Raw genomic sequence first — 57,272 nt, forward strand, 5'->3', positions numbered from 1 at the left:
CGGAGGCCGACTGGTGGATCTATGAGGATTTGCACCGTCCGCTCACGCGGCTGGATACCGCCGTCGGATACTCCAGGGACGACGTCAGACTGGAGGGCATCACGTACGAACAGATGCGGCCCGGCTCCTTCAGCGTTCCGGAACGACTGGCCGATATGGACCGCAACCACGTCCAGTCCGCACTGTGCTTCCCCACCTTCCCGCGCTTCTGCGGGCAGACCTTCACCGAGGCGAAGGACCGCGAACTCGCCCTCCTCGGCGTGCGCGCGTACAACGACTGGATGGTGGAGGAGTGGTGCGGCCCGCAGGCGCACGGCCGCCTCGTCCCCCTCTGCATCGTCCCCCTGTGGGACGCCGGGCTGGCCGCCGCCGAGGTGCGCCGCAACGCCGCACGCGGCGTGCGCGCCGTGTGCTTCTCCGAGATCCCCCCGCACCTCGGCCTGCCCTCCGTCCACACCGACGCCTGGGACCCCTTCCTGCGTGCCTGCGCAGAGACCCGCACCGTCATCGCCATGCACATCGGCTCCTCCTCGCGCATGCCGTCCACCTCGGCCGACGCACCGCCCGCCGTCGGCTCCGTCATCACCTTCGCCAACTGCTGCTTCTCGCTCGTCGACTGGCTGATGTCCGGCGCCTTCGAGCGCTTCCCGGAGCTGCACATCATGTACGCCGAGGGGCAGATCGGCTGGATCCCGTACGTCCTGGAGCGCGCGGACGTCGCCTGGGAGCAGAACCGCGCCTGGGGCGGCGTCGCGGACAAGGTCCTGCGGCCGCCGTCCGAGCTGTTCGCCGAGCACGTCCACGGCTGCTTCTTCGACGACGCCTTCGGGCTGCGCAGCCTCGACGCGATCGGCGCCGGCAACGTCCTCTACGAGACCGACTACCCGCACTCCGACTCCACTTGGCCGCGCTCCAAGGAGGTCGCCGAGCAGCAGATGGGGCACCTGCCGCCGGACGTGATCGAGCGCATCGTCCGCGGCAACGCGATCGAGCTGCTGGGGCTCACGGAGGAAGGGCTGTGGGCGCATGCCGCCGGATGAACCCTGGGCGGCCCCGCGGGACGGCCTGCGCGTCCTCCCCGCCGGCCGCCTCTCCTACGGCATGCAGCTCCCCATCACCTCCCTCAGCACCCTCTACGCCGAGCCCTGGGAGGTCGAGGCCGGCCCCGCCGAGCTGCGGCGGATCGCCCGCGCGGCCGACCGGCTCGGCTTCGCCTACGTCGCCACCTGCGACCACGTCGCCGTCCCCGCACGGCTGGCCGCCGCCATGGGCACCGTCTGGTACGACCCCGTGGCCGCTCTCGCCCACCTCGCCGCCGTCACCGAGCGCGTCCTGCTGCTCAGCCACGTGGCCGTAGCCGCGCTGCGGCACCCGCTCGCGCTCGCCAAGCAGTACGCGACCGTCGACCGGCTCGCGGAGGGGCGGCTCGTCCTCGGGGTGGGGGCCGGGCACGTCCGGGAGGAGTTCGAGGCGCTGGGCGTCGACTTCGGGCGGCGCGGCGCGATCCTGGACGAGACGGTCGACGCGCTCAAGGAGGCGCTCGGGCCGTCCGAGTACCCGCAGTACAGCGGACGCCGGTTCGCCTTCCGCGGGCTCGGCCAGGCGCCCCGGCCGGTCCGTACGCCGCGGCCGCCCCTGTGGGTCGGCGGCTCCTCACCGGCAGCGCTGCGCCGGGCGGCGCTCCGGGGCGACGGCTGGCTGTCCCAGGGCGACCGGCGCGAGGAGCTGCCGCAGCGCATCGCCGAGCTGCGGCGGCTGCGCGAGGAGGCCGGCAGGGACGGGCCCTTCGCGGTCGGGGCGATCTCCGAGGCGCTGTACGTCGGGAGCCCGGCCTGGGACACCGGCGGCCGGACGCTGACCGGTGCGCCGGAGGCGCTCGCCGAGTCGCTGCGGGCGTACCGGGCGATGGGCGCGGACCAGATCCAGGTGCGGTTCCGCTCGCGCGGCGCGTCCGAACTCCTGGACCAGATGGAGGCGTTCGCGGAGTCGGTGGCTCCGCTCCTTGCCGGGTAGGGCGGCGGCCGGGAGGCCCTTCGGTGTACGGAGCGGGGTCAGCGGCCTGCGGTGAGCGCCGTGCGGAGTGGAGTGAGGGATTTACAGCATGCCGTACGGAGTGGAGTGAGGGTTTTACGGCATGGCGTACGGAGCGGAGTGAGCGATTTACAGCAAGGCGTCCGGCATGGAGTGAGGGATTTACGGCACGGAGCGAGCGGCGTACATGCAGCGGATGACAGGAGGGGACCTCATGGGCAAGCTGGACGGCCGTGTCGTGCTCATCACGGGCGCGGCGCGCGGGCAGGGCGAGCAGGAGGCGCGGCTGTTCGCCGCGGAGGGCGCGAAGGTCGTCCTGGCTGACGTCCTGGACGAGCCGGGCGGCGCCGTGGCGAAGGACCTGGGGCCCGAGGCCGCGGTGTACGTCCACCTCGACGTCGGCGAGGAGGCCGACTGGGCGGTGGCGGTCGCGGTCGCCAAGGAGACCTTCGGATCGCTCGACGGCCTCGTCAACAACGCCGGGATCCTGCGCCGCACGCGGCTGGTGGACACGTCCCCGCAGGAGTTCGTGGAGGTGTGCCGGGTCAACCAGCTGGGCACGTTCCTCGGCATGCGCGCGGCCGCCCCCGAGCTGGCCGCTGCGGGCGGCGGCACCATCGTCAACATCTCCTCGTACGCAGCCCTCGCGGGCATGGCCTCCCTCACCTCCTACGCGGCGTCGAAGGGGGCCGTCCTCGCCATGACGCGCGTGGCGGCCCTGGAGCTGGCGGCGCAGGGCGTACGGGTCAACGCCGTCTGCCCGGGCGCGGTCGACACCCCGATGATCGACCAGGAGCGGGCCGCCCTGCTCTGCCGGACGCTGGTGCCCCTGCGTCGGACCGGGAGGGCGGAGGAGGTGGCGCGGACGGCGCTGTACCTGACGGCGGAGGACTCCTCGTACGTGACGGGGCAGCATTTCGTGGTGGACGGGGGATGGCTGGCGGGGGTCCCGGTGTTCGGCTGACTGCTCGGCTGACTGCATGAGTTCGGCTGACGGCCGGAGTCCACCGGAGTCCAGCCGTGCGGGACTCGTGGTCCGCCGTCGTCTTGACGTTGCCGGGGGCCGGTGCCAGAGTCTCAGCAGCCAGCGATCTGACGGTGCGTCAGAATTCGGAAACCTGAACGGACGGACGGTGAACCGCCGTGGAATTCGGGATCTTCGTGCAGGGATACGTTCCGGCGAGCCGGCGGCGGGACGATCCCCGGGCCGAGCACCACGCGCTGATGGAGGAGACCGAGTACGTCATCCAGGCCGACAAGTCGGGCTTCAAGTACGCCTGGGCCTCCGAGCACCACTTCCTGGACGAGTACTCGCACCTCTCCGCCAACGACGTCTTCCTCGGCTACCTCGCGCACGCGACCGACCGCATCCACCTCGGCTCCGGCATCTTCAACCCGCTGCCGCAGGTCAACCACCCGGTCAAGGTCGCCGAGAAGGCCGCCATGCTCGACCACCTCTCCCGCGGCCGCTTCGAGTTCGGCACCGGGCGGGGCGCGGGCAGCCACGAGATCCTCGGGTTCCTGCCGGGCATCACCGACATGGACCGCACCAAGGAGATCTGGGAGGAGACGATCGCCGAGTTCCCCCGGATGTGGCTCCGGGAGGAGTACCCCGGCTTCGAGGGGAAGCACTGGTCCCTGCCGCCGCGCAAGGTGCTCCCCAAGCCGTACGGGCCCGCGCACCCGCCCATGTGGTACGCGGCCGGGTCGCCCTCCTCGTACGCGATGGCCGCGCGCAAGGGGCTCGGAGTCCTGGGCTTCAGCGTGCAGAAGGTCGCCGACATGGAGTGGGTCGTCGACTCGTACAAGACGGCGATCGCGGGCGCCGAGCCCGTCGGCTCGTACGTCAACGACAACGTCATGGTCACCTCCACCGCTGTCTGCGCGGAGACGCACGCGAAGGCGGTGGAGATCGCGGCCTCGGGCGGGCTGCACTACCTCCAGTCGCTGCTCTTCCGCTACCACGACACCTTCCCCCGCCCCGAAGGCATCCCGCGCTGGCCGGAACTCCTGCCCGAGTACACCGAGGAGGTCATCGAGCTCCTCATCGCCGAGGAGCTGATGATCTGCGGCGACCCGGACGAGGTGTTCCGGCAGTGCAAGCGGTGGGAGCAGGCGGGCGCGGACCAGCTGTCGTTCGGGCTGCCGGTCGGCGTGCCGTACGAGGACACGATGCGGACGATCCGGCTGATCGGAGAGCACGTCATACCGAAGATCGACACGGATCCGGTGCACCGTACGACACGGATGCGGCGGGCGGGCTGAAGGCCGGAGGGCGCCTGTCCGGGCCCTCCCTCGTACACCGGGGCGGCGTCTTCCCGGATCCGCCGCCCCGGCCCCGGCCTCCGGCGGATCGCTGCTCACGTGCCCGTTCGGGTGGGCGGGCATTCCGCCGGACCCTCACCGCTCCGGCTGAGCGCCGTTGCGGCGGGAGAGTTCTCCGGGCCCTTCGTGCCCGTCCGTCCGCAGGCAATTCCGTGCGGGCAATCGTGCGGGCACTTCCGCGTAGGTAATGGTGACCGACAGCAAAGGTGACCTGCCATGCTCGACCACCTCATCAGACGCGCCACCGTCATCGACGGCACCGGAGCCCCCTCGTACGCCGCCGACATCGGCATCCGGGACGGGCGCATAGCCCTGATCCGCCGCCGCTCGCCGTCCCCGGTGCAGGCCGGCGGCCGGGTGGGGGAGCGGGCCCGCACCGAGGAGGACGCCTCCGGCCTCGTCCTCGCCCCCGGCTTCGTCGACCCGCACACCCACTACGACGCCCAGCTCTTCTGGGACCCGTACGCGACCCCGTCCCTGAGCCACGGCGTCACCACGGTCGTCGGCGGCAACTGCGGCTTCAGCCTCGCGCCCCTGCACCCCGACCGGCCCGCCGACGCCGACTACACGCGGCGCATGCTGAGCAAGGTCGAGGGCATGTCGCTCGCCGCCCTGGAGGAGGGCGCGCCCTGGAACTGGTCGTCCTTCGGGGAGTACCTGGGCGCGCTGGACGGGCGGATCGCCGTCAACGCCGGGTTCATGGCCGGGCACTGCGCCCTGCGCCGCTGCGCGATGGGCCCGGACGCCGTCGGCGGGCAGCCCGACGCGAAGCAACTGCGGCACATGACGGCCCTCCTGCACGAGGCCATGGAGGCGGGCGCCTGGGGCCTGTCCACCACGCAGTCGTCCACCCACTCCGACGGCGACGGCCGCCCCGTGGCCTCCCGGCACGCGCGGCCCGCCGAACTGCTCGCGCTCGCGGCGGCCGTCGGCGAGCACGAGGGCACCCAGATCGAGGCGATCGTCGCCGGCTGCCTCGACCGCTTCGACGACGCCGAGATCGACCTGCTGACGGACATGAGCACGGCCGCCGGCCGCCCCCTCAACTGGAACGTCCTCACCATCGACGCCGCCGAGCCCGGACGCGTGCCCCGCCAGCTCGCCGCGAGCGAGCGGGCCCGCGCCGCGGGCGGCCGCATCGTCGCCCTGACGATGCCCATCCTCACGCCCATGAACATGTCCCTGGGGACCTTCTGCGCACTGAACCTCATCCCCGGCTGGGGCGAAATCCTCGCCCTGCCCGTGCCCCACCGCATCACCGCCCTGCGCGACACGGCCGTCCAGGCCGACATGCTGCGCCGCGCCCGCAGCCGCGAGGCGGGCGTCTTCCGCCGCCTGGCCGACTTCGCGCGCTACGTGATCGGTGACACGTACGCGAAGGAGAACGACGGCCTGACCGGGCGGGTGGTGGCCGACATCGCCGCAGAGCGCGGCCTGGATCCCTTCGCGTGCCTGGTGGAGATCTGCGCGGCCGACGAACTGCGCACCGTCCTGTGGCCGATGCCCACGGACAACGACCCCGCCAGCTGGGAGCTGCGCCGGAGCACGTGGGAGCACCCCGACGTGCTGCTGGGCGGCTCCGACGCGGGGGCGCACCTGGACCGGATGTGCGGAGCCCCGTACACGACGCGCTTCCTCGGCGACTGCCTGCGGGGCCGCAAGCTGGTGCCGGTCGAGCGCGCCGTGCAGATGCTGACGGACGACCCGGCGCGGCTGTTCGGCCTGCGCGGCCGCGGCCGCATCGCCGAGGGGTACGCGGCCGACCTCGTCCTCTTCGACCCCGGCCGCATCGACGCCGGCCCGGCCACGCTCGTCCACGACCTGCCGGGCGACGGGCCGCGGCTGGACTCGCGGGCGGTGGGCGTGGTGAGTGTACGGGTCAACGGAGTGGAGACGGTGCGGCACGACGTGATGACGGGGGCGCTGCCGGGGACGGTGCTGCGGTCGGGGAGGGACACGGAGACGGTCGGGACGGGAAATTTTCGAACCGGAAAATTCTGAATGCGGACAAAAGGGGTGGAGCTTCGGTTCTCGCACTACGGGGGAAGCCCCGGACGGCCTTGCTGTTACCGGTCGTAACGCATGAAGAGCCTTCGTTTGCCAGGTCAACTTGCCTGTAGTGTCGGGAAGTTCAAGGTCCAGTTTCTGGACTCGAAGGCTCCGGATGCGGAAACAGCACCACCTACCGTCCTGCCCATGGTTCAGGCAGACCCGCGGCCCCAGGCCGGAGACACGGTAGTGAGCGTCGCCGAGAGCACCGGCGCGCGCCAGGGCAAGGGCCTCAGCGGCAACTCCGTGGGCCTGCTGGGCAGTGCCGTCATCGGCATCTCCACCGTCGCCCCCGTCTACTGCCTGACCTCCACCCTCGGCCCCACCGCAGGCCAGGTCGGTGTCCAGATGCCCGCCGTCTTCCTCGCCGGCTTCCTGCCGATGCTGCTGGTCGCCTTCGCGTACCGGGAGCTGAACAAGGCCGTCCCCGACTGCGGCACGTCCTTCACGTGGACGGTGCAGGCGTTCGGGCCGCGCGTCGGCTGGATGTGCGGCTGGGGGCTCGTGATCGCCACGATCATCGTCCTGTCGAACCTCGCGGGCGTGGCGACGTCCTTCTTCTACCTCCTCCTCGGGCAGCTCACGGGCAGCGACGGTGTGGCCGCCCTGGACGGCAACCGTCCCGTGCACGTGGCGACGTGCCTCGCCTTCATCGCCGTGGCGACGGCCATCAGCTACCGCGGCATGACCGCGACGAAGGGCGTGCAGTACGCGCTGGTCGCCCTGCAACTCGCCGTCCTGGCCGTCTTCGTGGCGATGGCCCTGACCAAGGCCCGCTCGGGCGACCTGCCCGGCTCCATCGCCTTCTCCTGGACCTGGCTGAACCCCTTCGCCGTGCAGTCCTTCGCCGCCTTCACGGCGGGCCTCTCGCTGTCCATCTTCATGTTCTGGGGCTGGGACGCGTGCCTGACCGTCAACGAGGAGACGCAGGGCAGCGCGAAGACCCCCGGCCGGGCCGCGCTCCTCGCCATGGTCGTCCTCGTCGGCTCGTACCTGCTGACCGGCGTCGCCGCCCAGATGTTCGCCGGAACGGGTCAGGAGGGCACCGGCCTCGGCAACCCCGACACCGCCGGCAACGTCTTCGCCGCGCTCGCCGACCCGGTCATGGGCACGGCCCTGGGCGTGCTGCTGTTCGTGGCCGTCCTGGCCTCGGCCGCCGCCAGCCTCCAGACGACGTTCCTGCCCGTCGCCCGCACGGTGCTGGCCATGAGCGCCTACGAGGCCCTGCCGCCGTCCTTCGCCCGCATCCACCCGCGCTTCAAGTCCCCGGGCCGGGCCACGGTCGCCGCCGGCATCGCCACCGGCGTCTTCTACGCGGTCATGAGCTTCCTCAGTGAGAACGTCCTCATCGACACGATCTACGCCCTGGGGCTGATGATTTGCTTCTACTACTCGATCACGGCGTTCGCGTGCGCGTGGTACTTCCGCGGCGAACTGCGCCGCTCGGTGCGGGACGCCCTCTTCAAGGGCGTGTTCCCGGTGCTGGGAGGGGTCCTGCTGGCGGCCGTGTTCGGTAAGACGCTGTGCGACATGTGGGACCCGTCCTACGGGAGCGGCAGCTCGGTGCTGGGCGTCGGCTCGGTCTTCGTGATCGGCGTGGGGCTGCTGCTGGTGGGCGTCGTGCTGATGCTGGCGATGCGGCGCCGCAGCCCGGCGTTCTTCCGGGGCGAGGTGCTGACGCGGTCGACGCCGGCGCTGGTGGTGGAGGAGTAGGGCGGGCTGCGGCGCGGGCCCCGGCGCGGGCGGCGCCCGCACACTGTGCGCCTCTTGCGTACATCGTTCCGTCATGCGTACAGTGTTCGCATCGAGAGGGCGTCGTACGCAACGTCCGCAACGGGGTGGGAGCTGGCATGCCGAAGAACGTGAGCTGGGACGAGCAGGGCAACTGGGAAGCCAAGGGCGACTGGGGGACCAGGGACTCGGCGGGCAAGAAGCTGGACCTCGCCCACTGGCAGAACCGCCTCGACGTCCTGCGCGCCAAGCACCACGTCCCGGGCGCGTCCCTCGCGATCCTCGTGGACGGAACCGTCCACGAACTGGCCAGCGGTGTCCTCCACCGCGGTACGGGCGTGACGGCGACGACCGACTCGGTCTACCAGATGGGCTCGATCGCCAAGATCTACACGGCCACCCTGATCATGCGGCTCGCCGAATCGGGCCGGCTGGACCTGGACGCGCCGGTCATCGACGTGCTGCCGGAGTTCTCGGTCGCCGACCCCGAGGCCACCAGGGCGATCACCACGCGCCAGCTGCTCAGCCACACCAGCGGTCTCACCTGCGACTTCACTTACGACAGCGGGCGCGGCGACGACTGCCTCGCCAAGTACGTCGAGGCCGCGAAGGGCGTGGCGCTCGACTGCCCGCCCGGCACCGCGATTTCGTACAGCAGCGTCGGGTACAACGTGCTCGGCAGGATCGTCGAGGTGGTGACGGGCCAGGTCTGGGACGAGGCCCTGAAGGACCTGCTCCTCACCCCGCTCGGTCTCACGCACACGATGACGCTTCCCGAGGAGGCGCTGCGGTTCCGTGCGGCGATGGGGCACCTGGGCGAGGCGGGCCAGGACCCGGACCCGGCACCGTCCTGGGACCTGATGCCGCGCTCGGCGGGCCCCTACGGCAGGGTCATCGCCACTGCGGGGGACGTCGCGCGGCTCGCGCAGATGCACCTCAACGGCGGTGTGGCGCAGGACGGCACGCGCGTGCTCTCCGAGGAGACGGCCGCGCTGATGCAGCAGCGCGTGGTCGACTCCCCCGACAAGTGGACCGTCAGCGCGGACGGCTGGGGCCTGGGCTGGACCTTGTACGACTGGAACGGCGTCCAGGGATACGGGCACGACGGCGCCTCGATCGGGCAGTACGGCTATCTGCGCGTGGTGCCGTCGGCGGGCGTCGCGGTCGTGCTGCTCACCAACGGCGGCGGTGCGCGCGAACTGTACGCGGCGCTCTACCGGGAACTCCTCGCCGAGCTGGCCGGGGTGACGATGCCGGAGCCCTTCGCCCCGCCGGCCCGGCCGCCCGTGGTCGACTTCGCGCCGCTCGTCGGTACGTACCGGCGCGAGGGAGTGGTCATCACGGTGACCGAGCGGGACGGTGCGGGCCACGCGGTGTACGAGTTCGTCGACGGGATGAAGGACTTCTCCGAGCCCCTGGACATAGACCTGGTGCCGGTGACGGAGACGGTCTTCGCCGGCACCGGAGTGGGTGCGGCGTTCAGCGAGGACTACATGCCCGTGGTCTTCTCCACGCTGGAGGACGGCACGGCCTGCGTCTACATCGGCATGCGCTGCGGGCCCAAGGTCGCCTAGGGCGCCTAGGAGGGATGGCGGCCGGGAACGGCAGGGGGTGCGGGTGGAGGTGCGGGCGCGGGTTTCTCGCTGAAGTTGTCACATTCCACCGGTCCGATCCGTCATGGAAGTGATGGAAGGCAAGGACGGCGGCGGCAGCGGCAAGCACGCCGACGGGACACGGAGGATTTGATCATGACTGCTCGGATGAAGAACCCCGCGATGGTCCTGCCCGATGCTGTGAAGGGCATCCAGCACCTCCTCGGGGCCGTGCGGCAGAGCGGGGTCTCTCAGGAGGTCCTGGAGCTGGTCCACCTGCGGGCCAGCCAGATCAACGGCTGCAGCGCCTGTGTGTACGGGGGCGTGGCGAGCGCGAAGAAGGCAGGCATGAGCGACGACCGGCTGCACATGGTCGCGGCGTGGCAGGAGGCCCCGTTCTTCAGCGACGCCGAGCGTGCCGCGCTGGCCCTGGCCGAGGCGGCCACGCGGCTCGCCGACCACTCGGGCAAGGCCGTGCCGGACGAGATATGGGATGCGGCCGCTGACCACTTCGACGAGAAGGAGCTCGCCGCGATCATCCTCATGGTCGCCACGACGAACCTCTTCAACCGCCTCAACACGACGGTGGAGGAGCCGGCGGGGACGACCTGGGGCTAGGCCTTCTCAGGTGGCACGGGTCTGGCCTCCAACAGGGGGGAGGCCAGGCCTTCTCCCCGGCGGGGGCCGGGCTTCGTCCGCAGGTCGGGGCGGGGCTTTGTCCGCGGCTGGGGACAGGGTTCGTCCGCAGCTGGGGGCAGGCTCCGTCCGCGGCTGGGCTAGGCCTTGTCCAGGACGGCTTCGACGTCAACCGTGATGTCGATCATGTCGCCGACGACGACACCGCCCCGGTCGACCACGTCGTTCCAGCTCACGCCGAAGTCCTGGCGGTTGAGCCGGGTCGTGGCGGTGAATCCGGCCCTCCGCCGGGGGCCGGCGTCGCGGCCGTCCTCCCACCACGGGGTGTCCCACTGCCCCAGGTAGGTGACGTCGAACGTCACGGGGCGGGTCGTCCCCCGGATGGTGAGGTCCCCGGTGACCTCGAACTCGGTCGGGCTCGCCTGATGAACGGCCGTCCCGGTGAAGGTCCACTCCGGGTGGGTGTCGCAGTCGAAGAAATCCGCGCTGCGGAGGTGGGCGTCACGTTGTTCCTGGCCCGTGTACACCTGGGTCGCGTCGATCACGGCCTCCACGCGGGCCTTCTCCGGATCGTCGGGGTCGACTTCCAGCGAGCCGCGCACGTTCTTCAGCTGCCCGCGCACGTAGGTGACCATCATGTGCCGGGCACGGAATTCGGCGCCGGTGTGGCCGGGTTCGAAGAACCATCTGGTGATGCCCATGGCACCTCCCGGGCAGGGGCTTGCGCCCCTTCGGACCTGCCCCTTTCACCAGGATAGGCCGCCATGGAGCTCTCTGCGCCTCCGTGCGCCCTGGGCAGCGACGGCCTCTGCGCGCCGCGCCGGCCGTGGCCACGACCCGGACGACGCCTTCGTCGAAAGGAGATCCCTGACCATGGTGCTGACCGGGACGCTGCTGCTGTCGCTGTCGCTGTCGCTGTCGCTGTCGCTGTCGCTGTCGCTGCTGCTGTGGCTGTCGCCGCCGCTGCCGGTTGAAGTCCGGGCGCTGGTGCAGGCGCTGGTGCGGGGGCCGGGCCGGGGGCCGGTGCGGGCTTCAGGCCGCCGTCACCCGCTCCGTCAGGAAGTCCTCCCAGGTCCGCTGCCCGACCGAGGCGCCCTCCAGGGTCAGGTTCTCGCCCGCGCGGTAGGAGCGGCCGACCTTTCCCGGCATCCGGACGGGCAGCAGCATCCGGTGCTTGCCACGCGCCTGGAGGTAGCCGCGGCTCAGCTCGCCCAGGCCGTACACCTTCGGCCCGATGAGGTCGGGCACGAGGCCCGCCGGCCGGCCGAGGGCCAGTTCCACGAGGCGGGCGGCGACGTCGCGGGCGTCGACCGGCTGCCAGCGGAGGCCGCCCGGGGAGGGCACCACGGGCAGCTTCGCCATCTTCTCCACGACCGTCAGGGCCAGGTCGTGGAACTGGGCGGCCCGCAGCGTCGTCCACGGAATGCCGGACTCCGAAACGGCCTGCTCCGCGCCCAGCTTGGCCTTGAAGTAGCCCAGCGGCAGCTTGTCCGCCCCGATGACGGAGATGTACACCACGTGCTGCACACCGGCACGCTGCGCGGCCCGGACCAGGTGCCGCGTGGCCTCGTCGTCGCCCTTGGGGCCGCCCGCGAGGTGCAGGACGGTCTCGACGCCTTCCAGCGCGGCGTCGAGGCCCTCGCCCCGGAGCAGATCGGCGGCCACGTGCTCGATGCCCTCCGCCGGCTCGCCGCCGCGCCGGCTGAGCACCCGCACGGTGCGGCCGGCCTCCCGCAGGAGCGGTACGACGAGGCGGCCCAGCGTGCCCGTACCACCGGTGACCAGGACGGGTGCGGTCTTCGCGGTCATCTTCAGCGCCTCCCATGCGCTCGGCCGGGAGATGATCTCCTCGGTCTCTGCTCCTATGACCCGCAGCCGAAAAGGAATGTGACAGGTGGACGAGAAAACTTCTGTGACAGCGCGTTTCGAGGAACACCGGCCCCGGCTCAGGGCGGTCGCCTACCGGATGCTCGGCTCGATCGCCGAGGCCGACGACGCCGTTCAGGAGACCTGGCTGCGGCTGGACCGCACGGACGCCGCCGAGATCGAGAACCTCGGCGGCTGGCTGACCACGGTGGTGGGGCGCATCTGCCTGAACCTGCTGCGGTCCAGGGAACAGCGCCGCGAGGACCCCCTGGAGATACGGATCCCCGACCCGGTCATCAGCCGCGAGGAGAGCTCCGCCGACCCGGAGCAGGAGGCACTGCTCGTCGACTCGGTCGGCCTGGCCCTGCTCGTGGTCCTCCAGTCGCTGGGCCCTGCGGAGCGGCTCGCGTTCGTCCTGCACGACATGTTCCACGTGCCCTTCGACGACATCGCCCCGCTGATCGAGAAGACCCCGGCCGCCACCCGCCAGCTCGCCAGCCGCGCCCGCCGCCGCGTCCAGGGCCAGGCCCCGGCACCCGACCCCGACCTCGCCCGTCAGCGCGTCGCGGTCGAGGCGTTCTTCGCGGCCGCCCGCGACGGCGACTTCGAGGCCCTCGTCTCCGTCCTCGACCCCGACGTCATCCTGCGCTCCGACGGCGGCCCCGGCCGCGCCGCCCTCACGGTCGCCATCCGGGGTGCGAAGACGGTGGCCGCCCAGGCGACCACCTGGGGCAAGCTGTCCCCGTTCGTCCGCCCGGCACTCGTCAACGGCACCGCGGGGGTCGTGGTCGTCCCCCGGAACTGGAAGCAGCCGGTGTCCGTCATGGCCTTCACCGTCGTGGCCGGAAAGATCGTCGCCATCGAGGTCCTGGCCGACCCGGAACGGCTGGGCCGGGTCGACTTGTCGGTGCTGGAGGCCTGACCCCGGCCGTCGCGCGGCGGCAGCCCTAGTAGTCCCCCCTAGTAGTAGCCCTTCACCCCGTCGAGCAGTTCCCTCACGATGTCCGCGTGCCCCGCGTGGCGTCCGGTCTCCTCGACGAGGTGGATGAGCATCCAACGGAGGTTGGCGCCGCCGGAGTGGAAGCCGGGGTGGCGGCCGACGTCGTCCAGGGAGGCCGCCGCCACGATCTCGTTGCTCCGGGCGCACTGGGCCTCGTACTCCGCGAGCAACTGCTTCAGCGGGACACCCTCGGTGCGCCAGTCGGCGCCCTCGTCCGTCTCGTCAAAAGCCGGGTTCTGCGTCTTGTCGCCGCCGAGGAACAGCACCTCCAGCCAGGTGTGCTCCGTCCACCGCATATGGCTGATGATCCCGGCCATCGTCATCGCCGGCGAGGTCGGGATGACGGAACGGTGCGCGTCCGCCTCGCTCAGACCCTCGCACTTCCATCGCAGGATCTGCCGCTGGAGATCGAGCCATCCGATGAGCGCGGTGCGCTCGTCGGCCTGCAAGGGGGGACGGTCAAGTGAAGGTGCCATGCCTGCGGACGCTAGGGCACCCGGCCCGGGGTGTCGCCCGATTTTCGGCCGCCCACCCGCCGGGCGGCGGCGGACGACCGCCGCGCCCGGCGCACGCTGCCAGCTTGTTCTGACCTGTGCCCACCGGTTGCGTCTATCCCGCCCACCGGCCGGTCTTGACCTCGCGTATGAAGGACGACCACGCCGCGGACGGGGTGACGAAGGCGGGGCCGTTCTGCTGTTTGGAGTCGCGGACGGCGACGTTGTTGGTCAGCGCTGCGACCGAGATGCAGTTGGCGCCGTTGGCTGTGTTGCTGTAGGAGGACTTGAACCATGCTGATTTATAAGCCACTTCGAGAGTGGTTATGCAGATGTCAGTCGACATCGAGTTCCCTTGCTAGTCGGTGGAGGAATTCCGGGGTATTCACCGGTGCCAGGGCGCCTTCACGCATGGCGTCGAACCTCCGTCCGTAGGCACTGATTTCGCGCGGTTTGTCAGTCACAGTTGTGCCCAGTGCACTGTCCAGCATGACCGCGGGGCCGAGTTCGGCGTCGAAGTCCAGGATGACGAAGTCCGCCCCGGATCGGTATGTGACGAGCTTCTGCGGGAGGATCTGAACCGTCACGTGTTCGAGTGCGGCTACGCGTTCGATCTCCTTGTACTGCTCACGCATCACCTTCGGGCCGCCGATCACGCGACGCAGCGCCGTCTCGTCGAGAACGACCCGCAGTTCAGTCGGGTCCTCCCGGTACAGGATCTCCTTGCGCTTCATGCGGACCGCTACGTTCTCCTCGACGAACTCGGTCGTCCTTTCGTCGACGGCCTTCGCCGTCATGAACATGGATCGTGCGTAGTCCTCGGTCTGTAGGAGTGCGAAGACGACCTGCGAATGCCATGCGCGGAGAGTCGCGGCGTCGTTTTCCAGTCCTAGGTACAGCGCGGCCCCTGACGGTAGGTAGGTCTGGTGCGGCCTGTACCAGTCATGGCTGAGTGACTCGCGGTGCAGCATCAGCAGGTGGTCACGGTCGTCGGGGTCGGTGACCCCATAGAAGTCGAGCAGGTCTTCCAGGTCGCGGACGCGTGGCAGCTGGTTGTGCCCGGTTTCGACCCTGTTGAGCTTCGCCTCCGAGCTTTCGATGGCCGCCGCGGCTTCCTTGGTGCCGTATCCCTTCCTTTCCCGTAGGCGCCGGAGCTCCTTGCCCAACTCCCTCCGACGGAATGTCGGACCGCGTCGTGCCGCCACCTGTGAGCCCTCCTGAAGCTACTTCCTCGGCGCGACTCTGTTCCTCGCCGACGTGGACATGCTGCATCGCAGCCATGCGCAGTTACCCCTCGCAGCAGCCCTGTTGGGAGTCTCCCACTGTCTGTACCCACTTGGGCAAGCCATGCTCGGGGTCTGTCATATGCCACTTTGTATGACGGTGTCGATTGAGCTTGCGACAGAAAGAGTCGTCGCGGGACCGTGGTTCAGCAGCCGCTGAAACCCCTCTCACGTCGCTCGCGAAGGAGCCCACCCATGCCCCCATTCCCCCGCACCGCCCGCACCGGCGGAGGGAGCAGCTACGCACTCCCATCCGCCCAGCGAACTGGAATCGAGGCGGTGATCCGCGACGCCATCGCCATGGACCGCTGGCTTCCCGCGCCCAGCCGGGTCGACGAGATCACTCACCAGCTCCGCGCCTACATCACCGACGCGGTGACCGCCCTGGACGCGGACACCCGCGAGGAAGCCCTCGCCACCGTGCGGGAGGCGCGGCATCGACTCGGGCTGGTGACCGGGGACGGGTACACGTCTGCCGTTACGTACGCGCGAGGACTCGGGCTGGTGGCCAAGGAGCTGCGCGATCTCCGGCGGGGGCTGAAATGAAGGGGGCTTGGCGCGCGCTGCGCACCTGGTGGTGTCTGTACGGGCAGTTCTCCCGGCCCGTGCGTGCTCTCCGGCCGAGCCGGCGCCGGGCCCACGACGCCGTTCGTGCGCGTTACGCGGACCCGGGGTTTCTGGACGCGTCCCTGCGGCGGGTCGCCCTGCGTGTTCAAGTGATCCCGCTGCCGCACAGCAGCGGGCCACCTTTGCGGACGTCTCCGGTCGGCTGTACGTGCCGTTAGGGCTAGCGCTGCACGGGCAGCGTTGTTGCGCAGGCCGGGTCGGCGTTTGTCTGGGGGCAGTTGTTGCCGGTTGTGCTGGATGTGATCCGGTTGGTGAGGCGGGCGTTGCCTGTCGGTGGGGTGTCTACGCGTGCCGAGTAGCTGATCGTTGCCTTTCCGCCGGAGGGTAGGTCGCCCTGCCAGTGCAGGCCGGGGGACGAGAGTGAGGCCTTGCCGGTGTCGGCTGTTACGGAGGCGGGGTTGACCTTTGCGTCGTCCGTCACGCCGGACAGGTCGTCGGTGATGGCCGCGCCCGTGATCGGGGTGGTGCCGGTGTTGGTCACCGTCACGGTGTAGTGGACCGTGTCCCCGGGGCGGGCCGACGTCCGGTCGGTGGTCTCGGCGATTCTGATCGAGGTCGCCATGGTGTCGAAGGGGGCCGCCGGCACCATGGCCGCGCCGGTGATCACCCCCACGCCCACCAGGAAGGCGACGAGGGTCAGAACTCTGGGCAGACGATCAGGCAAGACGGGTCCCCTCTCCCTGCACGCATTCAGTGGGGAGATGGCTTGCACCGGACCATGACCGTTACCCGTAAACCGCCCCAAGGGGTGAAACGGTCCGCCCCTCTCACCTTTCGCCCAGGAACACCGGGTTCGTCATGGCCACCATCGGTCCCGGCATCCCCGGCGCCCCGCCGCCCGCTGCCGGATGCCGCACCTCTGCGCGTACGTATGCCGCGTACGAGGGCGTCGTCCGCCATTCGATCGCCCCGGCGCCGACCGCCGTCGTGAAGAGGGGGCCCTGGTCGGTGACGAAGGTCGCCGTGCAGTTCTCCGGGACTCCCGAGACCTCCAGCCGGGCCGTCACCGGTGTGTCCCGTCCCACCTCCAGCCGTTCGCCGATGCTCGCGTGCTTGCCGCGTCCCCCCGTGACCTCGAAGGACAGCTTCACCGCCGACGACTCCGCGATCCAGCTCCGGCCCGCCCTGATCCCCGCCTGGAGGGCTTGCCGCGAGAGGTCGTCCGCCAGGACCACCGTCTGGGGCAGGCCGACGACCTGGGGTTCGCGGTGGGCGTCGCTGTTGCCCATAGCGGGCAGCCAGCGACCGCCGTCGCGTACGGACGCGACCAGCATGGCGTCCCACGCCGCGATCGCCATCTCGTCGTCCGGCGTGTACGGGCCGTTCCACACCTCTACCGCGTCCGCGTCCTCGAAGCCGAACTTCCAGTTGCAGCCGACGCAGGTGGCGTACGGGTGGGCCGGGACGACGAGGCCGCCCGACTGCCGGATCCGGCGCGCGAAACGGCCGAACGCGCCGTCCCGGGCGCGGTAGCGCCAGTCGATGAAGACGCCGGGGTCGGTGCCGAGGGCGACGACGTGGCCGTTGCGCGTGGTGACCTCCTCTCCCGTGAGGACGAGGAGGTCGTCGCCCCACAGGCCCTCCCAGGCCGCGTGCGCCGACGTCGTGTTGTGCTCGGTGGTCGTGATCCAGTCCAGCCCGGCCGCCCGGGCCGCGGCGGCGATCTCGGCGGGGGTGCGCTTGCCGTCGGAGTGGACGCTGTGCAGGTGGTTGTCGCCCCGGTACCAGGCGCGGCCCCGGCCCCTCGCGCGCTGCGGCGGGTACACCGGCCGCGGGGTCGCGCCGGACGGCGCCGTCCCGCCCGGAGCTCCGGGCTCCGCCCTGTACCGCAGCGTCACCGTCACCTCGTACGCCAGGCCCTGCGGCGCGACCGTGTACGGGCCGAGGACCACGTGCCAGGTGCCGGGGCGCACCGGCCCCGGCAGATAGCCGGGCGTGGCCCGCTCGGCGCTGATCGCGAACTCGGTCCGCGCGCCCCCCGACCAGCCGCGGAAGCCCGCCCCGCCCAGCGCCGTGCCGCGCTCGTCGAAGATGCCGATGTCGCACGCGTTGCCCTGCGTGCCGGCGGGCACGGCCGGCCGGTCGTACGTGTAGGCGACGGCGATCTCGCGCACGCCGGGAGGCACTTCCACGGGCAGGTACACGTAGTCGGGGGCTCCGGCAGGCAGCCGCCCGGAGACCGTGCGGGTCACCGCCGGAGTGCCGGCCGCGCCGGCGTCCCTCGCGAACGTCACGGTATCGAGCGTAGGCACGCCCGCGGCCCCGGCAACAGCCGTCGCCGTCGTCATTCTGAGCAGGTCGCGCCGGCGCATGCGTCTCATCAGCGTCCGTCCTCCCGTGCATCCGCTGCGTCTGCCGTATCCACTGCATCCGCGGAAGGGTCCCTTGGGGGCACTGTTGTACGCCTCGATGGCGCGCAGGGGTACGGGGCCGGTCCGTGATTGCGACATTTGCGTGTCCGCCCCGCCCCGCCGAGGACCCGGCGGGCACGTTTGGGCTTACCGTGAGCCCCGGCCCCAGGCCCATTCCCACCCAGGTAGACGCCAAGGAGGTGCCGCCGCGTGCGGATCGCAACCACGGTCTTCCTCACCGACGAGACGATCAGCCCGGTCCGGCTCGCGAGCGAGCTGGAGCAGCGGGGTTTCGACGGGCTGTACCTGCCGCAGCACACGCACATCCCGGTCAGCCGGGAGACGCCCGCCCCGGCGGGCGACCCGCTGCCGCGCGAGTACGGCCGGGCCCTCGACCCGCTCGTGGCGCTGGGGCAGGCCGCGGCGGTCACCGAGCGGATCGGGCTCGGGACGGGCGTCCTGCTGGTCGCCCAGCACGACCCGATCGCGCTGGCCAAGCAGATCGCGACGCTCGACTTCCTCAGCGGCGGGCGTCTGACGCTGGGCATCGGGTACGGCTGGAACGTGGAGGAGGCCGCCGACCACGGCGTCGACTGGAAGACGCGGCGCGATCTCGTACGCGACCGGATGGCGCTGATGCGGGCGCTGTGGGCGGAGGAACCGACGGGCTACCGCGGCGAGTTCGGCGCGGTCAGCGCGAGCTTCGCGCACCCCAAGCCGCAGCGGACGCCGCGCTCGCGCGGGGCGGACGTGCCGCACCTCCTCGGGCCGCGCACGCTGATCGGGGGCGCGGCCGGGCCGAAGCTGTTCGCGCACGTCGCCGAGTACGCGGACGGCTGGATGCCGGTCGGCGGCAGCGGCCTCAAGGAGGCGATCCCGCAGCTGCTCCGGGCCTGGCAGGAGGCCGGGCGGCCGGGCGAGCCGCAGGTCGTGCCGTACGCGGTGCACCCGTCGGCGGGGAAGCTCGCGTACTTCGCGGAGCTGGGGCTGGCGGAGATCGTGGTGGGGCTGCCGTCGGCGGGGGAGGCGGAGATCCTGCGGGCGCTGGACGCCCACGCCGAGTTCCTGTGACGACGGACGGGCCCCGTACGCCCTGCACACCCCGTCCACTCCCCGCCCTCCCGGCGGAATCCTTTCGGAGGCTGCCTCCGGCTGGCGTGACCAGTTGCACACGAGTCACTACCCGGCCTCCTCCGGACGGCCCGTCAGCCGCTCGTATGCTCGGACAATGACTTCCACCCCGCAGCCCCCGCAGGGACCCGCACCGACCGCCAACGCCATGCGTCGCGCGCTCAAACGCGCCCGGGACGGCGTGGCGCTGGACGTCGCCGAGTCCGCCGTGCTCCTCCAGGCCCGTGGCGCGGACCTGGAGGACCTGTGCGCGTCCGCCGCGCGGGTGCGCGACGCGGGACTGGAAGCCGCCGGGCGCCCCGGCGTCATCACGTACTCGAAGAGCGTCTTCATCCCCCTCACCCGCCTCTGCCGCGACAAATGCCACTACTGCACCTTCGTCACCGTCCCCGGCAAGCTGCGCCGCGCGGGCGAAGGCATGTTCATGTCCCCGGACGAGGTCCTGGCCATCGCCCGCCGCGGCGCCGAACTCGGCTGCAAGGAAGCCCTGATCACCCTCGGCGACAAGCCCGAGGACCGCTGGCCCGAGGCCCGCGAGTGGCTGGACGCGCACGGCTACGACGACACCATCGCCTACGTGCGCGCCGTCTCCATCCGCATCCTGGAGGAGACCGGCCTGCTCCCGCACCTCAACCCGGGCGCCATGAGCTGGACCGACTTCCAGCGGCTCAAGCCCGTCTCCGCGTCGATGGGCATGATGCTGGAGACCACGGCCGAGCGGCTGTGGAGCGAGCCCGGCGGCCCGCACCACGGCTCCCCGGACAAGGAACCCGCCGTCCGGCTGCGCGTCCTGGAGGACGCCGGGCGCAGCTCCGTGCCGTTCACCAGCGGCCTGCTGATCGGCATCGGGGAGACGTACGAGGAGCGCGCCGAGTCGCTGTTCGCGCTGCGCCGCGTCTCCCGGGCCTACCACGGCATCCAGGAACTGATCATGCAGAACTTCCGCGCCAAGCCGGACACGGCGATGCGCGGCATGCCGGACGCCGAGCTGGACGACCTCGTCGCCACCGTCGCCGTCGCCCGGCACATCATGGGCCCCGCCGCGTGCCTCCAGGCGCCGCCGAACCTGGTGGCCGGCGAGTACGCCCGCCTCATCGGCGCGGGCATCGACGACTGGGGCGGCGTCTCGCCCGTCACTCCCGACCACGTCAACCCCGAGCGCCCCTGGCCGCAGATCGACGAGCTGGCCGCGCAGTCCGCCGCGGCCGGCTTCCGGTTGCAGGAACGACTCGCCGTCTACCCCGAGTTCGTGCAGCGCGGCGAACCCTGGCTCGACCCGCGCGTGCTGCCGCACGTGCGCGCCCTGGCCGACCCGGACACCGGGCTGGCGAACGAGCGCGCCGAGGTCAAGGGCCTGCCCTGGCAGGAGCCGGAGGACGTCTTCGTCCCCTCCGGCCGCACCGAGCTGCACCGGGCCATCGACACCGAGGGCCGCACCGCCGACCGCCGCGACGACTTCGACGACGTCTACGGCGACTGGGAGGCGCTGCGCGAGGCCGCCGCGCCGGGCATGGTGCCCGAGCGGATCGACGCGGACGTGCGCGAGGCGCTGCGGCAGGCCGCCGACGACCCCACCCGGCTCACCGACCCCCAGGCCCTCGCCCTCCTCCACGCCGACGGGCCCGCGCTCGACGCGCTCTGCCGCGTCGCCGACGACCTGCGGCGGGACGTGACCGGCGACGACGTCACGTACATCGTCACGCGGAACATCAACTTCACCAACGTCTGCTACACCGGCTGCCGCTTCTGCGCCTTCGCCCAGCGGCGCACCGACGCCGATGCGTACACCCTGTCCCTGGAGCAGGTCGCCGACCGGGCCGCCCAGGCGTGGGACGTCGGCGCGGTCGAGGTCTGCATGCAGGGCGGCATCCACCCCGACCTGCCCGGCACGGCCTACTTCGACATCGCGCGGGCCGTGAAGGAGCGGGTGCCGGGCATGCACGTGCACGCGTTCTCGCCGATGGAGATCGTCAACGGCGCGACCCGTACGGGCATGTCCGTACGGGAGTGGCTGGCCGCGGCGAAGGAGGCCGGGCTGGACACCATCCCCGGCACGGCCGCGGAGATCCTCGACGACGAGGTCCGCTGGGTCCTCACCAAGGGCAAGCTGCCCGCCGCCACGTGGATCGAGGTCGTCAGGACCGCCCACGAGCTGGGGATCCGGTCCTCGTCCACGATGATGTACGGGCACGTGGACCAGCCGCGGCACTGGCTCGGGCACTTCCGGCGGCTCGTCGAGATCCAGCGGGAGACGGGCGGCTTCACGGAGTTCGTCACGCTGCCGTTCATCCACACCAACGCGCCCGTGTACCTCGCGGGCATCTCGCGCCCCGGGCCGACCATGCGCGACAACCGGGCGGTCACGGCGATGGCCCGCCTGCTGCTCCACCCGCACATCACCAACATCCAGACGAGCTGGGTCAAACTGGGCGCGGAGGGGGCGGCGGAGATGCTCCGCTCCGGCGCGAACGACCTGGGCGGGACGCTGATGGAGGAGACCATCTCCCGGATGGCGGGCTCCTCGTACGGGTCGTACCGGTCGGTCCGGGACCTGGTCGCGATCGCGGAGGCGGCCGGGCGGCCGGCGCGGGCGCGGACGACGCTGTACGGGGAGGTCCCGGAGGAGCGGCAGGCGGCGGCGCTGGCCTCGGACGGGCATCTGCCCGAGCTGCTGCCGGTGTTGGAGGACTAGCGGCCGTTGCGGGGTGGGGCGGGGCGGGGTTCTCCGGTCAACGGGGCGTTCCGGATGTTGCCGTCTTGTCGAGATGCCTCGACAAGACGGCGACGTCGCGGCGTCTAGGGTGGCCCGCATGTCTTGGCCTCAGAACCCTCAGCAGCCCCACCTGCCGCAGCAGCCCCCGGAGGCCACGGCCGTCGACCAGCCGGCCGTGGCGCCGCCGCCCGGCGCGGTGCACGCCCAGCCCACGGTCTTCGCTCAGCCCGCGGTGCAGCCGCCGCCCGCTCCGGCGCCGAACGGCGGCGCCCACGCCCAGGCGACCGTCTTCGCCCAGCCCGCCGTGCAGCCGCCCCACCCCGGTGGCGCCGGGGCCGTGCCCCCGCCGCCTCCGCCGCCGGGCGGCTGGACGGCGCCCGCACCGGCCCCCGCGCCCGCTCCCGTACCGCCGAGCGGCGGTGGCGGTGGCGGCGGGAAGAACAAGACGCTGCTCGCCGTCGTCGGCGGCGTCGTGGCCCTCGCCGTCATCGGCGGCGGCGCGTTCTTCCTCCTCAAGGGCGGGGACGACGGCAAGAAGGACGACAAGGCGGGCGGCGCGTCGCAGGCCTCCGGCGCCCCGGCGCCGGGAAAGCAGCAGGAGCAGCCGAAGCAGTCCGGCCCGGACGCCGCCGGTGCCCCCGCCGCCCCGCCCGCCGGCTGGCAGACGCAGAGCAGCAAGGAGCACAAGCTCCAGTACGACGTGCCCGCCGCGGGGGAGAAGTGGAAGGTCTTCCCGCAGGACACGATGCTCGCGTACACCGACGCCTCCGGTAAGCCGCAGATCTCGATGCGCGACACCGCCAACTACAGCGAGGGCGGCTGCGCTTCGTCCGCCAACCCCAACGCCATCGGCGAGGCGGGCAAGGGCCAGCTCGCGACCGTCGGCACGGCCGGCGGCGACGCGTCCCTGAGCATCCAGGACAACGCCCGCAACTGGGCGGGCAACTGGGGCGTCTTCGCGTACGGCGGCCTGGGCAACAAGCCCAAGATCGAGGTCAGCCAGGCCAAGCCCTGGAAGCAGAACGGCATCGACGGCTGGACCGCGACCGCCAAGGTCAAGGTCCTCAACCGCCCGAGCCCGTGCGTGCCGCCCACCGCCATCGTCAAGAGCATCGTGTGGAAGCTCCCCAGCGGCGAGTTCAGCAGCTGGATCATGTACGCCGACCAGGGCGTCTCCGGCGCGCTGCCGGAGTCCCGGATCGACGAGATCATGAAGACCGTCCGTCCGCTCAAGGGCTGAGCCGGGGGGTCCGGGAAATCCTGGAAATCCGGGGAAACCGGAACATCCGGGGAAACAGAGAAAAGGGGCCGGTCCGACCATGACCACCACCGCACTGTGGAGCCGGGCGCAGCAGCAGGACTTCCGCGCCCGGGTCCGCGGCTGCCTGCTCGGCGGGGCGATCGGTGACGCGCTCGGCGCGGGCATCGAGTTCCACTCGCTCCACGCGATCCGCGAGGCGCACGGGCCCGCCGGCGTCCGCGACTACGTACCGGCCTACGGGCGGCGCGGCGCGGTCACCGACGACACGCAGATGACGCTGTTCACCGTCGACGGCCTGATCCGCGCGGAGATTCGGCGTGACGCGGGCGCCTGGCAGGCGCCCGCGGACGTGCATCGCGCGTACCTGCGCTGGCGGGCCACCCAGCGCTACCAGGGCCCTGATCTGCGCGACCCCTCCCTCGGCCGGCTCGGCCGCCAGGAGTGGCTCTACTCGCAGCGGGCGCCCGGCAACGCCTGCCTGTCCGGGCTGGCGGACGACCGGATGGGCACCCTCGCCGCGCCTAGGAACCCGGAGTCCAAGGGCTGCGGCACGGTGATGCGGTCGGCGCCGTTCGGCCTGCTGGTCGACCGGGAGCCGGCGCAGGTCTTCCACCTCGCCGCCGAGTGCGCCGCCCAGACCCACGGCCACCCCTCGGGCGTCCTGGCGGCGGCCGCCTTCGCGGCCATCGTGCACGGCGTCGCCCGCGGCGGGACCCTGGAGGGCTCCGTGCACCAGGCGCTCGGCCTGCTGGCGGGGTGGTCCGGGAACGAGGAGACCACGGCGGCGCTGCACCAGGCGCTCGACGCCGTACGCCAGGGCGCGCCGTCGGCCGAGCGGCTCGAAGCGCTCGGGCAGGGCTGGGTGGCCGAGGAGGCCCTCGCCATGGGCGTGTACTGCGCGCTGGTTGCCGAGGACATCCGGCACGGGCTGCTGCTCGCCGTCAACCACAGCGGCGACTCCGACTCCACCGGTTCGCTCTGCGGCAACCTGCTGGGCGCGCTGCACGGCGAGACCGCGCTGCCGGCGGACCTGCTGGCCGAGCTGGAAGGGCGGGCCGAGATCGCCGAACTCGCCGACGACTTCGCCATGGAGCTCACCCAGGGCGCACAACTGCACGGCCCGGGCGTGGTCTCCACGGCGTGGACGGAGCGCTACCCCACGACGTAGGGGGAGTCCCTGCGACGTAGCGGGAGTCCCCACGAGGTAGCAGGACTTGGGCGTGGAGATGGTTGCGATCGCACAACCCGTACGGTCGTGTGCGCCTGTACCAACTCGTACCCGCCCCGTACCCGTTCGTACGCGCCACGCGCCCGCACACATGCCAGAACCCCCTCGGCCGGGACGACGGACCGGCCGAGGGGGTTCTTGGGGTGCTACTGAAGGGGATGAAGACGCCGTATCGACTGGTCTCGTCAGAAGTCGTATGCGCGACGGGAAACGGTCGTCACAAACGCGGACCAGGTGGCCGGCGCGAAACCGAGAATCGGCCCCTGAGGGTCCTTGGAGTCACGGACCGCGATGGACTGGGGGAGGGGGGAGGCGACCTCCACGCAGTCGCCGTTGGCCAGCGAGTACGAGGACTTGCGCCACGTGGTGTTTCCCTGCTGGATGGCCATGATTGCTCCCATGCCTTGGTGAGTATGTGCCTTGATCAGAAACACCGGTCGGAACGCCGGTTTCCCGAGGTGCGACCGACGTTACGCGCCAACATCACCTGATGAACGGCCCATTCACTCGACCGGATGGCATATTCGGGAACGCCCTTCCCGGGTGACTGGCAGAGGGTGTACGGTGCGGCGCCGCCGACCAGGACACCCCTCAGGTGCCGCTCGGGCACCCCTCAGGCACCGCTCAGAGCTCCGCCGCCCACTCCTCCGCGACCCGGTCGATGAACTGCCGGGAGTGCTCCGCGTTGAGGGCCTGCATTCGCAAATGTTCATACATCACGCTGTAGGTCTGCACATCGTTCGGCTTCTCCAGGTAGAGATCGCTGGTGATCCCCTCCAGATAGACCGTGCTCGCGTCCTGCGGGTCGTTGAACTCCAGGATGGAGAACTTCCCGTACATACCCGGGTGCGCGCCGACGTCATAAGGCAGCACCTGCACCGTGATGTGCGGTTCCAGGCTGAACTGCACGAGCTGCCGCATCTGTTCCGCCATGATCTCGCGGTTGCCCACGATCCGGCGCAGCGCCGACTCGTCGATGACCGCCCAAAGCCGCAGCGGATTCTCCGGATCGGTGATCCGCTCCTGCCTGCGCATCCGCACCTGCACGCGGCGCTCGATGTCGGCCGTCGTCGCCTCGGGCCAGGAACCCTCGGTCACGGCGCTCGCGTAATTGGGCGTCTGGAGCAGACCCGGTACGAGAGATGCCTCGTACACGCGCAGTGAGGCCGCGTCCGTTTCCAGGCCGATGTAGACGCTGTAGGGAATGTCGCCGAAGGCGTGCCACCAGCCCTGCTGGCGCGACTCCTTGGCCATCTGCATCAGTGAATCGACAATCCGGTGGTCCTCGACCCCGTACACCCCGCAGAGATCGCGCACATCGCGCTGGCTGATGCTGCGGCGGCCGTTCTCCAGCCGGCTGATCTTCGACTGCGAGACGAGCAACCGCTCGGCCACCTCCTCGGCGGTCATGCCCTTGAGCTCGCGGAGCTTGCGCAGCTCCTGCCCCAAGCGGCGCCGCCTAACGGTGGGATTGACACTGGACGCCACGGGACGCACCTCCGGCTCCGTCATGCTGCTGTCTCCTGCTCCTGACCTCGCAGCCTGCCACCACATGCCGGGGCGGCGCTGGAAAATGCCACACAGAGTCCGCCTGCGGTGAACGGTTTGCCGGGGCCGGCCGCAACGGACCGTGCATCGTCCCGTGCAAGTGCGCGGGGTGGTGGACCGGACCGCCGTCCCGGGCGGCCGGACCACCACCCCGCGCGATATCGCGGCTCCCGAACCGGGCCGGGGGAAATGCTCTGCGGTCGGTCGAGCTCTGAGGGTGATGCGGATGGTGCGCGGTGCGCTGTGGTGCCGAGCGCGGCCGTACTGCGCGCAGTCCTGCCGTGTGCAGTCGTGCGCCGCGCCGTCGTGCGGTCCTGCCTGAGTGTCACGCAAACGTGCCGTCGTGCGTCGCGCTGTTCCACAAGGGCATCTGCGGGCCCTTACGAAGCGCCGGCGCGGGCCATCACGGGCGCCCCTTGGGACGCCTGCTGACCGGCCGCCGCTCCGCCGCGGACGGACGTCCGCCGCCCGGATCCGCCGCCGTGGCCGCCCGTGCCGGAACCGGCCGCCGCCGGGGCCCGCCGCGGCTGCGCCGCGACGCCGTTCTGCACGTCCATCACGGCGTGCGCCACGAGGCCGCCCATCGGGTCGTGCCGGATCAGATCCCGCAGCCGGGAGCGGGAGGACCGCCCCTCGTTGCCCGGGTAGAGGTGCTTGCCGAGACCCACCGCGTGGGCCAGGGCGGCGAGCGCCGCGGTCCGCGGGTCCGGCGGGACGCCGGTGCGGATCGCGCTGTCCAGCCGGGCCCTGATCTCCCGGCTGATCGCGGTGTCCGTCGCCTGATAGCGCGTCGTCGGCAGCACCCCGCACATCTGGCCCGCCACGGCATGCACCATGCCGCACCGCTCCAGATGCGTGAGATACGTCTGGCGCAGCCCCAGCCGGGGCCCGCCGATCCAGTGGACCGCCCGGACCGGACTGCCGCGGCGGCGCAGCAGTTCGAGCGCGGAGTCCAGCGTCGGATCTCCTGTCGGCCGCGGCATCACCACGGCGATACGATCCCCGTCTGGGGCTATCCGTCCAGCCAGAGCCAGCTCCACTAGCTGCGCCCCGGCGAGACCCAGGTCGAGCGACTGCGGCTGCGCCGTGGTTCCCGTGGCCGGGTCCAAAGCGAGCAGCAGAAGCTCCTCCGGAATTGTTCTGCGGCTCCTGCCCATCCATGCCTCCCCGCGTGGATGACTGACAGGGTGACCCCTCTCACATTGGTCTGTCGAGAGTGCGTGGTGGCTTCGGGTGGGAACCGGTAGGTATGTCGTCTCGTCTAGCACGACGGTGAGGCCGGTCGATCCCTTCTGGCGGTGCGGTTGCGCGGTGCCGGGGCTACGACACAGGACACTGGTAAGCGTTTGAGAAGGTTCGGGCTGCGGGGTGCGGTGCACCCCGCGGTGGCGTATCGCGTGGGAATTCGAGGAGGCATCGGTGGCGGGCGAGTCCCCCGGCAAGTCGGAGCAGCGGAAGTCGTCGGGGGAGACGACGCGCGGCGAGCACGACCCGCGTCTCGGGGTTTTCCGGGAATCCTCCGGAAAGCCGTCCGGGAAAGCGGATGCCGCCGATGCCGCGGATGCCGCCGAAGGCGGCCGTAAGGAAGTGTCCGCGGCGCCCGCTGAGGCCGATGCGATCGCAAAGGCCGACTCGGGTCCCACGGGCCGTACGGCCGGCGGCGACGCGCGGCTGAAGGCCGCGGTGGCGGCGTGGGTGGCCGGAACGGACGAGGACGGGGACGACGCGGGTGAGCCCGATTCGTCTGCGAAGACGTCCGGCGCGGCCGCGCGCCCGAAGGCCACGGGGACGGGCGACGAGCCCGTGAACGGCAGCCCGTCCGGCAAGGACGACGAGCCCGCTGCCGCGGACCGGCCCGTGAACGGTGCGCCGTCCGGCAACGGCAAGGCCCCGGCCTCCGAGGACCGTGCCACGGCCGTTTTCGGCGCGCTCCGGCCGAAGGGCGCCGCGTCGGCCGGCGACGACGCCGGCGACGCCGAGGCCCCGAAGGCTGAGAAGCCTGCGAAGGACGAGCCCTCCGGCAGCGGCAAGAGCGAGGCGTCCTCGGACGCTGCGCGCCCCAAGGCCGACGGCAAGGCTCCGGCCTCCGCCGATAGCAAGGCTCCGGCCTCCGGCGACGGCAAGGACAAGGGCAAGGACTCCGCTTCCGGCGACAGCAAGTCCGCCGCGGCCGGCGACCAGGCCACCGCTGTGTTCCGTACGGTTCGCCCGAAGAACGGCGAGGCCGGCAAGACCGCTGCTGCCGACGGGGCCGCGAACGGCTCCCCGTCCGGCAACGGCAAGGCTCCGGCCTCCGCCGATAGCAAGGCTCCGGCCTCCGGCGACGGCAAGGACTCCGACTCCGCCTCCGGCGACAGCAAGCCCGCCGCGGCCGGCGACCAGGCCACCGCCGTGTTCCGTACGGTCCGGCCGAAGGACGGCGACGCCGCCGGTTCTGGTGCGGCTTCCGGCAACGGCAAGGCTCCGGCCTCCGGTGAGGGCAAGGCGCCCGCCTCCGGCAAGGACAAGCCGGCCGCTTCCGCCGCTCCCGCCGATCAGGCCACCGCCGTCTTCGGTGCGATCCGGCCCAAGGCCGACGAGGCGGACAAGCCCTCCTCCGACGATCAGCCGACCGCGCTGATCAAGGCCCCCAAGGCGCCCGAGCCCAAGGCCAAGCCCGAGGCCGCGTCCAAGGCCGAGGCCAAGCCCGACGCCGAGTCCAAGGCCAAGGCCGGTGCCGCCAAGGCCGCGCCCCGCGAGGACTCCGACTCCGAGCGGACCAGCCAGTTCGTACCGCTGAAGTCCGACGAGGCCCCGGCCGCCCCTGCCAAGAAGGCCGCCCCGGCCAAGCCTCCCGTCAAGGCGGCCCCGCCCGCCCCCAAGGCGAGCGGTACCCCCGCCAAGCCCGCCATCCCCGTCACCGTCACTCCGCCCAAGGACCCGGCGGACCCGGCGTCCCCCCAGCAGGCGGGCGGCCCCGCCGCGCCGCTCGATCTCCTCGCGCAGCTGACGAACACGCCTCCGCCGCCGGAGACGCCCGTCCGCACGGTCCTGCGCCGGGTCAAGATCTGGACCCCGCTCGTGGTCCTGCTGGCGATCATCTTCTGCGTGGTGCAGGCGTTCCGGCCGCTGCCGGAGCCGAAGCTGGTCCTCACGGCGAACAAGGCGTTCAAGTTCGACGGCGACAAGGCGCAGATGACGTGGCCGGCGTCCGGCCAGGCGTACGTCGAGGTGGACGGCCTCGGCAGCCTGGGCGAGTTCGGCGAGGAGAAGCCCGTCCCGATCGCGAGCGTCACCAAGGTGATGACCGCGTACATCACCCTTCGCGACCACCCGATGAAGAAGGGTGACAAGAAGGGCGCGCTGATGACGGTCGACGCCAAGGCGGTGAGCGACTACCAGAAGGGCAAGCCCGAGGGCGAGTCCCTGGTCCGGGTGACCGAGAACCAGCAGCTCTCGGAGTACGAGGCCCTGGAAGCGCTGATGCTGCCGTCGGCGAACAACATCGCCAAGCTGCTGGCCCGCTGGGACGCCGGTTCCGAGGACGCGTTCGTCAAGAAGATGAACGACACCGCCAAGGAGCTCGGCATGGTGAACACGCACTTCACCGACCCGAGCGGCTTCGACGCGACGACGAAAAGCACCGCGAAGGACCTGGTCAAGCTGGGCAAGAAGGCCATGGCGGACCCGGTCTTCAAGGAGATCTCGGGGCTGACGGAGTACATCGACAGCAACGGCGAGAAGCAGAAGAACTTCAACCCGATCGTGCCGCTGTACGGCACCGGCATCAAGACGGGCACGACCACCGCGGCCGGTGGCAACCTGCTCTTCGCCGCGGAGAAGAAGATCGGCGGCACGACGCAGCTGATCATCGGCGCGGTACTGGCGCAGCACAAGACGCCGATCATCGACTCGGTGGTCGCGGCGACGAAGGACGCGATCGAGTCCGCGAAGAAGGCGCTGGAGGCGAAGACGGTCGTCAAGAAGGGCGACGTCGTGGGCGCCGTGGACGACGGCCTGGGCGGCCGTACCCCGGTCGTGGCGACCAAGGACGTCACCGCGGTCGGCTGGGCGGGTCTGAGCGTCGACCTGGCGCTCAACGACGCCGGCCACAAGCTGCCGCACACGGCGAAGTCCGGCACCGAGGTCGGCATACTGACCGTGGGCAGCGGCCCGGGCCAGGTCCGGGTGCCGGTGGCGCTGAAGAAGGAGCTGGCCGAGCCGGGCTTCGGTTCGAAGCTGACCCGCCTCGGCTGACCCGCCTTGGCTGACGGCCCCGGCCGGCCAGCCTCGGCCGACCCCAGCCGGCCGGCTCGCACCGGCCGGCGAGGGCAGGGGCGGCGCCCGCCGCCCCTGCCCGGCCCTCGCGGCGTGCTAGCGTCGCGAGGGTTTGCGCACGGTTTCACACCGTGCAGATTCCCGTAGGGCCCGGACAGCGTGACGATGGGGGAAGACCTCGGGGGAAAGACGGGGAGAGACGCAGTGATCACCGTGGGCCCGGCACGGGCCGACAAGCCGGACGAGCCGGGCGGCCGGCAGGACGGGCGCGCCCCCTCCGGGATACCGCAGCCCCCCGCCCCCGCCTTCCGCGAGCGCCTGACCCGCGCCGGCCGCGCCCTGGCCCGCCGCCCCGTGCTGACGACGCTCGCCGTCGCCGCCGTGGCGCACGTGCTCTGGGTGTGCGTGTTCGCGAACAGCGGCGGCGACCTGGCGGCCCAGGACGCCTGGGCGGAGTTCGTGGGCCAGCACCCCGCCTCGGCGTACAACCTCGCCTGGTACGGCGGCATGCACCCCGTCTCGTACAGCGTGATCTCGCCGTACCTGATGGCCAGCATCGGCGTCCGCACCACGATGATGATCGCGGGCACGCTCTCCGCCGGGCTGATCGCCCTGCTGCTGGTGCGCAGCCGGGTCGTGCGCCGGCCGCTCGTCCCCGCCCTCTACGGCACCTTCGCGCTGACCTGCAACGCGATCTCCGGCCGGGTCACGTTCGGACTGGGCACGATGTTCGGCCTGGCGGCCGTCGCCGTGATCTTCGCGTGGCCCATGCGCTGGCGCTCGGAGGGCAAGTACCGCTGGGGCCGCGCCGGCCTCGCCGCGCTGGCGTCCGCGCTGGCGACGGCGTCGAGCCCGGTCGCCGGCCTGTTCGTGGGCTTCGTCGCGGCCGCCCTGTGGCTGGGCAAGCGCCGCCCCGCCGCGTACGCGCTGGGCGTCACCCCGGTCGTCGTGGTGGGCCTCTCGGCGTGGCTGTTCCCGTTCTCGGGCCAGCAGCCGATGGCCTTCGCGTCGACGATCCTGCCGCTGCTCAGCGGGCTCTTCGGAGTGCTGTTCGTCCCCAAGGAGTGGCGCACCGTCCGGATGGCGTCGGGGCTCTACGTCCTGGCCGTCCTGCTGGTCTGGCTGATCCCCTCCCAGATCGGCACCAACGTCTCCCGGCTCGGCATGATCTTCGGCGGGACGCTGCTCGTCGCCGCGCTGCCGGAGCTGAAGGTGCCGCGCCCGGCCGAGCTGCTGAAGAGCGGCCTGCGCTGGACGGCGCTGGTCGCCGCCCTCGCCACCTGCACGATCTGGCAGCTCGCCGTCTCCATCGGCGACATCATGCACACGACGCCCGCCGCGGCCTGGGCGCGCGAGCTCGCGCCGCTGGTGCACCGGCTCCAGCAGGCCGAGGCGGCGCGCGGCCGCGTCGAGGTCGTGCCGGCCCGCAGCCACCGCGAGTCCTCGGCCCTCACCCCGTACGTCAACCTCGCCCGCGGCTGGAACCGGCAGGCCGACCGCGAGCGCAACCCGCTCTTCTACCAGCCGGGCCTGCTCACCTCCTCCAGCTACCGCGCCTGGCTCGACCGCTGGGCCGTCCACTACGTGGTGCTGCCCACCGGCGAGCCGGACCCCGCGGCCGTCGAGGAGGCCAAGCTCGTCGTCAAGGGCCAGCCGTACCTGCGCGAGGTGTGGTCGGACGAGAACTGGCGGCTGTACGAGGTGGAGTCGCCGACCCCCCTCGCCGACCCGCCCGCGGTCGTGGAGCGCACGGACGCCGAGGGCATGACGGTCACCGTGAACAAGGCCGGGCCGGTCCTCATCCGCATTCCGTACTCGCCGTGGCTCGGCCTGGTCGACGAGAACGGCAAGGACGTCCAGCCGCCGAAGAAGGGGCCGCACGGCGAGCCGCCGGTCAACGTCAACGGCTGCCTGTCCAAGGAGGTCCAGGAGGCCCGCGAGGACCGGCCGGAGGACGACTGGACGCTCCTGCGCGCGCCGAAGCCGGGCACGTACCACATCGTGGCGCGCTACAAACTTCCGCGCGGGACGGGCTGCCCGGACGACCTGGCGAGGTAGCCCGCCGGAAGTCACCGGCAGATGTGCGGCGGGGAGACCCCCGGGATCCCCGGGACCCCGGAGGTCTCCGCGCCCCCCGGGACCGCCGGGGCGCTCTTCAGCTCCTCCCGCACGTCTTCCAGATAGGCCAGCACCTGCCGCTGCTTCTCCGGGCCGGGGTCGCTGAGGTAGTCCAGCACTCCGTGCTGGAAGGCGAACCGCATCCGCAGCGGCATCGCGTCCGAGGCGTCCAGGCACTTGGGCTGCGGGCCGCCGAGCGCCTTGCTGACGGCGGCGTTGACCCGCTCGGTGCCGGGGTCGGGGCGGGGCGCGCCGGGCGTGACGAAGAAGGGCCGGCCGGGGTTGGTGGTGACCTTCCGGCTCTTCTCCTCCTCGGGCACCTCGGCCCACGCCTTCTGCCCCTCCTCCGTGGTGAGGAACCGCATCAGGTCCTCGGCCGCCCCGGCCTGCTCGCCCTTCCTCGCGAACAGCGTCGCGAAGTCCGCCGACACCTCGGTCGCGGCGGGGCCGCGGGCGATGCCGGGCAGCACCTCGCGCGTGGGCGCGAAGGCGGCGCGCCGGGTGTAGTCGGCGGTGCGGGCGAACGACGCCTGGTGCTGCAAGGAGCACTGCCGCGACTGCGGCGCGAAGAGCTTCTGCCCCCAGTCGTTCTCCAGGGCGGCCGCCGCCGGTTCCCTGGTGAAGACGCCCCCGAACGCTTCCCAGGCCCTGGGCACGGCGCCTTCCGTCCACGGCAGCTCGCCCCGGGCCCACTTCTCGTACGCCTCCGTGCCGCTCTGCTGGAGCAGGATGTCCTCGATCCAGTCGGTGCCCGGCCAGCCGGACGTGGCGTCGCCGCCCATGCCCGCGCACCACTGGCCGCCGCCCCGGGCCGCCGTCGTGCGGGGGCTCTGCGGGCGGGCGGGGTCGTACCAGACGATGCTCTTGAGGTCGGCCTTGACCGCCACGGCGTAGACCTTCCCGCCGAACCGCGGCGCCCACAGCGGGCCGTACGCGTTCAGTGCGTCCTTAAGGACGGGAGTGAGCTCCCGCGGCGGAGAGGCCGAGCCGACGTACGTGCCGACCTCGCCGAGGCTGGGCAGGATCGCGATGTCCGGCGGGTTGCCCGCGTTCAGCCGGGAGAGCAGCACCTCGCGCAGGGCCGTCGTGCCCTGGTAGTCAACATTGACGTGATACTTCGCTGCGTATGCGTTCAGCACCTTGCGGAAGCGCGCTTCCTCGGCGTCGGTCCACGAGGCGAGGACGCTGATCCGGCCGCGGTGCTCGGTGCGCACGTCGCCGGTGCCGACGATCGACAGCAGTGCCATCCACAGCACGAGGACGACGGTCACGGCCTCGAAGGAGCGGATCCGGCGGCCGGTGTGCTGCGGGATCCGCGCGAAGCGGTACTCCTCGATGCGGGGCTGGAGCCCGAGCACGACCAGCGCGGCGATGACGACCGCGGCCAGGGGGATCCAGGCGGGGACGGTGGTCAGCCAGTGCGTGGCCGCCATGCTGTCGCTCACCGGCTTCAGGCCGTCGATCCCCCGGCGGGCCGCGTCGTGCGCCCGGTCGAGGTCCTGCTGGAGCCGCAGGGTGGCGGGCAGGAGCAGCGGCACGAGCCCCGCCAGCAGCAGCGTGGCGCCCGCGAGCGGGCCGTTGAAGCGGCGGCGGAAATGGCGGCGCAGGAAGAGCTGGGTGGCGACGAGCAGCCAGGCCAGCGCGGCCCACAGCACGACGGCCACGCCCCAGCCGAGCCGCAGCAGCCCGCTGGGCGAGGTCTGCCTGTCGAGCACGTCGGCCTGCTCGCGCTGGACGGCGTCGAGCCGGGAGATGACGCCGCTCCCGGCGCGGTTCAGCGTGCTCTCCGCGTACCGCAGGTAGGCGTCGCGGAGCCTGGTATCGGCGTGGCTGCGGGCGGCCTGCCCGACGAGGTAGTCGTACGAGGAGATCTGGCCGGCGGCGGTGTCCAGGTCGCTGCGGCCCCCGCTGCCCGCGACGGTGGTGGCGACCGCCCGCTCCAGGCTCCTGGACGCGGCGTTGACCTTCGCGCGGTAGTCCTCGCCGGCGCCCTCGTCCGCGGCGGAGGGGCTGCGCAGGGCGGCCCTCGCGGCGTTCAGCGACGCGCTCAGGTCCTTCTTCGCCGCGTCCACGTAGCCCATGGCCGGGACCGTCCGGCCGGGCACCTCGTCCGCGGCCCGGCTCACCGCGTAGGAGACCGCCAGCAGCATCCCGCAGGTGAGCACCGTGGCCGTCAGCAGCACGGCCAGGCGGCGTATGAGCCGGGGACGGGTGCCGTGCCGGGGCCCGGCGCCTGCGGGGCCGGCAGAGCCGTTCGGGCTGCCCGGCCCGTTCGGTCCGTTCGGTTCATCCGGTCTGTTCGGGTCGGCCGTGGCGGTCGTGGGGGCGGTCATGCGGCCGGCTCCGGGGGCTCCTGTTCCGGCCGGTCATGCCGCTCCGGCGCGGGGCCGTTCGCGGTGGGGAGGGCGGTCCCGCAGCGGGTGCAGATCCGCGCCGTGCCGGGGGAGACGCGGTGGCAGACGGGGCACTCGACGTCGGCCCTCTTCTGCCGGCCGCGCTGCTGCTGCGCCGGCACGGCGGCCGGCGGCGGGCCGGGCTCGTGCGGCGGGCGGGCGCCCTTCGGCGCCACTGCGGACCTGCGGGTCTGCGTGCTGTGGTTGGACACGACCCACGCCGAGTTGAGGTCGCCCGCCGTGATCTCGTCGCGCAGCCGGACCCGCCCCTCGCCGGCGTCCAGCACCTCCACCAGCCGCCGGAGCCGCCGCAGCATCTTCTCGTCGCCGAGGTCGTGGGCGAGCCGCACCGCCCGCCCCCACTCCTCCTCCGCCGCCGCGAGGCGCCCGGCCTCGAACGCCTCGCAGCCGGCGTTGACGGCCCGGCCCAGGTCGGCGTAGCCGCTGTAGCGGGCGACGCGCGGATCGATGCGGGTGGACAGCACGGGGTCGTCCGTCCAGTGGACGAGGAGAGGCACGGGCCTGGGCACGGAGATGACCGTCTCGGCGGGGTGGTCGCCCGCTCCCTCGGCCACCAGCGCCAGGGACGCCAGCTGCATGTCCTCCCCCAGCGGGTCGCCGGTGGGGTCGGCGCTGACGCACAGGTGGTAGTCGCGGGACTCGTCGCCCCACGCGCCGGTCGGGAACTCCCAGGTGCGCTCCCCGGTCCGCAGGCCCTCCTGGGTCAGGTCCAGCTCGGTGGGGAACACCTGCTTGAAGAAGGCGAGCTCGCTGCCGACGCGCAGCCGGACGCGGATCCGGATGCCCGGCAGCGACTTGTCCATGGCCTTGCGCATCATCCGCCGGAACTCCGCCTCCAGGTCGGAGTCGTGCTCGACGGCGTCCGCGATGCCGTGCAGCCGGCCGGCGATCTGCCGCAGCTCGGTGGCGGCCCACTGGTCGCCGATGCCGCGCGCGTCGCAGGTGAACTTCCCGGCGCAGTCCGCGAGGACGCGCTCCAGCTCGTCGGGCCGGTCGTGCTCGTTCCTGCCGTCGGTCAGCAGGAGGGCGTGCCGGATGGGGTGGTCCTGGCCGTCGGCGGTCAGGAGGTCGCGGGCGCAGGCGAGCCAGGAGGCGATGGCGGTGCCGCCCGCGGCGACGAGCGTGTGCGCGGTGCGGGCGGCGTCGGCCCGGGTGTCCGGGCCCGCCACGGCCATCCGGCCCGCCGCCGGATAGACGACGCGGGCCTTGTCGGTGCCCTCGACGAGGGCGAAGCGGGTGCCGTCGCGCAGGACGCCGATGGCGGCGGCCGCGGCCTTCCGGGCCGCCGAGATCTTCGTGCTGGGCCAGCTCATGGAGCCGGAGCAGTCGATGACGACGACCTCGGCGGAGGAGGCGTGGGTGGTGAGCCCGGCCAGGCCGTGGGCCTCGACGGTGAGGACGGCGTGGGCCGGCACGGTGCCGGAACCCGCCGCCAAGTACTTGTTCTGGCCCAGCTCGGCGGTCAGGGCGGGCAGCGCCGCCGTCGGGGCGCGGTCCTCGGGGGCCGCCGTCCCGTCGTCCCGGTGTCGTACGGCCCCGGGCCCGTCGCCGTCCCGGTGTACGGCCTCGGGCCCATTGCTGCGGTCCATTCGTTTCCCCCGGGGTCAGAAGCGGGTCTTGGGGCGGACGCTGTTGGCCAGGTCGACCAGGGCGGCCAGGCCGCCCGGGGTGGGGGCCTGGCGGGCGAGCCGGCGCAGCTTCGCCTCCAGGCGGGTGCGCAGGGTGAACTCCTCGCCGTCCGGGCGGCCGTCCGAGCTGCCGTCCGGGCCGCGGCTCGGAGAGCCGTTCGGAGAGCCGTCGGGGCGGCCGCCCGCCGGAGCCGCCGCCCCGGTCCGTATCGCCACGCGCTCCAGGGCCACTTCGAGGGCCTCGGCCTCCAGCCGGTCGCGGGCCGGCCCGGCCTCGTGCCCCTCGTCCAGATAGAGCCGGGGGAGGCGGCCGAAGGCGGCGGCGAGGTCGTAGCGCTCCGGGAGTCGGGGCCCGTCGTCGGCCTCCAGCCGGCCGGCGAGGATGCGGACGCAGGCGATCTGGGCCGCGTCGTAGTGCCGGGACACCTCCGGCAGGCTGCCGAGGAGGCCGACCGCGTCGGTGCGGTCGCCCGCGGCCAGCCGCAGCCGGGCGAGCCCGAAGACGGCGCTGCCCTGCGTCCGGCTGCGCTGCCACACGGCGTCGTAGTAGCGCTCGGCGTCGGCCGGGGCACCGGCCTTCTCGGCGCAGTAGCCGAGGGCCAGCTTCGGCGCGTACTCCCCGGGCAGGGCGGCGTAGACGAGCTCGAACCAGGCCCGCGCCTCGGGCGTTTCGCCCCGGGCGAGGGACAGCAGGCCCTCGTGCCAGGAGATCCGCCAGTCGTACCGGGCCGGGCCGCCGGCGAGCTCGTACGGGACCGGGCGGTCGAGGAGCGCGCGGGCGGTCGTCAGCCGCTCGTGCGCGGCGTCGAGCTCGCCCAGTTCGAGGTGGGCGCGCAGCTGCCGGAAGCAGATCTCGATCGTCTCCCGCCCCGACGCGTACAACTGCTGGATGAGCCGCCGGGGGCCGCTCGTGGTGGGCTGGGCCAGCAGCGCGGCGGCCGGGTCGGCCGGGTCGGGGTACGGCACGGGCAGGTGGTGCGGCACGCGGCCGGGCTCGGGCAGGCCGGGGTCGAGCAGCGGCCGCCGCTCGCCGGCCAGCCAGCGCTCCAGGGGCGGCACGCGCCCGAGCGAGGCGTCGAGGAGGGTGGCCGTGGCGGCGAAGAGCGTGGACGGCTCGGGGGTCTCGGTACGGGTGCGCAGGGAGCGGATCTCGCGCAGGACGCCGCGCAGTTGCTCGGCCATCTCGCGGGCGGAGCCGAACCGTTCCAGCGGGTCGTCGGCGGTGGCACGGGCGAGGACCCGCGCGTAGGACTCGGCGCCCAGGCCGGGAGGCTGCTTGCGGCAGCCCTCGGAGAGGGTGCGCAGCGTGACGCCGAGGCTGAAGAGGTCCGAGCGGACGGACAGCCCCTCGACGCCCCTGCGGACGACCTCGGGGGCGGTGAAGCCGCGGGCGCCGAGGACGTATCCGGTGCGGTCGTTCAGGTCGCGGACGGCGCCGAGGTCGATGAGCTTGATGCGGTCCGCGTAGTGCATGACGTTGTTGGGCTTGAGGTCGCAGTAGACGAGGTTCTTGCGGTGCAGGCTCTCCAGGGCGTCGAGGATGCGGCAGCCGTAGGAGAGGACGTATTCGAAGACGCGGTCCTCGCCGAAGGGGCCCTCGCCGCGGGTGATGCGGTCGCGCACCTGGGAGAGGTGCATGCCGCGGACGAACTCCATGACGATGTAACGGGTGTGGCTGCCGGCGCCTTTCCCGTTCCCATTGCCGTTGCCGCTTGTGGTGTCCTTGTGGGAGACGAAGTTGATGACGCGGACGATGTCCGGGTGGTCGGAGCCGATGAGGACGCGCAGCTCCTCGGCCTCGCGTTGCAGGGCGACGGGATCGCGGTCGTTGATCAGGCCCTTGAGGGCCACGGGGTTGCCGTCGAGCCGCATGTCGTGGGCGAGGTAGACCCAGCCGAGGCCGCCGTTGGCCACGCAGCCCACCACGCGGTACTGCCCGCCGGCCAGGTCGCCGGGGGCCAGGCGCGGCGTGAAGTCGTACGGGTGGCCGCAGCGGTCGCAGAAGCCGATCGGCAGGGCGGGCTGCCCGGCGTACGACCTGCCGACGACGGCGGTGCACCCTTCGTGGCCGCAGGTCTTGCCGCCCACCGGGACCCGCGGGTCCGTGACGACCAGGGCCTCGGGGGAGGGCGTGGCGATGACGGGCAGGTCGAGCAGGCCGTCGCCCGCGGGGCCCACGGTGAACAGCTGGGCGGTCTCGGCGCGTCTGCGGGCGCCCGCGGTGGGCGGGCTCTCGGGCACGGGCGGGATGCCGCCGGGGCCCGGGCCGGGGCCGCCGCCGTTTCCGCCGGGCTCCAGCGGCTGTACGCGGTGGCCGCGCGTGGAGCAGAAGCCGGTGGTCTCGACGCGGCCGTCGCAGCCGGGCCGGGGGCAGGGGGAGCCGGGCGGGGGGCGGCGCGGTGGGCCGGGCGGGTGTCCGCCGGGAGGGCCGGCCGGGGGGTTCACGGGGCGTTCACGGGGCGTCGCCCCCTCGCGGTCGGTGGGTGTGGTGGCGTACGGCTTCGGCGAAGCGCTCGACGGCGCGTTCGGCCTCGGCGAGCTCGCAGGGCGCCCCGTGCAGGAGGTTGTGCGCGGCGCGGTAGAGCGGCGCGGCGGCCCGCTCCTCCTCCAGGCTGCGGGCGGCGAGCAGTGCGAAGAAGGCCTCCAGCCGGCCGCGCAGTTCGTTGCGCCGGGCGATCTGCGTCTCGGCCAGGCCGATGACCTCCTCGACGCGCAGCAGCTCGGACTCCACGGTGCTCTCGAAGGCGCGGAGGTCGGCGAGGAAGCGCGCGCCGCCCGGATCCGGGTGGCGGCGCAGCGCGGTGAGGTCCAGGCGCAGGGCGGCGGCGCGCTGCGGCACGGGCCGGACCGGGGCGATCAGGGCGGTGCGGTCGTGGGCGGTGCGCTCGCGGCGCGCGATGTGGTCGATGCGGTCGCGCACCCGGTCGAGCCGGGCGGCGATCTCGTTCTTGCCGGGGTCAGCCATCCTCAGCGCCAGCTCCAGGCTCTGCGATTCGGGGTTGCGGAAGACGAGGAGCAGGCGGGCGCCCCGGGCGGCGAGGAGGTCGGTGAACTCGACCAGCGCGAGGGGGTCCGCCGCGTAGTCGACGCCCTCCGCGACGATCGTCAGCGGCACGGCTCCGGCGCCGCCGAGCAGGCCGACCGCCGAGCCGTCGTCCCCGGCGGGGCTCAGCCCGAGCCGGTCGGCGACGCGCCCGGCGACCCCGGCGACGGTCTCCCCGGAGACGTCGAGGGCGAGGTCGACGCTGCCGACGGGCGGCAGGAGGCCGTCGTCCGGCTCCTCGGAGCCGGGGGGCTCGTACGGGGCCGGGGGGCGGCGTGCGGTGCCGTTGCGGGGCGCGGCGGCAGGGCCCGCGGGCGATGGTGAGCCGGCGGGGGAGGGCGGGCGTATGCCCACGGGGAGGGGAGCCCTGCGCGGGGCGGGCAGCGGTGCGTCCGCGGGCAGTTCGCGGTCCGCGAGGGCGACGGCCCGGCTGAGCGTCGCCGCCCGCACCGCCTCGCCCTTCTTGATGACGATCGCCTCCACCTGCCGGGTGCCCTCCGCGGCGGCGAACCAGCGGGCCAGCCAGCGGGCGAACTCGCGGTCGCGGGCGGCGCCCCGCGGCACCGACGGCAGGCCGTTGCCGCGGCCGCCGCTCACGTAGCGGTCGATGACCGGCAGGTGCCGGACGACGGTCTCGATGGGGATCATGTACGACAGGTGGAGCCGGCCGCTCGCGGGGGCGGCCGAGGAGCGGTCGTCGTAGCGGCTGACGACCATGCCGAGGACGCGGTGCGTCTCCACGTCGGTCACGGCGGCGCCGCTGAAGCCCGGCCGCACCGTCTCCTCCGGGGTCAGGGGGAACATCTGCACCCACTCGCCGCGCGGCCCGGCCGGCCCGGCGAGGGTGGCCCGGAACCAGACCCCGTCCTGGAGCTCGCGCGTGCTGGGGAAGCCGCACATCCACACGGACCGGCCGTGCGTGGGCGCGACCCGGTGCAGCGGGGCGGCGTGGCGGGCGTCCTGCGGCTCGGCCAGGGTGAGGAGGGCGACGTCGCCCCGGGAGTCGGCCAGCTCGGGCACCCAGCAGCCGTCGGCCACCCGGGCCGGCACGGGGCGCGCGCCGGGCACGCCGACCAGCTCGACGAGCACCTCCGTGCCGGGCGCGGTGCGGCCGTCGAGGTCGCGGGGGCCGCGGGGGCCCGTGGCGTCGACGGGGTCGGCGGGGATGACGTGGGCGCAGGTCAGCACGGCGTCGGCGGCCAGCAGGATGCCGGCCCCCAGGACATCGCCGCCGGTCGTGGAAATGCGGACCCGCCAAGTCTCGCCGCGCACCTCGGTGTTGACGGGGACCTCGGTCTCCTCCCCCATGGGCGCAGAGCATACGCGCGCCCCCGGCGGAAGTGACCCCTCCGAATGTGGGGTCACCGTTCCGTGTGATTCGCGCGGGGGTTGCGCGCCCTCGGCGTGCGGCTCGGCGGGGCGCCCCGCCCGTCCCGGGTCCGCCGAACGGGTGACGCCGGTCCGGGCGGCCGCCGGCGGTCCGGGGTCACCCGTTCGCCGCGTTCCGGGGCGGCCGTCCCGGTGATGGCAGGGCCACCCCCGGTGACCTGCCGATACGCCGGCCCGCCCCGGCCCGCGGCCCGGCCCGGACCGGCGATTCTGATGCGCTGTCAGGGTGCGGGGCGCCCCGGATCCCGGTTCCCTCGGCTCTGAGGAGCGCGGAACCCCCCACTCCCCTTCGTGGGCACATCACGTGCCCCGGCCGCGTTCACGGAGGAACAAGCATGCGTAACTCACGAGTGCTCACCGGGACCGCCCTTTCCATAGCCGCCCTCGGGCTGGCGAGCGCCCCCGCGCTCGCCGGGGACTTCGGCAAGCTGGAAGTCTCCCCGAACCCCGTCAAGCCCGGTGCCGAGGTCACGGTGAACACCACCGCCTGCGGGTCCAACGGTTCGGGTGCGGGCGACGCCAGCGCCGTCGGCGGCCCGGCCTCGTTCCAGCTCAAGCCGGGCACGCACAAGGAGAGCGTCGTCGGCACGTTCAAGGTCCCCAACAGCGCGAAGGCCGGTACGTACGGCATCGGGGTCAAGTGCCACAACGGCAAGGAGGCCACGGGCGACGTCGTCGTCTCCGCGGGCTCGGGCGGGTCCGCTTCGAGCGGGACCGGTACGGGGGGTACGGGCGGGACCGGCATGGGCGGTGCCAGTCACAGTCCCTCGATGGGCACGGGCGGCGGTTCCTCCACCCCGGCCAAGCCGCCCAAGGGCGGCATGAAGACCGGTGTCGGCTCCACCAGCGACGACTCCGGGATGACCGAGCTCATGGCGGGCGCGGCCGTGCTGGCCACCGCGGCGGTCGGCGGCACCTGGTACCTGCGGCGCCGCGGCAGCAACGGCAACCGGATCTGACGCGCCCCCGGTCCCGCTCCGCACCCCGGTCCCCGAACGCCCCCGCGTCCGGGGACCACGGGCGCGGCGGACGCGGTGGAGGAGATCCATGTCCCAGTCGCAGAACGCCGGCGACGGCCGGCGGGCACGCGGCTCCCGCAAGGCGCGGAACTCGCGGCAGATGCGGCGGAACCCGCGCAGGCGGGCGCCCGCGGGTTCCCTGCCTTCCGGGTTCGGCCCGGTTGCTCCGGCTGCTTCGGTTGCTTCGGCTTGCTCGGGCGGGCCGGGCGCTTCGGCCCGCTCCGGCGGTCCGGGCACCGGTGACGACGCCGTCCGCTCCGGCAGCCCGCGCCGGGGTGGTGCCGCGCGCTCCGCCGGCCCGGGGCCGCGTGGCGCCGCGCGGCCCGGCCGTCCGGGCCCTGCCGGTGCCGCCCGGCCCGGCCGGCGCCCGCCGTCCCCCCAGGCACGTGACTCCCGGCGCAAGGCCGTCGCCGCTGTCCTGATCGCCATGGCCCTGTGCGTGGGCAGTTGGCTGATCCAGCGCGGGGCCGACATCCAGGACCCGCCCCCGCAGCCCTCCGCGGCCGAGGCGTTCCCGGCCACCGGGCCCCGTACCGGACCGGCGAACGGCGAACGCGCCGTGCCGCCGCTGCCGATCGCCGTGCCCACGCGGGTGCGGATACCGGCGATCGACGTCGACGCGCCGCTGGAGCCCCTGGGCCTGCTCCCGGACGGCAGCCTCTCCAGCCCGCGGGACGACGAGAGCAACGTCGCCGGCTGGTACGCGGCCGGCGCCGCGCCCGGCGCCACCGGCACCGCCGTCGTCGCCGGCCACGTCGACACCGCCACCGGGCCCGCCGTCTTCTACAACCTCGGCGCTCTGAAGAAGGGGTACCGCGTGGAGGTCGCGCGCGCGGACGGCCGGACGGCGCTCTTCACCATCGACGCGATCGAGGTGTACAGCCGGGACGACTTCCCCTCGCAGAAGGTGTACGGGCCCGCGAAGCGCGCCGAGTTGCGGCTCATCACCTGCGGGGGCGGGTTCTCCGAGGAGAGCCACGCGTACTTGGGGAACGTGGTGGTGTACGCCCACCTCACCGGCGTGCGGTGAGTCAGGAGCCGCCGCTCCTGTCCACCGGCGCGCCGCCCCCGGCCTGCTGCGTCTCGCGGGCCCACGCGGTCAGGCCCGCGACGAACCCCGCCCGGTCGCGGGGCGAGAGGCTGTCGAGCGCGCGCAGCAGCGGCTGGGAGCGGGTGGCGATGAACGCCTCGACCGCCGGCCGGTGGCCGTCCACGACGGCCACGAGCGTACGGCGCCGGTTCGCGGGGTCCTCGCGGCGCTCGACCAGCCCGGCCCGGTTCAGCGCGCCGACCAGCTCGCTCGTGGTCGACAAGGACAGCCGCATCCTGCGCGCCAGCTCACCCACGGCCAGGGGCGCTTCGGCGATCAGCTGCGGCAGGACCGCGCCGTGCCGCGTCGTGAGGCTGTGCGCCTCGAAGAGCGCGCGCAGCTCGTCCGGCATTTCGGTGCGGGCCTGGCGGATGTACGGAGAGAGCAGCGGGACGAGACCGATCGCTTCGGTCTCTTCCGGGGTGGGAAGCCGGGGGCGGTCCTTCCCGGGTGCGGGGTCGTGCGGCATACTGCGAGTGTAGACGCTTCGGAAATCCAAACTATTGGGTAAGCCGAAGCGATCCGTTGCAGGGGGAGGAGCTCTGTCATGCCGGCGATCCGATACCACGACGCACTCAACGACGCGCTGGAGCGCATGGACGACCTGGGGTACGAGCGGGGGGCCGGTGCCGACCTTGCCAACCACGGGCCCATGGGCGCCGAGACGCTCGCCGCCCTCGGCCACGGCGGCGAAGTCGCCGCCTGGGTCGAGGGCTACCGCGCCGCCATGCCCCGCCACGACGTGCCCGCACGCGGCTTCGCCCTCGACCCCGCCGACGAGACGTCCTGGCGGCCCGCGCTCGGCGACTTCGCCCGTGCCGGCGACTGGGAGGAGCTCTTCCGCCGCGAACTCGCCGCCGCTCCCTGGCGCGAGGTGCTCGCCCGCTGGTGGCCCCGGCTCCTGCCGGGCCTCCTCGCCGGCCTGACGCACGGTCTGATCCGCACCGCCCACGCCGTGCGCTCCCTCGCCGCCGTGCCGCTCGACGCACAGCCGACGCCCCATCAGCTCACCGAGCTGGCCCGCGGGCTGGCCTACTGGGCCGCCCGGTTCGCCCACCTGCCCGGCGAGGTCCGCATGAGCGGCCACCACGACCTGGCGGGCGCCATCGCCGCACTGCCCCGCACCGCCTACGCGGGGCCGGGCAAGCGGGGCCGCGCCGTGGCCGCGCAGCGGCTCGCCCGGCCCGGCGAGCTCGCCGGCTACCACGAGGCACTGGGCTCCCTCGCCCCCGCCGGAACGCAGTGGCTGCTCAGCGAGATGACCACCGCCTTCGCCGGGGTCTACCTCGGGCACCCCGAGCTCTTCCCCGTCCCGCTGGTGCACGCGGTCACCGCGCCCGCCGCCGTACGACTCGTCCTGCCGCACCTGCCCGACGAACTCCACGAGCCGTCCGCGGCCGCCCTCTGGCACGTCCACACGGCGCTGCTCCTGGCCTTCACCGACGACCGGGGCGGGGAGGAGACGGCGGCCCGGGACGCGGCGGAAGCGGACATACCGCCGTTCGACGAGCTCGTCGCCCGAGCGGTGGAACACGGCGACGAGCACGTCCTGAAGTTCACGGAGGCGTGCCGGCGCGAGCACGCGCTGCGTCCGGACCCCCGCTACGGCGCGGCGGTCCTGGCAGCCCAGCAGCGCATCAAGCCGCGCCGGGGCTGACGACGACCCCTCCCTCCGGCCCTCCGGCCCTCCGACGAGGGCGGACGGCGGCGGGAGGGGTCGTAAACGATCTCAGGGCCCTGCGACGGTGACGGACCGGCCGACGACGGCGGGAGGGCGACGGGGCCGCAGGGGCAGGGTCCCTGGACGCTGACGTGTATTTGTGGCGCCAAGTGCGGGGCAAGAACACGCAGGGGCGAGGGGCGCCGTAAATATACGGTCCAGGGACCCTGCCCCGGAGGCCCCGGCGCCCGGCCCACCCACGACCGTCAGCCGCCCGCTTCCGCCTCCGCCGCCGTGCGCAGCTCCGTCAGCAGGTCGAGGATCTTCTCGCCGTGCTTCGCCAGCTTGCTCTCGCCCACGCCGCTCACGCCCGCCAGTTCGTCGAGGGACGTGGGCGAGGCCGTGGCGATCTCGCGGAGCGTGGCGTCATGGAAGATCACGTACGCGGGAACGCCCTGTTCCTTCGCCGTGGCCCCGCGCCATGCGCGGAGTGCCTCGAAGACCGGCATCGCCTCGGCCGGGAGGTCGGCGGGTGCCGCTCGCTTGGCGGAGCCGGAGCCGCCGGACTTCGCGGCCCGCACCGGCCGCTCCGGCTCGCTCCGCAGCCGCACCTCGCGCCGCCCGCCCAGCACCTCGCCACTCGCGTCCGTGAGGACGAGCGTGCCGTAGTCGCCCTCGACGGCGAGCAGGCCCTGCGCCAGCAGCTGCCGGACCACGCCCCGCCACTGCGCCAGGCTGAGGTCGGTGCCGATGCCGAAGACGGTGAGGCCGTCGTGGTCGTGCTGGATGACCTTCGCGGTCTTCTTGCCGAGGAGGATGTCGATGATCTGGCCCGCACCGAACTTCTGGCGCCGCTCGCGCGCGAGCCGGTAGACCGCGGAGAGGAACTTCTGGGCGGCGATCGTGCCGTCCCACGTCTCGGCGGGGGAGAGGCAGGTGTCGCAGTTGCCGCAGGGGCCGCTCTCCTGCCCGAAGTAGGCGAGGAGCTGCACGCGGCGGCACTCGACGGTCTCACACAGGGCCAGCATCGCGTCGAGGTGGGCGCCCAGGCGGCGGCGGTGCGCCTCGTCGCCCTCGGAGCCGTCGATCATCTTGCGCTGCTGGACGACGTCCTGGAGGCCGTACGCGAGCCAGGCCGTGGACGGCAGGCCGTCGCGCCCGGCACGGCCCGTCTCCTGGTAGTAGCCCTCGACGGACTTCGGCAGGTCGATGTGCGCGACGAACCGCACGTCCGGCTTGTCGATGCCCATGCCGAAGGCGATCGTCGCGACCATCACGATGCCGTCCTCGCGCAGGAAGCGCGACTGGTTCGCGGCGCGCGTGGCCGCGTCCAGGCCCGCGTGGTACGGCAGCGCCTCGATGCCCTGCTGGGCGAGGAAGGCGGCGGTGTCCTCCACGCTCTTGCGGGAGAGGCAGTAGACGACGCCCGCATCGCCCGCGTGCTCGGTGCGCAGCAGCTCCAGGAGCTGCTTCTTGGGGTCGTTCTTCGGCGCGATGCGGTACTGGATGTTGGGCCGGTCGAAGCTCGCGACGAAGTGCCGGGCGCCCTGGAGCTGGAGCCGGGCGGCGATCTCGGTGTGCGTGGCCTCCGTGGCCGTCGCGGTCAGGGCGATGCGCGGCACGTCCGGCCAGCGCTCGTGCAGGGCGGACAGGGCCAGGTAGTCAGGCCGGAAGTCGTGGCCCCACTGGGCCACGCAGTGCGCCTCGTCGATGGCGAAGAGGGAGATCTTGCCGCGGTCGAGGAGCCGGAGCGTGCCCTCCACGCGCAGCCGCTCCGGGGCGAGGTAGAGCAGGTCGAGCTCGCCGGCGAGGAACTCGGCCTCGACCAGCCGGCGCTCGTCCATGTCCTGCGTGGAATTGAGGAAGCCGGCCCGGACGCCGAGGGCCCGCAGGGCGTCCACCTGGTCCTGCATGAGGGCGATCAGAGGGGACACGACCACGCCGACGCCCGGCCGGACCAGGGCCGGGATCTGATAGCACAGCGACTTTCCGCCGCCGGTCGGCATCAGGACGAGCGCGTCGCCGCCGGCGACGACGTGCTCGATGATCGCCTCCTGGTCGCCGCGGAACGCGTCGTAACCGAAGACGCGCCGCAGGCAGCCCAGGGCCTCACTGCCCGCGTCGGCGGGCGCGGGGGAGGGAGAAGGAGAAGGGACGGTGTCAGCGGGGCGGGCGGCGGTCTCGGTGAGGTCGGCCATGCGGAAAGTCTATGGGGGTCCGCTGACACGCACGGGGGCTGTGGATAACTCCCGGAACCTGATCTACGGCCTGATCTACGCCACCTCGATCCCGTAATCCCCCAGCAGCTCCTCCAGGCCGCCCTGGTAGCCCTGCCCGCCGATCACGAAGTCCCAGTCACCGTTGGCCCGCTTCCGGAAGGAGCCGAGCACGAGCGCCGTCTCGCCCGCCCGGCCGTCGGAGACCTCCAGCTGCCCCAGCTCGGCCCCGGCCGCGTCCGCCAGCCGGATCCGGGCGTCCGTGAAGCCCGCGAGGTCGGCGTCCGGATTCACCTCGGGGTCGACGGCCGCGACGAGCACGAGCCGGTCGGCGTCGGCGGGCAGCGCCTCGAAGGCGACGCGGACGGCCGCCTTGTCCCCGCGGGGCGGCGGCACGGTGCGCACGGCCCCGTCGGGAGTGGCGTTGTTGTTGAAGAAGACGAAGTGGTCGTCGCTGAGCACGCGGGTGCCGTGGCAGACGAGGGCGCACACGTCGAGGGCGACGGCGCCGGACCAGGACATGCCGAGGACGTTGTGTTCCGCTGGCCCGTCGGGCGTGCTGCCGTCCGGCTCCGGCGCGGTCGCCGGCGGTGCGGTCCGCCCCGCGCGGCCGCCGGGGCCGCCGCCGAGCCGGCCCCGCAGCCCGTGCCGCCCCAGCAGCCCCACCAGTTCTTCGCCCGAGACGAGAGTGAGCGGTTTTCCGTTGGCGAAGGCGTACGAGCCGGGTCCGAAGCCGGAGGTCGTCACCAGCACGCCCTTGTTGGCGCCCGCGCCCTGCACCGTTCCGTACAGGTCCCGGACCGCGGTCGGCGGGACCGTCTTGCGGTACCGCTTCACCTGCACGATGATCCGGCCGCCGCTGATCGGGTCGGGGTCCAGCGCCTCGACGTCCACACCGCCGTCGTTGGACCGGGTGGTCATCACGGCCTGCATGCCCCGCGCGCGGAACAGCTGGGCGACCAGCGCCTCGAATTCGACCGGGTCCATCTCGTACAGGTCGGGGTCGTCGCCGCCCCCGTGCGAGACGACGCCGCGCCCGACGTCCGCGGGCATCCGGCCCGGCCGCACGGCGGCGAGCTGGTCGGGCCGGGCGGACAGCAGCCCGCCGAGCCCGTCCGTGAGGCAGTCCACCGCGCTGACCTGCTCCAGGTGCAGCCCGGCGAAGACCGTACGGGAGACGGAGGCCGAGACGAGGACGATCTGGGCGCGGCGCCCCGTGGCCGGGTCGTGGTCGTCGACGAAGCCGTTGACCACGACGGACTCCAGCACCCCGGACCCGTCCGCGGCGAAGAGGTCGCGCAGCACCAGCAGCACGCACTGCGCCAGCACGTCCCGGTAGACGGCCCGGCGCTGCGCCGCGGGCCGCGCCGTCTCCTTCTCCTCGTCGGCGGTCGGCATGTACCGCACCGATTTGGCCTCCGGCACGATGTCGTACCCCGGCAGCTCCCACAGCAGGACCAGCTGCCGGGCCGCCGGGTCGTACGCGGCCGACACCTGGTGCGGGAACTCGGCGGGCCAGGCGGAGGAGGCGTACAGGGCGGCCGAGAAGTAGTCGACCACGGCGTCGGGGTCCCCGGCGCGCAGCGCCGTGAGCATCTCCTCCACGCCCGCGTTGTGCTCCCGGACCTCGGCGAGCTGCGCGGCCGCCCACTGCTCGTACTGCCGCCGGTACGCCCCGAGCTGCTGCACCCGCGCGGCCTCGGCGGCCTGCGCGGCCCGCAGGTCGTGCTCGTACTGCTCGCGGCTGCGGCTCGCGCCGAAGCCCCAGCCGCCCTGCGCCTGGTACAAGACCGGGTTCGGCATCGGCACGGGCTGTCCCAGGTGCCCCGGGTGGAACGGCTCCACCGTCTCGGGCCGGCGCAGCGCCGCCGTCGAGAACGCCGGCACCCGGCACCCGGCCACCAGCAGCCCCGTCAGCTCCGCGACCCGGGCCTCCAGCTCCTCCGTGCGGCGCCGCGCCTCGGTCTCGCGCCGCTGCCGGTAGGCGGCCCGCTGCTCCCGGTCGGCCCGCGCGGCCTCGCGCGCCGCCGCCCGTTCTCGCCGCTCCTGCTCCCGCTGGAACTGCACCTGCTCCCGGTGCTCGGCCTCCTGCCGGCGCTGCTGCTGACGCTGCGCCTCGGCCCAGATCCCTATCAGTCCACTGGAGCGACGACTCATGCGGACACTTTAGTCATTTAGTAAGTGTTATTTGTGCCCGGGTCCGGGTCGTACGTACGCGATGTGACGACGCGTCGGCAGAGGTCAGGTACGCCGTACGGGTGATTTTCCCGGCGCGCCCCGTTGCTGGTGCGGCTTTCCGGGGAGCTTGCCTGAAGGGAGCGAAAAGAACAAAGAAGCAACAGGCACGCGACAGGCGGGTGGGACAGCTGATGGCGACCACGACAGCATCCGACTCCGAGCAGCAGCACCCGGTGCGCTTCTGGGCCGTGGAGGATCTCCGCGGGCTCGACTTCGACCCGTTCATGGCCGAGCGGCTCCGTGACGAGCCCGTCTCCCGGGTCAAGCTCCCGCACGGGGAGGGCCACGCCTGGCTCGTGACGCGCTACGAGGACGTCAAGTTCGTCACCTCCGACCCCCGGTTCAGCCGCCAGGCCGTGCTCGGCCGCCCGATCACCCGGCTCGCCCCCCACTTCATCCCGCTCGACGAAGCGGTGGGCTTCGCCGACCCGCCCGAGCACACCCGGCTGCGCAAGGCCGTTGCGCGCTCCTTCACGCCCGCGAGCCTCGAACGGCTCCGGCCCCGCGCCGAAAGCGTCGCCGGCGAACTCCTCGACGCCATGGAGCACGAGGGCCCCCCGGCGGACCTGATGAAGCACCTCAACGGGCCCCTGCCGCTCGCCGTCATCAGCGACCTGATGGGCGTACCGGAGGAGCACCTGCCGCGGATGGCGCGCTGGACGGAGATCCTGCTGTCCGCGGGCCACGGCCGGGAGGCCAGCGACAGCGCCAAGGCCGAGATGGCCGGCTACTTCGTGGAGATGCTGGGGCGCAAGCAGAAGGAGCCGGGCCCCGACCTCGCGAGCGAGCTGGCCGCCTCCGTCGCCAAGGGCGACCTCAGCACGGAGGAAGCCGTCGCCATCGCCCTGCTGATCCAGGCCAGCGCCGCCCACGCCGTGCGCAACAACAGCAGCAACATGGTCTACGCCCTGCTCACCCACCCGCAGCACCTGGAGCGGCTGCGCCGCGAGCCCGGGCTGCTGCCGCAGGCCATCGAGGAGCTCCTGCGCTACATCCCGCACCGCAACGCCGTCGGCCTCGGCCGCATCGCCACGGAAGACGTCGAAGTGGGCGGTGTGCTGATCAAGGCCGGTGAAGTGGTCCACTCCTCGTACCTCACGGCGAACCGCGACCCCTCCGTGTTCGACCACCCGGACGAGCTCGACTTCGACCGGGAGCACAACCCGCACCTGTCCTTCGGGCACGGACCGCACTTCTGCCTGGGCTCGATGCTGGCCCGCCTGGAATCCGAGGTCATCCTCACATCGCTGATCGCGCGCTTCCCGGACCTGCGCCTCGCGGAGCCGGTGGAGAAGATCCGGTGGCAGAAGAGCGCGCTCATCAGAGGACCGGAACACCTTCCGGTGGTGTGGTGAGCGGGATGACGCAGCCTTCGCAGCCGGACGGGCTTGCTGGTCCCGCCGGGCCCGGCGGGGAATCCTGCCCGATGGCCTCCGTCCGTACGCCGGGGGAGACGGTCCACGACTGGCCGGTCGACCATCTGCCCGCCCTGGCCTTCGACCCGCTCATGCACCGCCTGCTGCGCGAGGAGCCGATCGCCAGGATCCGGCTGCGGTTCGGCGAGGGCGACGCCTGGCTGGCCACGCGCTACGAGGACGTGAAGACGGTCGCCGCCGACCCCCGGCTGAGCCGCGCGCTCACCGTCGACCGGCCGGTCACCAGCATGACGCCGCACGTCGTGGCCCCGGCGGGCGGCGTAGGCCGTACCGACCCGCCCGACCACACGCGCATCCGCCGCCACGTGGCCCTCACCTTCGGCCGCAAGCGCGTCGCCGCCCTGCGCCCCCGCGCGGAGGAACTCGCCGAGCAGATGCTCTCCCGCATGGCGGAGCACGGCGCCCCCGCCGACCTGACCGAGTGGCTCACCGGCCCCCTGCCCGCCCAGCTCATCGGCGAGCTCCTCGGTGTCCCGCCCCACGACCTCGACCGGTTGCAGAACTGGCGCAGCGTCATCCTCTCCAGCAACCACTCCGAGAAGGAGAGCAACGCCGTCAAGGGCGAGATCGCGGGTTACTTCAAGGCCATGGCCGCGCACCGCCGCGAACAGCCCGGGGACGACCTGTTCAGCGCCCTGGTCGAGGCCCAGAAGGACGGCGGCCTCAGCATGCCGGAGCTGATCTCGCTCGCGGTGATGCTCGTCCTCAACGGCATGGACGCCGTACGCAACCAGGTCTCCAACATGGTGTACGCGCTGCTCACCCACCCCGAGCAACTGGCCGCCCTGCGCGCCCGCCCGGACCTGCTGCCCCAGGCCGTCGAGGAGCTGCTGCGCTACATCCCGCACCGCAACGGCGTCGGCCTGCCCCGCATCGCCACCGAGGACTTGCAGGTGGGTGACGCGACGATCCGCAGCGGCGAGGTCGTCTACGTCTCCTACCTGGCCGCCAACCGCGACCCCTCGGTCTTCACCGAGCCGGACCGCCTCGACCTCACCCGCGACGAGTCCCCCAACCTGTCCTTCGGCCACGGACCGCACTACTGCGTGGGCGCGATGATCACCAGGATGGAAGCTGAAGTCATGCTCACCGCCCTCCTGAGCCGCTTCCCCGGCCTGCGCCTCGCCGTCCCCGAATCCGAAATGCGCTGGCGCCGAGGCTCCATCAACCGAGGCCCGGAGTCCTTGCCGGTCGCCTGGTAGACACGCAAACGGCCCCGGACGGGAATCCGGGGCCGAACGAAGCACTTCCCTGGGCCGCAACCCCGGGCCGGCGCGAGCCGGTGCAGTGCCCCCGGGCAGATTCGAACTGCCGACACCCGCTTTAGGAGAGCGGTGCTCTATCCCCTGAGCTACGGAGGCGGGGCGGGGCTTGCTGATGGTTTCGGGGAAGTCCTGGTGGGGCTTCGCCGAGGCTCAGCAGGCTCCTCGGCCGCTCCGTGGAGCGGTCGAGGACAGGTTAGCGGATGGCCGGGGGCGGGCGCTGGGGCCGGGGGGCCCGGGCGGGGGCCGGTCTTGCTCATCCGGTCATGAGCCGAGGCTCCAGGAGAGGGTGTGGTCCGTCGTGGCCAGGGCCGCCAGGACGATCAGGTCGGCGGCGCCCAGGGTCAGGCCCAGGAGTGCGCGGCCGCGGCGGGTCGTGCCGCGGGCGAGGGCCAGGGCCGCGAGGACCAGGGCGACGGGGCCCAGCACGACGTTGAAGATCAGGAGGCCCACCAGACCCAGGACGAAGGAGGCTACGGCCATGCCGTCGGCCTCCCGGTGGGTTGCCTCCCGGTGGGTGGTGCGCGGGGGCTGCGGCCTGCGGTCCTTGAGGCCGTCCGTGCTGCGGGGCGTCTGCCGCGTCAGTGTCGTCTGCGTCGTCCGCATGTCAGTGCTCCCTCCTGCGTTCCCTGACGGCGAAGATCAGCAGCCACAGGGCGATCGCCATGGCCGCCGGGACGACCACCGGGAGCGTGAGGTGGGCGGCGGCGCCCACGAGGACTCCCAGGAGGAGCACGGCCGCCACTAGGAAGATCATGTCCTTTCCCTTCTTGAGTGAACAGTTGGAATGACAGTTGTTCACTGAAATCCAGCGTAGCGCTCCTGGCGCCCTGTGGCAAACAGTTGTTTACTGAAACCATGAACAGCAGCAGCACCCCCGCCACGCTCGGGGTCCGTCAGGCCCAGAAGCTGAAGACCCGTCAGGCCCTCCTCGACGCCGCTCTGAAGCTGCTGGAGGAGCAGAGTCTGAGCAGCCTCGGGCTGCGGGAGGTCACCCGGGTCGTGGGGGTCGCGCCGGCCGCGTTCTACCGGCACTTCCGGGACATGGCGGAGCTCGGGGTCGCGCTCGTGGAGGAGTCGCTCGCGAGCCTGCACGTGATGATCCGGGCCGTGCTGGCCGAGCAGCAGGAGGCGGAGGAGGTCATCGACCGCAGCGTCGAGGCCGTGGCGGACCACGTACGGCGGCACCCGGCGCACGTGCGGTTCGTCGCCCGGGAACGGCACGGCGGGGTGCGGGCGGTGCGCGAGGCCATCGCGGCGGAGCTGGCGCGGTTCGGGGACGAGGTCGCCGCCGCGCTCGCCGCGCAGGAGGCGTCGCGGGGCTGGAGCGCCGAGGACGTACGGATGCTCGCCGGGCTCTACGTCGACCACCTCGTGATGACCGCGTCGGCGTTCGTGGAGGCTTCCGCGGACGATCCGGCGGAAGAGCGGGCGGAGGAGCGGGCCATCGCCGACACCGCCCGGCGCCAGCTGCGGCTGATCAGTCTCGGCCGCCGTCACTGGCCGGCGGCCTCCTGACCGTCCGCACCCGTACGCGCCAGTCGCCCTCGTCCGTCGCGCCGAGCACGTCGACCGTCACGCCGGGCCCCGTGTACCGCTGGCCGGCCGCGTACGGGGCGTCGCTCAGCGCCGCGTTCACGTTCAGGTCGCTCGTGTAGCAGCCCCGGCTGCCGGGCGTGGCGTCGGCGACGCGCACCGGGCCGGAGCCCGTGTACATCGTGGTCGTGACGGCGGTGACCAGGACGCCCGGGCGGCACACCGCGTGGTCCAGCGGGCCGGGCGCCCGCGCCTCCAGCGTGATCGCGGTGTGCCGGGAGACGGGGAGCACGGCGAGCTTGAGGCCGCCGGGGAAGGCCGTGGGCGTCAGGGCGAACGAGTGGACGCCCGGCCGGTCCAGGCAGCGCACCTGCGCCGGGGCCAGCCAGCCCAGCTTCCACTTGTGCCAGGCGAGGAAGTCCTCGGACGGGCCCCAGTCCTCGTCCATCGGGTCCCAGTGCCCCACGGGCGTCTTCAGCAGGGCGGCGCCGCGGCCCGTGTAGTAGAGGTCGGGCAGGCCGAAGCTGTGGGCGTTCTCGTGGTTGAGGACGCGGAAGGGGCTGTCTCCCGTCTGGCGGCTCCAGATGAACGACACGTTCCGGAAGGGCGTGCCCTCGGCCGTCGTCAGGCCGGTGGGGGTGCCGGCGAAGGTCACCGACCGTACGTCCTCCGTGGCCGGCGGGCCCGCGTCCGGCGTGACCAGCACGTTGATCAGGTCGTAGCGCCGGAAGTCGACGGTGTCGTCCGCCGCGTCGAGGATCTCCGCCGACAGTGCGGCGTAGCCGTCGCCGGTGCTCGCGTCGAAGGGCGTGCCGCGCTCGATCCCGTAGGCGCGGTACGGGCGGGACATCCGGATCCAGCGCAGGACGGGCGTGGAGCGGTAGTCGAGCCGGCCGTAGGAGCTGGTCCGGTAGTAGTCGGCGACGGCCGGGAAGAACTCGGCGTAGCGCTCCTGCGGGCTGATCGTCGCGGGGGAGTCCGGGAAGTCGATCAGGAAGGTGATCGCGCGGACGACGCCGCTGGAGGGGGCGTAGCCGGGCGGCGTGAGCGCGGTCTCGGAGACGTTGTCGGTGGCGCCGGGCAGGGCGCACGGGCCGGAGGGCGGCCGCGCCCCGGTGTCCGCGAGGGCCGGCGGGCCGCCCTGCGCACCGGCTCCGCCGTCCGGACCGGAGCGGCCCGCGGGCACGGGTGAGGTCATGGCGAGCGTGGTCACGGCCATGACGAGGAGGGTCAGCGTCTTCACGGCCACGACGGCTGCGGTTCGCGCGGCCCTCACGGCAGCGTTCCTCACGACCGCGTTCCTCACGACCGCGTTCCTCACGACCGCGTTCCTCACGACCGCGTTCCTCACGACCGCGTTCCTCGCGGCCGGGGTCCTCATTGCCGCGACGGCCGCGATGACCGCGATGACCGCGACGGCCGCGACGACGGCGACGGCCGCGATGACCGCCGTGGCGGCATCTTCGCGGGCGCGGTCTTCGCCGCCGCGATGGCCAGCGTGTTCATGCCGGGCGCCTCCCAGGGGCGGCCGCCGCGCCGCCCTCTGTGATCACCTTCCGCCGCCGGCCCCCGGCGCGCTCCCCGGACTGCGGCAGATGGGGCATCGCGTGCCGATCACGGCCACACCCGGCATCACTGACCCCATCGCCCCCACCACCCCGGAAAACGTGATGCGCATCACCATCCACCGCCGAAATATCCGGGGACCCGATCCCCGTTTACCCCTCGTACGGACGAACCGGGGAGCGACTCCCCGGTTGTTAACCCCCTCCTCGGAAGGAGTAAAGGTCGTGGTCACCGCGCATCCGCCGCGCCTGCGCGCCGACGCCCTGCGTAACCGCGAGCGGATCATCGTCGCCGCGCGGGAGGCGCTCGTCGAGTACGGGGCCGAGAGCTCCCTCGATGAAATCGCTCGACGCGCCGGGGTCGGCAATGCCACGCTGTACCGGCACTTCGCGGACCGCCGCGAGCTGATCCACCATGTCACCCTCTCCGTCATGGCCCGCCTCGCCGAGCAGGCCGAGGCGGCACGAGCCGAGGAGCCCGATGCTTTCCGATCGCTGAGGCGGTTCGTCCACGCCGCCGCGGACGAACGCGTCGGTGCGCTCTGCACGTTGCTGGAAGAGGGCATGGACCCCGGCCACCCCGAGCTGGTGGCCGCGCGTGACCGTCTCGACGTCCAGATCGAGCAGATCATGGCCGACGCGCGCGCGTCCGGTCAGTTGCGGGACGACATCGCCGTCGGCGATCTCATGGTCGCCGTCACGCAGCTGACCCGGCCGCTGCCCGGCAAGGGCTGCACGGCCTTCGACCAGTTCATCCACCGGCACTTGCAGCTGTTCCTCGACGGTCTGATGACTCCCGCCCGGTCCGAACTCCCCGGCTCCGCCGTCACCTTGGAGGAGCTGCGCCGTCAGAAGCGCTGCACGGCCGCCGGATCCGGGCCTTCCGACGCCTGACACCGCACCGCAAACCGCCAGGCCACAGACTTCGCGGACCCGCCGGGTCCGCACCGCACCGCCCGCCGCACCCCACCGTCCAGCTCCACCACCACCGCCGCCGAGGTAGGCCCACACATGCCAGACATCAGCACCCCCCTCGACCCCAAGCGCTGGAAAGCGCTCATATTCATCGCCCTGGCGCAGCTCATGGTCGTCCTCGACGCGACCATCGTGAACATCGCGCTGCCCTCCGCCCAGACCGACCTCGGCATCTCGGACGGCAACCGGCAGTGGGTCATCACGGCCTACGCCCTCGCCTTCGGCGGCCTGCTGCTCTTCGGCGGCCGCATCTCCGACCTGTGGGGCCGCAAGCGCGCCTTTGTCGTCGGCCTGATCGGCTTCGCCGCCGCCTCGGCCCTCGGCGGTGCCGCCGTCAACACCGGGATGCTGCTGGGCGCCCGCGCCCTCCAGGGCGTCTTCGGCGCCCTGCTCGCGCCCGCCGCGCTGTCGCTGCTCGCCGTCCTCTTCACCGAGGGCAAGGAGCGCGCCAAGGCGTTCGGCATCTTCGGTGCCATCGCCGGTGCCGGCGGCGGCGTCGGCCTGATCCTCGGCGGCCTGTTCACCGAGTACCTCAACTGGCGCTGGACGTTCTTCGTGAACATCCCCTTCGCTGTCGTCGCCGCGGCCGGCGCGATCGCCGTCATCCGCGAGCCGGCCGGCAGCCGCAACTCCGCGAAGCTGGACGTCCCCGGCGTCATCCTGGCCACCCTCGGCCTGGTCTCGCTGGTCTACGGCTTCACCCGCGCCGAGTCCCACGGCTGGACGGCCGGCAGCACCCTCGGCTTCTTCGTCGCCGCCGTCGTCCTGCTGCTCGCCTTCGTGCTCGTCGAGCGCCGGGTCAAGGCCCCGCTGCTGCCGCTGCGCGTGCTCACCGACCGCAACCGCGCCGGTGTCTACGTCTCCCTGGGCCTGGCCGCCATCGCGATGTTCGGCCTGTTCCTCTTCCTCACCTACTACCTCCAGGTCGTCCGCGGCTACTCGCCGGTCAAGACCGGTCTCGCGTTCCTCCCGATGATCGCCACGATGATCACCGGCTCCACGCAGATCGGTGCCCGCCTGATGAACCGCGTCCCGGCGCGCTGGCTGATGGGCCCGGGCTTCCTGCTCGCGGCGATCGGCATGGTCCTGCTCACCCAGATCGACCTGGACACCTCCTACGCGGCGGTCGTCCTGCCCGGCCTGATGCTCATGGGCCTCGGCATGGGTACGGCGTTCATGCCGGCGATGAGCCTCTCCACGTACGGGGTGCAGGCGCGTGACGCCGGTGTCGCCTCCGCGATGGTGAACACCTCGCAGCAGGTCGGCGGCGCCATCGGCACCGCGCTGCTCAACACCATCGCCGCCAGCGCCACCACGGACTACTTCAAGTCGCACATGAAGTCCGCGGGCGACCCGAAGCTGCTCACCTTCCAGTCGATGGTGCACGGCTACTCCACCGCGGTGTGGTGGGCGGTCGGCATCCTGGCCCTGTCCGCGCTGATCGCGGTCACCTTCGTCAACGCCGGCCACCAGGGCGGCGTGGTCGCGGGCTCGGGCGACGGCGAGGGCGCGGAGAACTCCGTGCCGGTGATGGCTCACTAGCGGCGGGTTTTACTTCCG

General features: G+C 72.7%; 44 protein-coding genes and 1 tRNA gene (1 of these 45 cut by a window edge). 24 read left to right on the plus strand and 21 right to left on the minus strand.

The annotated features are described in order from the left end of the window. The 8 genes from D7231_RS18910 to D7231_RS18945 all read left to right on the plus strand — a co-directional run. Window positions 1-1,040 carry the 3' portion of an amidohydrolase family protein gene (locus D7231_RS18910; protein WP_120756636.1) on the plus strand. Its footprint begins 187 nt before the window's first position, so only the last 1,040 of its 1,227 coding nucleotides appear in the window; its start codon lies off the left edge, out of view; it ends in the stop codon at window positions 1,038-1,040. Continuing rightward, window positions 1,027-2,013, plus strand: a complete 987-nt coding sequence (locus D7231_RS18915; protein WP_120756637.1) for a TIGR03619 family F420-dependent LLM class oxidoreductase — start codon at window positions 1,027-1,029, stop codon at window positions 2,011-2,013. The genes D7231_RS18910 and D7231_RS18915 overlap by 14 nt, the downstream gene beginning before the upstream one ends. A 232-nt stretch (window positions 2,014-2,245) precedes the next feature. Then, window positions 2,246-2,995, plus strand: a complete 750-nt coding sequence (locus D7231_RS18920; RefSeq protein WP_120756638.1) for an SDR family NAD(P)-dependent oxidoreductase — start codon at window positions 2,246-2,248, stop codon at window positions 2,993-2,995. A gap of 179 nt (window positions 2,996-3,174) precedes the next feature. Further along, the gene (locus D7231_RS18925) at window positions 3,175-4,296 is read left to right on the plus strand and encodes an LLM class flavin-dependent oxidoreductase (protein ID WP_120756639.1); all 1,122 of its coding nucleotides are present in this window, start codon (window positions 3,175-3,177) and stop codon (window positions 4,294-4,296) included. A gap of 276 nt (window positions 4,297-4,572) precedes the next feature. Beyond that, entirely contained in the window at window positions 4,573-6,357 is a 1,785-nt protein-coding gene (locus D7231_RS18930) for an N-acyl-D-amino-acid deacylase family protein (protein WP_120756640.1), read from the plus strand. A gap of 195 nt (window positions 6,358-6,552) precedes the next feature. Next, window positions 6,553-8,118, plus strand: a complete 1,566-nt coding sequence (locus D7231_RS18935; protein ID WP_120756641.1) for an APC family permease — start codon at window positions 6,553-6,555, stop codon at window positions 8,116-8,118. Between the two features lie 137 nt (window positions 8,119-8,255). Beyond that, window positions 8,256-9,710, plus strand: coding sequence for a serine hydrolase domain-containing protein (locus D7231_RS18940; RefSeq protein WP_120756642.1), 1,455 nt, complete (start codon window positions 8,256-8,258; stop codon window positions 9,708-9,710). Between the two features lie 174 nt (window positions 9,711-9,884). After that, entirely contained in the window at window positions 9,885-10,346 is a 462-nt protein-coding gene (locus D7231_RS18945) for a carboxymuconolactone decarboxylase family protein (RefSeq protein ID WP_120756643.1), read from the plus strand. 158 nt (window positions 10,347-10,504) lie between these two features. Here the strand turns inward: D7231_RS18945 and D7231_RS18950 are convergent, their stop codons facing one another. Beyond that, window positions 10,505-11,065: a YceI family protein gene (locus D7231_RS18950; protein ID WP_120756644.1), complete on the minus strand. Its 561-nt coding sequence runs from the start codon at window positions 11,063-11,065 to the stop codon at window positions 10,505-10,507. Window positions 11,066-11,396: 331 nt separating this feature from the next. Continuing rightward, entirely contained in the window at window positions 11,397-12,173 is a 777-nt protein-coding gene (locus D7231_RS18960; protein WP_120756646.1) for an SDR family oxidoreductase, read from the minus strand. 103 nt (window positions 12,174-12,276) lie between these two features. Between D7231_RS18960 and D7231_RS18965 the strand changes: the two genes are divergently transcribed. After that, complete coding sequence (locus D7231_RS18965; protein ID WP_277875619.1) at window positions 12,277-13,152, plus strand: sigma-70 family RNA polymerase sigma factor; 876 nt, start codon at window positions 12,277-12,279, stop codon at window positions 13,150-13,152. Window positions 13,153-13,190: 38 nt separating this feature from the next. Here D7231_RS18965 and D7231_RS18970 read toward each other — a convergent pair whose 3' ends face one another. The 3 genes from D7231_RS18970 to D7231_RS18980 all read right to left on the minus strand — a co-directional run bounded on the left by D7231_RS18970 (window position 13,191) and on the right by D7231_RS18980 (window position 14,929). Further along, window positions 13,191-13,706 carry a DinB family protein gene (locus D7231_RS18970; protein ID WP_120756648.1) on the minus strand — a complete coding sequence of 172 codons (516 nt, stop codon included), beginning with the start codon at window positions 13,704-13,706 and terminating at the stop codon, window positions 13,191-13,193. A gap of 133 nt (window positions 13,707-13,839) precedes the next feature. Then, window positions 13,840-14,070: a DUF397 domain-containing protein gene (locus tag D7231_RS18975; protein ID WP_199739409.1), complete on the minus strand. Its 231-nt coding sequence runs from the start codon at window positions 14,068-14,070 to the stop codon at window positions 13,840-13,842. Then, entirely contained in the window at window positions 14,060-14,929 is an 870-nt protein-coding gene (locus D7231_RS18980) for a helix-turn-helix domain-containing protein (RefSeq protein WP_120756650.1), read from the minus strand. The genes D7231_RS18975 and D7231_RS18980 overlap by 11 nt, the downstream gene beginning before the upstream one ends. Before the next feature lie 273 nt (window positions 14,930-15,202). On the opposite strand from D7231_RS18980, the gene D7231_RS18985 reads away from it, so the two are divergent. Continuing rightward, window positions 15,203-15,553, plus strand: coding sequence for a DUF6415 family natural product biosynthesis protein (locus D7231_RS18985; RefSeq protein WP_147449761.1), 351 nt, complete (start codon window positions 15,203-15,205; stop codon window positions 15,551-15,553). A 241-nt stretch (window positions 15,554-15,794) separates the two neighbouring features. Here the strand turns inward: D7231_RS18985 and D7231_RS18990 are convergent, their stop codons facing one another. After that, window positions 15,795-16,298, minus strand: a complete 504-nt coding sequence (locus D7231_RS18990) for a DUF7927 domain-containing protein (protein WP_147449762.1) — start codon at window positions 16,296-16,298, stop codon at window positions 15,795-15,797. Between the two features lie 103 nt (window positions 16,299-16,401). Then, entirely contained in the window at window positions 16,402-17,946 is a 1,545-nt protein-coding gene (locus tag D7231_RS18995; protein WP_199739416.1) for a CehA/McbA family metallohydrolase, read from the minus strand. 249 nt (window positions 17,947-18,195) lie between these two features. Here D7231_RS18995 and D7231_RS19000 point away from each other — a divergent pair, with 249 nt between their 5' ends. From D7231_RS19000 to D7231_RS19015, 4 genes are all read left to right on the plus strand, one after another. After that, window positions 18,196-19,056, plus strand: coding sequence for a TIGR03619 family F420-dependent LLM class oxidoreductase (locus D7231_RS19000; protein ID WP_120756653.1), 861 nt, complete (start codon window positions 18,196-18,198; stop codon window positions 19,054-19,056). Window positions 19,057-19,213: 157 nt separating this feature from the next. After that, window positions 19,214-21,808 carry a bifunctional FO biosynthesis protein CofGH gene (locus tag D7231_RS19005; RefSeq protein WP_120756654.1) on the plus strand — a complete coding sequence of 865 codons (2,595 nt, stop codon included), beginning with the start codon at window positions 19,214-19,216 and terminating at the stop codon, window positions 21,806-21,808. Between the two features lie 118 nt (window positions 21,809-21,926). Continuing rightward, complete coding sequence (locus D7231_RS19010; protein ID WP_241999809.1) at window positions 21,927-23,069, plus strand: DUF8017 domain-containing protein; 1,143 nt, start codon at window positions 21,927-21,929, stop codon at window positions 23,067-23,069. Window positions 23,070-23,148: 79 nt separating this feature from the next. Beyond that, the gene (locus tag D7231_RS19015) at window positions 23,149-24,258 is read left to right on the plus strand and encodes an ADP-ribosylglycohydrolase family protein (RefSeq protein WP_120756655.1); all 1,110 of its coding nucleotides are present in this window, start codon (window positions 23,149-23,151) and stop codon (window positions 24,256-24,258) included. Window positions 24,259-24,503: 245 nt separating this feature from the next. On the opposite strand, the gene D7231_RS19020 is transcribed toward D7231_RS19015, so the two are convergent. The 3 genes from D7231_RS19020 to D7231_RS19030 form a co-directional block, all read right to left on the minus strand. After that, window positions 24,504-24,707, minus strand: coding sequence for a DUF397 domain-containing protein (locus D7231_RS19020; RefSeq protein WP_120756656.1), 204 nt, complete (start codon window positions 24,705-24,707; stop codon window positions 24,504-24,506). 235 nt (window positions 24,708-24,942) lie between these two features. Then, window positions 24,943-25,806: a helix-turn-helix domain-containing protein gene (locus D7231_RS19025; protein WP_120756821.1), complete on the minus strand. Its 864-nt coding sequence runs from the start codon at window positions 25,804-25,806 to the stop codon at window positions 24,943-24,945. Window positions 25,807-26,246: 440 nt separating this feature from the next. Next, window positions 26,247-27,023 (minus strand): GOLPH3/VPS74 family protein, encoded by a 777-nt coding sequence (locus tag D7231_RS19030; RefSeq protein ID WP_120756657.1) that lies wholly within the window; start codon window positions 27,021-27,023, stop codon window positions 26,247-26,249. 262 nt (window positions 27,024-27,285) lie between these two features. Here D7231_RS19030 and D7231_RS38125 point away from each other — a divergent pair, with 262 nt between their 5' ends. Together D7231_RS38125 and D7231_RS19040 are read left to right on the plus strand one after the other, a co-directional pair. Further along, window positions 27,286-30,102 carry a D-alanyl-D-alanine carboxypeptidase gene (locus D7231_RS38125; RefSeq protein ID WP_120756658.1) on the plus strand — a complete coding sequence of 939 codons (2,817 nt, stop codon included), beginning with the start codon at window positions 27,286-27,288 and terminating at the stop codon, window positions 30,100-30,102. A 225-nt stretch (window positions 30,103-30,327) separates the two neighbouring features. Next, window positions 30,328-32,181, plus strand: a complete 1,854-nt coding sequence (locus D7231_RS19040) for an MFS transporter (RefSeq protein ID WP_120756659.1) — start codon at window positions 30,328-30,330, stop codon at window positions 32,179-32,181. A gap of 11 nt (window positions 32,182-32,192) precedes the next feature. Here the strand turns inward: D7231_RS19040 and D7231_RS37625 are convergent, their stop codons facing one another. Genes D7231_RS37625 through D7231_RS19060 form a run of 4 tightly spaced genes read right to left on the minus strand, consistent with a single transcriptional unit; the run spans window position 32,193 to window position 40,634 of the window. Continuing rightward, window positions 32,193-34,574 carry an ABC transporter substrate-binding protein gene (locus D7231_RS37625; RefSeq protein ID WP_241999788.1) on the minus strand — a complete coding sequence of 794 codons (2,382 nt, stop codon included), beginning with the start codon at window positions 34,572-34,574 and terminating at the stop codon, window positions 32,193-32,195. Further along, window positions 34,571-36,244, minus strand: a complete 1,674-nt coding sequence (locus D7231_RS19050; RefSeq protein WP_241999789.1) for a VWA domain-containing protein — start codon at window positions 36,242-36,244, stop codon at window positions 34,571-34,573. The genes D7231_RS37625 and D7231_RS19050 overlap by 4 nt, the downstream gene beginning before the upstream one ends. 15 nt (window positions 36,245-36,259) lie before the next feature. Then, a complete protein-coding gene (locus D7231_RS19055) occupies window positions 36,260-38,728 on the minus strand; it encodes a serine/threonine-protein kinase (protein ID WP_120756660.1) in 2,469 nt (822 codons plus the stop codon). Between the two features lie 7 nt (window positions 38,729-38,735). Beyond that, on the minus strand, window positions 38,736-40,634 hold the full coding sequence (locus D7231_RS19060; protein WP_120756661.1) for a S1 family peptidase: 1,899 nt from the start codon (window positions 40,632-40,634) through the stop codon (window positions 38,736-38,738). 416 nt (window positions 40,635-41,050) lie between these two features. Between D7231_RS19060 and D7231_RS19065 the strand changes: the two genes are divergently transcribed. After that, entirely contained in the window at window positions 41,051-41,674 is a 624-nt protein-coding gene (locus tag D7231_RS19065) for a hypothetical protein (RefSeq protein WP_120756662.1), read from the plus strand. A 487-nt stretch (window positions 41,675-42,161) separates the two neighbouring features. Then, window positions 42,162-42,764 (plus strand): class F sortase, encoded by a 603-nt coding sequence (locus D7231_RS37630; RefSeq protein ID WP_241999790.1) that lies wholly within the window; start codon window positions 42,162-42,164, stop codon window positions 42,762-42,764. Window position 42,765: 1 nt separating this feature from the next. Here the strand turns inward: D7231_RS37630 and D7231_RS19075 are convergent, their stop codons facing one another. After that, window positions 42,766-43,293, minus strand: a complete 528-nt coding sequence (locus D7231_RS19075) for a MarR family winged helix-turn-helix transcriptional regulator (RefSeq protein WP_120756663.1) — start codon at window positions 43,291-43,293, stop codon at window positions 42,766-42,768. Window positions 43,294-43,371: 78 nt separating this feature from the next. Here D7231_RS19075 and D7231_RS19080 point away from each other — a divergent pair, with 78 nt between their 5' ends. Then, window positions 43,372-44,481, plus strand: a complete 1,110-nt coding sequence (locus D7231_RS19080) for a questin oxidase family protein (RefSeq protein ID WP_120756664.1) — start codon at window positions 43,372-43,374, stop codon at window positions 44,479-44,481. A gap of 269 nt (window positions 44,482-44,750) precedes the next feature. Here the strand turns inward: D7231_RS19080 and recQ are convergent, their stop codons facing one another. Next, complete coding sequence (gene recQ / locus D7231_RS19085) at window positions 44,751-46,682, minus strand: DNA helicase RecQ (RefSeq protein WP_120756665.1); 1,932 nt, start codon at window positions 46,680-46,682, stop codon at window positions 44,751-44,753. 75 nt (window positions 46,683-46,757) lie between these two features. Then, complete coding sequence (locus D7231_RS19090) at window positions 46,758-48,857, minus strand: restriction endonuclease (RefSeq protein WP_199739410.1); 2,100 nt, start codon at window positions 48,855-48,857, stop codon at window positions 46,758-46,760. A gap of 212 nt (window positions 48,858-49,069) precedes the next feature. Between D7231_RS19090 and D7231_RS19095 the strand changes: the two genes are divergently transcribed. Next, window positions 49,070-50,293: a cytochrome P450 gene (locus tag D7231_RS19095; RefSeq protein WP_120756666.1), complete on the plus strand. Its 1,224-nt coding sequence runs from the start codon at window positions 49,070-49,072 to the stop codon at window positions 50,291-50,293. A 71-nt stretch (window positions 50,294-50,364) separates the two neighbouring features. Next, entirely contained in the window at window positions 50,365-51,576 is a 1,212-nt protein-coding gene (locus tag D7231_RS19100; protein WP_120756667.1) for a cytochrome P450, read from the plus strand. An 86-nt stretch (window positions 51,577-51,662) separates the two neighbouring features. Here D7231_RS19100 and D7231_RS19105 read toward each other — a convergent pair. From D7231_RS19105 to D7231_RS37090, 3 genes are all read right to left on the minus strand, one after another. Next, window positions 51,663-51,735 (minus strand) — tRNA-Arg (locus D7231_RS19105). A gap of 165 nt (window positions 51,736-51,900) precedes the next feature. Continuing rightward, entirely contained in the window at window positions 51,901-52,242 is a 342-nt protein-coding gene (locus tag D7231_RS19110; RefSeq protein WP_120756668.1) for a hypothetical protein, read from the minus strand. Window position 52,243: 1 nt separating this feature from the next. Further along, a complete protein-coding gene (locus D7231_RS37090) occupies window positions 52,244-52,393 on the minus strand; it encodes a hypothetical protein (RefSeq protein ID WP_194959982.1) in 150 nt (49 codons plus the stop codon). 101 nt (window positions 52,394-52,494) lie between these two features. Here D7231_RS37090 and D7231_RS19115 point away from each other — a divergent pair, with 101 nt between their 5' ends. Continuing rightward, on the plus strand, window positions 52,495-53,154 hold the full coding sequence (locus D7231_RS19115; RefSeq protein WP_120756669.1) for a TetR family transcriptional regulator: 660 nt from the start codon (window positions 52,495-52,497) through the stop codon (window positions 53,152-53,154). Here the strand turns inward: D7231_RS19115 and D7231_RS19120 are convergent. Further along, window positions 53,117-54,448, minus strand: a complete 1,332-nt coding sequence (locus D7231_RS19120) for a M6 family metalloprotease domain-containing protein (RefSeq protein WP_241999791.1) — start codon at window positions 54,446-54,448, stop codon at window positions 53,117-53,119. The genes D7231_RS19115 and D7231_RS19120 overlap by 38 nt on opposite strands. A gap of 514 nt (window positions 54,449-54,962) precedes the next feature. Between D7231_RS19120 and D7231_RS19130 the strand changes: the two genes are divergently transcribed. Together D7231_RS19130 and D7231_RS19135 are read left to right on the plus strand one after the other, a co-directional pair. Then, the gene (locus tag D7231_RS19130; protein WP_241999792.1) at window positions 54,963-55,631 is read left to right on the plus strand and encodes a TetR/AcrR family transcriptional regulator; all 669 of its coding nucleotides are present in this window, start codon (window positions 54,963-54,965) and stop codon (window positions 55,629-55,631) included. Between the two features lie 117 nt (window positions 55,632-55,748). Continuing rightward, entirely contained in the window at window positions 55,749-57,254 is a 1,506-nt protein-coding gene (locus D7231_RS19135; RefSeq protein WP_120756671.1) for an MFS transporter, read from the plus strand. The last annotated feature ends 18 nt before the right edge of the window (window positions 57,255-57,272 follow it).

It is taken from the genome of Streptomyces klenkii, from assembly GCF_003626645.1.
GTDB lineage: Bacteria > Actinomycetota > Actinomycetes > Streptomycetales > Streptomycetaceae > Streptomyces > Streptomyces klenkii.

What these genes read in the sequence shown, in the direction of transcription:
- D7231_RS18915 (WP_120756637.1), top strand. Translation starts at nt 1,027, where the DNA reads ATGCCGCCGGATGAACCCTGGGCGGCCCCGCGGGACGGCCTGCGCGTC.
- D7231_RS18920 (WP_120756638.1), top strand. Translation starts at nt 2,246, where the DNA reads ATGGGCAAGCTGGACGGCCGTGTCGTGCTCATCACGGGCGCGGCGCGC.
- D7231_RS18930 (WP_120756640.1), top strand. Translation starts at nt 4,573, where the DNA reads ATGCTCGACCACCTCATCAGACGCGCCACCGTCATCGACGGCACCGGA.
- D7231_RS18935 (WP_120756641.1), top strand. Translation starts at nt 6,553, where the DNA reads ATGGTTCAGGCAGACCCGCGGCCCCAGGCCGGAGACACGGTAGTGAGC.
- D7231_RS18940 (WP_120756642.1), top strand. Translation starts at nt 8,256, where the DNA reads ATGCCGAAGAACGTGAGCTGGGACGAGCAGGGCAACTGGGAAGCCAAG.
- D7231_RS18945 (WP_120756643.1), top strand. Translation starts at nt 9,885, where the DNA reads ATGACTGCTCGGATGAAGAACCCCGCGATGGTCCTGCCCGATGCTGTG.
- D7231_RS18950 (WP_120756644.1), bottom strand. Translation starts at nt 11,065, where the DNA reads ATGGGCATCACCAGATGGTTCTTCGAACCCGGCCACACCGGCGCCGAA.
- D7231_RS18960 (WP_120756646.1), bottom strand. Translation starts at nt 12,173, where the DNA reads ATGACCGCGAAGACCGCACCCGTCCTGGTCACCGGTGGTACGGGCACG.
- D7231_RS18970 (WP_120756648.1), bottom strand. Translation starts at nt 13,706, where the DNA reads ATGGCACCTTCACTTGACCGTCCCCCCTTGCAGGCCGACGAGCGCACC.
- D7231_RS18975 (WP_199739409.1), bottom strand. Translation starts at nt 14,070, where the DNA reads ATGTCGACTGACATCTGCATAACCACTCTCGAAGTGGCTTATAAATCA.
- D7231_RS18985 (WP_147449761.1), top strand. Translation starts at nt 15,203, where the DNA reads ATGCCCCCATTCCCCCGCACCGCCCGCACCGGCGGAGGGAGCAGCTAC.
- D7231_RS18995 (WP_199739416.1), bottom strand. Translation starts at nt 17,946, where the DNA reads ATGCGCCGGCGCGACCTGCTCAGAATGACGACGGCGACGGCTGTTGCC.
- D7231_RS19005 (WP_120756654.1), top strand. Translation starts at nt 19,214, where the DNA reads ATGACTTCCACCCCGCAGCCCCCGCAGGGACCCGCACCGACCGCCAAC.
- D7231_RS19010 (WP_241999809.1), top strand. Translation starts at nt 21,927, where the DNA reads ATGTCTTGGCCTCAGAACCCTCAGCAGCCCCACCTGCCGCAGCAGCCC.
- D7231_RS19015 (WP_120756655.1), top strand. Translation starts at nt 23,149, where the DNA reads ATGACCACCACCGCACTGTGGAGCCGGGCGCAGCAGCAGGACTTCCGC.
- D7231_RS19020 (WP_120756656.1), bottom strand. Translation starts at nt 24,707, where the DNA reads ATGGCCATCCAGCAGGGAAACACCACGTGGCGCAAGTCCTCGTACTCG.
- D7231_RS19030 (WP_120756657.1), bottom strand. Translation starts at nt 27,023, where the DNA reads ATGGGCAGGAGCCGCAGAACAATTCCGGAGGAGCTTCTGCTGCTCGCT.
- D7231_RS37625 (WP_241999788.1), bottom strand. Translation starts at nt 34,574, where the DNA reads ATGACCGCCCCCACGACCGCCACGGCCGACCCGAACAGACCGGATGAA.
- D7231_RS19050 (WP_241999789.1), bottom strand. Translation starts at nt 36,244, where the DNA reads ATGGACCGCAGCAATGGGCCCGAGGCCGTACACCGGGACGGCGACGGG.
- D7231_RS19060 (WP_120756661.1), bottom strand. Translation starts at nt 40,634, where the DNA reads ATGGGGGAGGAGACCGAGGTCCCCGTCAACACCGAGGTGCGCGGCGAG.
- D7231_RS19065 (WP_120756662.1), top strand. Translation starts at nt 41,051, where the DNA reads ATGCGTAACTCACGAGTGCTCACCGGGACCGCCCTTTCCATAGCCGCC.
- D7231_RS37630 (WP_241999790.1), top strand. Translation starts at nt 42,162, where the DNA reads ATGGCCCTGTGCGTGGGCAGTTGGCTGATCCAGCGCGGGGCCGACATC.
- D7231_RS19075 (WP_120756663.1), bottom strand. Translation starts at nt 43,293, where the DNA reads ATGCCGCACGACCCCGCACCCGGGAAGGACCGCCCCCGGCTTCCCACC.
- D7231_RS19080 (WP_120756664.1), top strand. Translation starts at nt 43,372, where the DNA reads ATGCCGGCGATCCGATACCACGACGCACTCAACGACGCGCTGGAGCGC.
- recQ (WP_120756665.1), bottom strand. Translation starts at nt 46,682, where the DNA reads ATGGCCGACCTCACCGAGACCGCCGCCCGCCCCGCTGACACCGTCCCT.
- D7231_RS19090 (WP_199739410.1), bottom strand. Translation starts at nt 48,857, where the DNA reads ATGAGTCGTCGCTCCAGTGGACTGATAGGGATCTGGGCCGAGGCGCAG.
- D7231_RS19095 (WP_120756666.1), top strand. Translation starts at nt 49,070, where the DNA reads ATGGCGACCACGACAGCATCCGACTCCGAGCAGCAGCACCCGGTGCGC.
- D7231_RS19100 (WP_120756667.1), top strand. Translation starts at nt 50,365, where the DNA reads ATGGCCTCCGTCCGTACGCCGGGGGAGACGGTCCACGACTGGCCGGTC.
- D7231_RS19110 (WP_120756668.1), bottom strand. Translation starts at nt 52,242, where the DNA reads ATGCGGACGACGCAGACGACACTGACGCGGCAGACGCCCCGCAGCACG.
- D7231_RS37090 (WP_194959982.1), bottom strand. Translation starts at nt 52,393, where the DNA reads ATGATCTTCCTAGTGGCGGCCGTGCTCCTCCTGGGAGTCCTCGTGGGC.
- D7231_RS19115 (WP_120756669.1), top strand. Translation starts at nt 52,495, where the DNA reads ATGAACAGCAGCAGCACCCCCGCCACGCTCGGGGTCCGTCAGGCCCAG.
- D7231_RS19135 (WP_120756671.1), top strand. Translation starts at nt 55,749, where the DNA reads ATGCCAGACATCAGCACCCCCCTCGACCCCAAGCGCTGGAAAGCGCTC.